Annotated in this window: 53 protein-coding genes and 1 tRNA gene (2 of these 54 running past the window's edge); 33 read left to right on the top strand and 21 right to left on the bottom strand. The window is 66.2% G+C overall.

Annotation, left to right across the window (positions count from 1 at the left end):
- The 13 genes from WQQ_RS09230 to WQQ_RS09170 form a co-directional block, all read left to right on the top strand.
- Positions 1-1262, top strand: partial view of an Ig-like domain-containing protein gene (locus tag WQQ_RS09230; protein WP_007184886.1) — the 3' portion only. 1615 nt of this gene lie to the left of the window's left edge; only the last 1262 of its 2877 coding nucleotides appear in the window; its start codon lies off the left edge, out of view; the stop codon is at positions 1260-1262.
- Between the two features lie 52 nt (positions 1263-1314).
- Positions 1315-1743, top strand: a complete 429-nt coding sequence (locus tag WQQ_RS09225; protein WP_007184885.1) for a hypothetical protein — start codon at positions 1315-1317, stop codon at positions 1741-1743.
- A 28-nt stretch (positions 1744-1771) separates the two neighbouring features.
- Positions 1772-2293 carry a hypothetical protein gene (locus tag WQQ_RS09220; RefSeq protein ID WP_007184884.1) on the top strand — a complete coding sequence of 174 codons (522 nt, stop codon included), beginning with the start codon at positions 1772-1774 and terminating at the stop codon, positions 2291-2293.
- Between the two features lie 51 nt (positions 2294-2344).
- Positions 2345-4036, top strand: a complete 1692-nt coding sequence (locus WQQ_RS09215) for a secretin GspD/PilQ domain-containing protein (protein ID WP_007184883.1) — start codon at positions 2345-2347, stop codon at positions 4034-4036.
- 83 nt (positions 4037-4119) lie between these two features.
- A complete protein-coding gene (locus WQQ_RS09210) occupies positions 4120-4842 on the top strand; it encodes a queuosine precursor transporter (protein ID WP_007184882.1) in 723 nt (240 codons plus the stop codon).
- The gene (locus WQQ_RS09205) at positions 4842-5258 is read left to right on the top strand and encodes a VOC family protein (RefSeq protein WP_007184881.1); all 417 of its coding nucleotides are present in this window, start codon (positions 4842-4844) and stop codon (positions 5256-5258) included. Before WQQ_RS09210 ends, WQQ_RS09205 begins: the two co-directional genes overlap by 1 nt.
- A gap of 96 nt (positions 5259-5354) precedes the next feature.
- On the top strand, positions 5355-6044 hold the full coding sequence (locus tag WQQ_RS09200) for an HNH endonuclease (protein ID WP_040453270.1): 690 nt from the start codon (positions 5355-5357) through the stop codon (positions 6042-6044).
- Between the two features lie 121 nt (positions 6045-6165).
- Positions 6166-6945, top strand: coding sequence for an NRDE family protein (locus WQQ_RS09195; protein ID WP_040453268.1), 780 nt, complete (start codon positions 6166-6168; stop codon positions 6943-6945).
- A 160-nt stretch (positions 6946-7105) separates the two neighbouring features.
- Entirely contained in the window at positions 7106-8821 is a 1716-nt protein-coding gene (locus WQQ_RS09190; RefSeq protein WP_007184878.1) for a bifunctional lysophospholipid acyltransferase family protein/GNAT family N-acetyltransferase, read from the top strand.
- A 228-nt stretch (positions 8822-9049) separates the two neighbouring features.
- Complete coding sequence (locus WQQ_RS09185; RefSeq protein WP_157534560.1) at positions 9050-9529, top strand: hypothetical protein; 480 nt, start codon at positions 9050-9052, stop codon at positions 9527-9529.
- Between the two features lies 1 nt (position 9530).
- The gene (locus WQQ_RS09180) at positions 9531-10151 is read left to right on the top strand and encodes a hypothetical protein (RefSeq protein WP_007184876.1); all 621 of its coding nucleotides are present in this window, start codon (positions 9531-9533) and stop codon (positions 10149-10151) included.
- Positions 10129-11265, top strand: coding sequence for an ATP-binding protein (locus WQQ_RS09175; RefSeq protein ID WP_157534559.1), 1137 nt, complete (start codon positions 10129-10131; stop codon positions 11263-11265). The genes WQQ_RS09180 and WQQ_RS09175 overlap by 23 nt, the downstream gene beginning before the upstream one ends.
- A 97-nt stretch (positions 11266-11362) precedes the next feature.
- Positions 11363-12178, top strand: coding sequence for an SDR family oxidoreductase (locus WQQ_RS09170; protein WP_007184874.1), 816 nt, complete (start codon positions 11363-11365; stop codon positions 12176-12178).
- Positions 12179-12196: 18 nt separating this feature from the next.
- Here WQQ_RS09170 and WQQ_RS09165 read toward each other — a convergent pair whose 3' ends face one another.
- The 7 genes from WQQ_RS09165 to hrpA form a co-directional block, all read right to left on the bottom strand.
- The gene (locus WQQ_RS09165) at positions 12197-12799 is read right to left on the bottom strand and encodes an HD-GYP domain-containing protein (protein ID WP_007184873.1); all 603 of its coding nucleotides are present in this window, start codon (positions 12797-12799) and stop codon (positions 12197-12199) included.
- Between the two features lie 119 nt (positions 12800-12918).
- The gene (gene pyrF, locus WQQ_RS09160) at positions 12919-13632 is read right to left on the bottom strand and encodes an orotidine-5'-phosphate decarboxylase (RefSeq protein ID WP_007184872.1); all 714 of its coding nucleotides are present in this window, start codon (positions 13630-13632) and stop codon (positions 12919-12921) included.
- Positions 13633-13773: 141 nt separating this feature from the next.
- Positions 13774-15147: a nucleotide 5'-monophosphate nucleosidase PpnN gene (gene ppnN / locus WQQ_RS09155; protein ID WP_007184871.1), complete on the bottom strand. Its 1374-nt coding sequence runs from the start codon at positions 15145-15147 to the stop codon at positions 13774-13776.
- Between the two features lie 42 nt (positions 15148-15189).
- Positions 15190-17490 carry a DEAD/DEAH box helicase gene (locus tag WQQ_RS09150; RefSeq protein ID WP_007184870.1) on the bottom strand — a complete coding sequence of 767 codons (2301 nt, stop codon included), beginning with the start codon at positions 17488-17490 and terminating at the stop codon, positions 15190-15192.
- Positions 17487-18230 carry a DUF3418 domain-containing protein gene (locus tag WQQ_RS09145; RefSeq protein WP_007184869.1) on the bottom strand — a complete coding sequence of 248 codons (744 nt, stop codon included), beginning with the start codon at positions 18228-18230 and terminating at the stop codon, positions 17487-17489. Before WQQ_RS09145 ends, WQQ_RS09150 begins: the two co-directional genes overlap by 4 nt.
- Positions 18231-18311: 81 nt before the next feature.
- Positions 18312-18384, bottom strand: a tRNA-Thr gene (locus tag WQQ_RS09140).
- Entirely contained in the window at positions 18347-21475 is a 3129-nt protein-coding gene (hrpA, locus tag WQQ_RS25235; protein ID WP_366489424.1) for an ATP-dependent RNA helicase HrpA, read from the bottom strand. The genes WQQ_RS09140 and hrpA overlap by 38 nt, the downstream gene beginning before the upstream one ends.
- Before the next feature lie 386 nt (positions 21476-21861).
- Between hrpA and WQQ_RS09125 the strand changes: the two genes are divergently transcribed.
- Positions 21862-22698, top strand: a complete 837-nt coding sequence (locus tag WQQ_RS09125) for a DUF6279 family lipoprotein (RefSeq protein WP_007184867.1) — start codon at positions 21862-21864, stop codon at positions 22696-22698.
- Positions 22699-22820: 122 nt separating this feature from the next.
- Here WQQ_RS09125 and WQQ_RS09120 read toward each other — a convergent pair whose 3' ends face one another.
- Positions 22821-23525, bottom strand: coding sequence for a pirin family protein (locus WQQ_RS09120; RefSeq protein WP_040453261.1), 705 nt, complete (start codon positions 23523-23525; stop codon positions 22821-22823).
- Positions 23526-23637: 112 nt separating this feature from the next.
- Here WQQ_RS09120 and WQQ_RS09115 point away from each other — a divergent pair, with 112 nt between their 5' ends.
- The 3 genes from WQQ_RS09115 to WQQ_RS09105 all read left to right on the top strand — a co-directional run bounded on the left by WQQ_RS09115 (position 23638) and on the right by WQQ_RS09105 (position 25766).
- A complete protein-coding gene (locus WQQ_RS09115) occupies positions 23638-24534 on the top strand; it encodes a LysR family transcriptional regulator (protein WP_007184865.1) in 897 nt (298 codons plus the stop codon).
- Between the two features lie 50 nt (positions 24535-24584).
- Positions 24585-25169: a TetR/AcrR family transcriptional regulator gene (locus WQQ_RS09110; protein WP_007184864.1), complete on the top strand. Its 585-nt coding sequence runs from the start codon at positions 24585-24587 to the stop codon at positions 25167-25169.
- Between the two features lie 99 nt (positions 25170-25268).
- Positions 25269-25766, top strand: coding sequence for a hypothetical protein (locus WQQ_RS09105; protein WP_007184863.1), 498 nt, complete (start codon positions 25269-25271; stop codon positions 25764-25766).
- A 70-nt stretch (positions 25767-25836) separates the two neighbouring features.
- On the opposite strand, the gene WQQ_RS09100 is transcribed toward WQQ_RS09105, so the two are convergent.
- From WQQ_RS09100 to WQQ_RS09090, 3 genes are all read right to left on the bottom strand, one after another.
- Positions 25837-27120: a hypothetical protein gene (locus WQQ_RS09100; protein WP_007184862.1), complete on the bottom strand. Its 1284-nt coding sequence runs from the start codon at positions 27118-27120 to the stop codon at positions 25837-25839.
- Positions 27121-27286: 166 nt separating this feature from the next.
- Positions 27287-29464, bottom strand: a complete 2178-nt coding sequence (locus WQQ_RS09095; protein WP_007184861.1) for a TonB-dependent receptor — start codon at positions 29462-29464, stop codon at positions 27287-27289.
- A 428-nt stretch (positions 29465-29892) separates the two neighbouring features.
- Complete coding sequence (locus WQQ_RS09090; protein ID WP_040453259.1) at positions 29893-30249, bottom strand: hypothetical protein; 357 nt, start codon at positions 30247-30249, stop codon at positions 29893-29895.
- A gap of 156 nt (positions 30250-30405) precedes the next feature.
- Between WQQ_RS09090 and WQQ_RS24630 the strand changes: the two genes are divergently transcribed.
- Together WQQ_RS24630 and WQQ_RS09080 are read left to right on the top strand one after the other, a co-directional pair.
- Complete coding sequence (locus WQQ_RS24630) at positions 30406-30690, top strand: hypothetical protein (protein WP_007184859.1); 285 nt, start codon at positions 30406-30408, stop codon at positions 30688-30690.
- A gap of 145 nt (positions 30691-30835) precedes the next feature.
- Positions 30836-32944, top strand: coding sequence for a TonB-dependent receptor (locus WQQ_RS09080; protein WP_007184858.1), 2109 nt, complete (start codon positions 30836-30838; stop codon positions 32942-32944).
- Positions 32945-32968: 24 nt separating this feature from the next.
- Here WQQ_RS09080 and WQQ_RS09075 read toward each other — a convergent pair whose 3' ends face one another.
- Positions 32969-34858 (bottom strand): alpha/beta hydrolase family protein, encoded by a 1890-nt coding sequence (locus tag WQQ_RS09075; RefSeq protein WP_157534556.1) that lies wholly within the window; start codon positions 34856-34858, stop codon positions 32969-32971.
- Between the two features lie 122 nt (positions 34859-34980).
- On the bottom strand, positions 34981-35442 hold the full coding sequence (locus WQQ_RS09070; RefSeq protein WP_007184856.1) for a hypothetical protein: 462 nt from the start codon (positions 35440-35442) through the stop codon (positions 34981-34983).
- 346 nt (positions 35443-35788) lie between these two features.
- On the opposite strand from WQQ_RS09070, the gene WQQ_RS09065 reads away from it, so the two are divergent.
- From WQQ_RS09065 to WQQ_RS09050, 4 genes are all read left to right on the top strand, one after another.
- Entirely contained in the window at positions 35789-37039 is a 1251-nt protein-coding gene (locus tag WQQ_RS09065; RefSeq protein WP_007184855.1) for an MFS transporter, read from the top strand.
- 4 nt (positions 37040-37043) lie between these two features.
- Positions 37044-38126 carry a uroporphyrinogen decarboxylase gene (gene hemE, locus WQQ_RS09060; RefSeq protein WP_007184854.1) on the top strand — a complete coding sequence of 361 codons (1083 nt, stop codon included), beginning with the start codon at positions 37044-37046 and terminating at the stop codon, positions 38124-38126.
- Between the two features lie 58 nt (positions 38127-38184).
- Complete coding sequence (yihG, locus tag WQQ_RS09055) at positions 38185-39138, top strand: 1-acylglycerol-3-phosphate O-acyltransferase, YihG family (protein ID WP_007184853.1); 954 nt, start codon at positions 38185-38187, stop codon at positions 39136-39138.
- A 101-nt stretch (positions 39139-39239) separates the two neighbouring features.
- A complete protein-coding gene (locus WQQ_RS09050; protein WP_007184852.1) occupies positions 39240-39578 on the top strand; it encodes a P-II family nitrogen regulator in 339 nt (112 codons plus the stop codon).
- A 10-nt stretch (positions 39579-39588) separates the two neighbouring features.
- Here WQQ_RS09050 and WQQ_RS09045 read toward each other — a convergent pair whose 3' ends face one another.
- Positions 39589-40509, bottom strand: coding sequence for an aq_1923 C-terminal domain (locus WQQ_RS09045; RefSeq protein ID WP_007184851.1), 921 nt, complete (start codon positions 40507-40509; stop codon positions 39589-39591).
- 128 nt (positions 40510-40637) lie between these two features.
- Here WQQ_RS09045 and WQQ_RS09040 point away from each other — a divergent pair, with 128 nt between their 5' ends.
- Entirely contained in the window at positions 40638-41069 is a 432-nt protein-coding gene (locus tag WQQ_RS09040) for a DUF4124 domain-containing protein (protein WP_007184850.1), read from the top strand.
- A gap of 86 nt (positions 41070-41155) precedes the next feature.
- On the opposite strand, the gene speE is transcribed toward WQQ_RS09040, so the two are convergent.
- Positions 41156-42010 (bottom strand): polyamine aminopropyltransferase, encoded by an 855-nt coding sequence (gene speE, locus WQQ_RS09035; protein WP_007184849.1) that lies wholly within the window; start codon positions 42008-42010, stop codon positions 41156-41158.
- A gap of 132 nt (positions 42011-42142) precedes the next feature.
- On the opposite strand from speE, the gene speA reads away from it, so the two are divergent.
- Both speA and WQQ_RS09025 read left to right on the top strand, forming a co-directional pair.
- Positions 42143-44038, top strand: a complete 1896-nt coding sequence (gene speA / locus WQQ_RS09030) for a biosynthetic arginine decarboxylase (protein ID WP_040453257.1) — start codon at positions 42143-42145, stop codon at positions 44036-44038.
- Between the two features lie 65 nt (positions 44039-44103).
- On the top strand, positions 44104-45279 hold the full coding sequence (locus WQQ_RS09025) for a DUF1444 domain-containing protein (RefSeq protein WP_007184847.1): 1176 nt from the start codon (positions 44104-44106) through the stop codon (positions 45277-45279).
- An 87-nt stretch (positions 45280-45366) separates the two neighbouring features.
- On the opposite strand, the gene WQQ_RS09020 is transcribed toward WQQ_RS09025, so the two are convergent.
- The 3 genes from WQQ_RS09020 to WQQ_RS09010 form a co-directional block, all read right to left on the bottom strand.
- Entirely contained in the window at positions 45367-46254 is an 888-nt protein-coding gene (locus WQQ_RS09020; RefSeq protein WP_007184846.1) for a fructose bisphosphate aldolase, read from the bottom strand.
- A 317-nt stretch (positions 46255-46571) separates the two neighbouring features.
- Entirely contained in the window at positions 46572-46976 is a 405-nt protein-coding gene (locus WQQ_RS09015; RefSeq protein WP_007184845.1) for a DUF2721 domain-containing protein, read from the bottom strand.
- A gap of 61 nt (positions 46977-47037) precedes the next feature.
- Positions 47038-48474, bottom strand: coding sequence for an aldehyde dehydrogenase family protein (locus WQQ_RS09010; protein ID WP_007184844.1), 1437 nt, complete (start codon positions 48472-48474; stop codon positions 47038-47040).
- Positions 48475-48589: 115 nt separating this feature from the next.
- Here WQQ_RS09010 and WQQ_RS09005 point away from each other — a divergent pair, with 115 nt between their 5' ends.
- The 6 genes from WQQ_RS09005 (at position 48590) to WQQ_RS08985 (ending at position 51805) form a co-directional block, all read left to right on the top strand.
- Positions 48590-49513, top strand: coding sequence for a LysR family transcriptional regulator (locus WQQ_RS09005; RefSeq protein WP_007184843.1), 924 nt, complete (start codon positions 48590-48592; stop codon positions 49511-49513).
- 49 nt (positions 49514-49562) lie between these two features.
- A complete protein-coding gene (locus tag WQQ_RS09000; protein ID WP_007184842.1) occupies positions 49563-49802 on the top strand; it encodes a hypothetical protein in 240 nt (79 codons plus the stop codon).
- Positions 49803-49810: 8 nt separating this feature from the next.
- Positions 49811-50611: an HAD family hydrolase gene (locus tag WQQ_RS08995; protein WP_007184841.1), complete on the top strand. Its 801-nt coding sequence runs from the start codon at positions 49811-49813 to the stop codon at positions 50609-50611.
- An 89-nt stretch (positions 50612-50700) separates the two neighbouring features.
- Positions 50701-50958: a hypothetical protein gene (locus WQQ_RS08990; protein ID WP_007184840.1), complete on the top strand. Its 258-nt coding sequence runs from the start codon at positions 50701-50703 to the stop codon at positions 50956-50958.
- A gap of 106 nt (positions 50959-51064) precedes the next feature.
- Positions 51065-51217, top strand: a complete 153-nt coding sequence (locus WQQ_RS24285; protein ID WP_007184839.1) for a hypothetical protein — start codon at positions 51065-51067, stop codon at positions 51215-51217.
- A 42-nt stretch (positions 51218-51259) separates the two neighbouring features.
- Positions 51260-51805, top strand: a complete 546-nt coding sequence (locus WQQ_RS08985; protein ID WP_007184838.1) for a hypothetical protein — start codon at positions 51260-51262, stop codon at positions 51803-51805.
- A gap of 60 nt (positions 51806-51865) precedes the next feature.
- Here WQQ_RS08985 and ku read toward each other — a convergent pair whose 3' ends face one another.
- Together ku and WQQ_RS08975 are read right to left on the bottom strand one after the other, a co-directional pair.
- Positions 51866-52759 (bottom strand): non-homologous end joining protein Ku, encoded by an 894-nt coding sequence (gene ku, locus WQQ_RS08980; protein WP_007184837.1) that lies wholly within the window; start codon positions 52757-52759, stop codon positions 51866-51868.
- A gap of 73 nt (positions 52760-52832) precedes the next feature.
- A complete protein-coding gene (locus WQQ_RS08975) occupies positions 52833-55013 on the bottom strand; it encodes an acetyl-CoA hydrolase/transferase C-terminal domain-containing protein (RefSeq protein ID WP_007184836.1) in 2181 nt (726 codons plus the stop codon).
- Positions 55014-55063: 50 nt separating this feature from the next.
- On the opposite strand from WQQ_RS08975, the gene WQQ_RS08970 reads away from it, so the two are divergent.
- Positions 55064-55549: a DinB family protein gene (locus WQQ_RS08970; protein WP_007184835.1), complete on the top strand. Its 486-nt coding sequence runs from the start codon at positions 55064-55066 to the stop codon at positions 55547-55549.
- A 45-nt stretch (positions 55550-55594) separates the two neighbouring features.
- Here the strand turns inward: WQQ_RS08970 and WQQ_RS08965 are convergent, their stop codons facing one another.
- A protein-coding gene (locus WQQ_RS08965; RefSeq protein ID WP_007184834.1) for an SDR family oxidoreductase crosses the window boundary here: on the bottom strand, positions 55595-56341 show its 3' portion. 18 nt of this gene lie beyond the right edge of the window; 747 of the gene's 765 nt are visible here — the last part of the coding sequence; the start codon falls outside the window, past its right edge — the gene reads right to left on this strand; it ends in the stop codon at positions 55595-55597.

The raw sequence follows: 56341 nt of genomic DNA, 5'->3' as shown, positions 1-56341 counted from the left end.
AGGTCGATCTCGCCAAATCGCCGACCGGCGTGTTGACGGCGGATCGCGCCGGTTTCGTCACCGGCGACGTGGTGCATTTCGAGCTCGATCTCGATTCCGACAACGTTTCGTTCCTGGGCGATTACAACGTCAAGGACGTGGTGCTGCTGCGTCGCTCCGGCGGGCTCAACGAGGTGATGCGCCTCACCGCGAGCGACGATCAAACCCACTTCGCGTTCGATTTCACCGCGCCCAATGCAGGCGAAGTCGGCGAGTTCAGCGCCTTCGTGATCACGCGCAAGCTGCCGTTCGAGCTGACCGCGCTCGAGCTCGATACCGCGCGTGCGGAGAACCAGCCGCCGACCGCCGTCGCCGACGCCGCCCAGGTCGTCGGCAACGGCGGCGGACACGTCATCGACGTGCTCGCCAACGACACCGATGCGGACGGCGATGCGCTGACGGTCGATGCGGTGACGCAGCCGCAGAACGGCCGTACCGAGATCGTCGGCGCCGGCGATTCGGTTCGCTACATTCCGAACCTCGGCTTCGTCGGCGACGACGCTTTCGGCTACACCGTCAGCGACGGCAAGGGCGGCACTGCGCAAGGCACGGTGAGCGTCACCGTGGAACCGCCGCCGACGGCGAGCGCACTGCTCGAAGAAACCGGTGTGTCGGCCTTCGCACGCGCGCAGTCGTGCAGCAACGGAGCGAGTTGCGGCAGCGTCTTTTCCACCACTGCGGAAATTCAACGCGCCTCGCTGACCGACACGCCCGATACCGGCTTCCGCAGCAATGGCAGCTTCACCGTGCACGCCGAGAAAAGTGGCGAAGGCCGCAGCGCATCGACCGTCGGCAGCGCCTCGTTCAACCTCGATCGCAGCGACGGCCGCGTCGGCGCCATCACCCTGACTTGCGACACCAGCGGCTCGGTGCCAGCGACACCGGAAGGATTCGGCACCGACAGCCAGGGCAACGGTTCCGCCTACGTGCAGTTCCTCGTCGAAGGCGACAAGCCGCTGCGCTATCGCATCAACGGCTTCAGCGGTAGCGCCACCGCCGGGCGTGGCGATTCCAACTTGGAGCTGTCTCTGGACCGCCTGTTCGTGGCCACCGCCGATAAGCGCGAAGGCCTGCAGCAGTCCGGCCCCACCGAAGGCCTGCTGGAGCCGGGCTCGCATGCATTGCGCCTGAACTGCATCTCCCTCGGCAACGGCCATCCAGATGGCGGCGACAACCTGGCCGTCAGCGGCAGCGTGAGCCTGGTGCTGGAAGCCGCGCCTTGAACACCCACTCGAATCCCCTCTGAACCACCGTTCTCACACCGGAGTCACGTTCATGCGCAAACTCAGTTTAAAAGCGGTGCTCACGATGGCCGCCTTTATCGCGCTGTCGTCCGCACAGCCGATCGCGCTCGCACAAAAGCCCATCGATGCCATCAAGCTGCTGCTCGGCAGCTGGAGCAGCAGCGTCAGCGACAAGGAAACCGGCATCACCGAAACCACGGTGATCGAGTTCCGTCCCGATGGCCGCTACGTCACCGCGATTCGCGACAGCGCGTTCAAGCCGCTCAAGGATCAGCAGTCGAACCAGGGCCGCTACAGCGTCGGCAAATCCGACAAGGCCGGCTTCGAACTCAAGATCGAACGCGACCAGAAGGAGCCCGAATCGGAGAAGACCGATGCGAGCGAAACCATGCTGATCAAGATCGTCGACGACAACACCTTGCAGGCCGCCGACGGCTCGACCGTCAAGCGCCTGCGCTGAAAAGCGCAGCATTCAACGGAGATTTTCGATGAAGACGATATTCACGCACGCTCGCAGATTGCTGGGCTCCCTGCTGCTGCTCTCGCTGTTCGGCAGTGCTACGCCGGCGCTCGCGGAACGCTGCTTCGGCGCCGTCGGCCAGCAATGCGGGGGCTTTCATCAAGGCCAGTTCGCCGGCGTTGCGATGTGCCTGCCGGCGTCCAACGGCGCCGATCGCGCCAACTGCAAGGTCAGCGGAGGCAGCATGACGCACGACCCCTGCTGCGCCGCGAATCCGAACGGCGTGATGTGCGGCACCTCGCCCGAGAACAATCGCTGCAGCGCGGAGTGGACTCGCGCGGTCAATCGCGCAGTGTGGAGCTACCAGTGGACGCGCAACGTCAACGACGAAGTGGAGAATACCACCGGCACCGTACGTGGCCCGGACTACTGCGCACGCGACGGTGCCGGCGTGCATCGCAACGATCGCAACTTCTGCTGCTCGGGCAACAGCCATCGCGCCGGATTCTGGGATCGCATCGGCCGTCCCAACCTGTATCGCTGCGATTGATTTGCGATTGATTTGCGCTCGACTTTCGACTTGCTTACGGACCTTCACGCCATGCCTCGCCTCAACCCTCGCAAGCTGCGCGCATCGCTGATTCGATGCGCGGTCTTCACCACCACGCTCGCGCTCTCCGGCTGCGCGTCCAATGCGGCTCGCAAGACGAGTAATGAGCCGATGTCCGACTGGCCACTGGCCGAACGCGCGCTGCGTTCCGGCCAGTGGGAACAGGCGCAGGCACCGATCGCGCGCCTGCTACAACAGGATCTGCGCAATGGCCAGCTGCAGTTCTTGCATGCGCTGACCGAAGAAGGCATCGGCCGTGAACGCGATCGCGCGCGGCTCGATCTCGCGGCCGTCGGGTATGCGAACGCGGAGCGCTTCGCGCCCGGCAATTACTGGGCGCTGCTGCAACTCGGCTACATCGAGCTCGAACGCGGCAACTACCGCACGGCGCAGTCACGCTTCGCCGAAGCCGTGCTCGATCAGCCGCGCCGCTGGGAAGCCTTCTACGGCCTCGGCGTGGCTTCGTACTATCGGCGCGATCTGCCGTTGATGCGTCTCGCGGCCGAACGCAGCTTCGCGCTCGCGCCCGAGCAGCGCGAGTCGATCCGCTTGAATGCGTTTGCGCTCGCAGTCGCAGGCGAGCCCGAAGCGCAAGCGATGACGCAAAAGCTCGTCGCCACCGGAGACGATGCCGATGCGCGCTACGCCATGCGCCGCGTCGCCGAATATCTCGAAGTGGCGCCGGCCGTTCGGCAAACGCCGATCGGCGACGAAGGCGGCGACTCGGCTCCGCTCGCGCCGCTGGCACAGAATCCGGCGAGCGCGCTGAACCAGGTCGTGGTCGAAGTGACGATCCTGCTGAACTCGGTGCTCGACCAGGCCAATCGCGGCGTGAACCTGTTCGACGGCCTGCGTGTGCTGTACGGCTACACCAATACGCTCTCGCAGATCAGCGGCAGCCTGGGCCGCGAAAGCACGCGCACGATCACCTCGCAGATCTCGACGCCGCAGCTCGACTACAGCCTCAACCTGTTCAACGACTCGGGCCAGTATTACAGCGTGGTCGCACGGCCTTCGATCACCGCGCACCTGGGCCGCGAATCGCAGTTCTTCGCCGGGCGCACACTCAACGTCGCGGTCAGCGGCATCAACCTCGGCCAGCTGCAACCGATCGACGTCGGCGTACAGCTCAAGGTCACGCCCGAGTTCATCGACGACAAGCGCGTGGTGTTCAACCTCGATGCGGCGCGCTCGTTTTTGTCGCAGGATCAGATCGGCAATTTCGACAGCTCGCTGACCACGTTCCGGCAATCGGTTTCAGCGACGGCCGACGTCGAGTTCGGGCAGACGCTCGTGCTCAGCGCGCTGTCCGAGCAGGTCAACGACAAGTCGTTTTCGAAAGTGCCCGGCGTCGGCGACGTGCCGGTGGCGAACTGGTTCACCAAGCGCAGCACCGACCTGCGCCGCCAGGAATCGCTGATCATCCTCGTCACGCCCACGCTGCCGCTCAACATCTCCACGCCCGACACGCCCGAATCGCGCGAACAGTCGGTGAACCAGCTGCTCGCACTCTGGAACCAGCGCATCGAGCCGACCTCGGACATCCCCGCCATCATCCGCCGGCTCAAGCAATCGCGCTGGCTGCGCGCACCGGAATCCGGCGACCTGCGCACGCGCCTGCCGCAGGCCGCGCAGTGGAGACGCGAGGCGATCGAGGAGAGCTTGCTGCTGGCGAAGCGCTAGGCCCGCATTTCGGCTAGAGGTTTTGGCGGCGAGCTCTGTTAAGGTTGTGTCGACGCGCGCCCGCGCTCCGAACGATTCGACCCATGCAGAGCTTCCGCTACTACGACTTCTTCGTCGGCGGCGTCGTCGCCGTGCTGCTGTGCTCCAACCTGATCGGGCCCGGCAAGGTCTGCGAGTACGACTTCCCGTTGCTCGGCACGCTGGCGTTCTCGGCCGGCAACCTGTTCTTCCCGATCGGCTACATCTTCGGCGACGTGCTGACCGAGGTTTACGGCTACGCGCGCACGCGCCGGGCGATCTGGGCCGGCTTCGCGGCGATGATCTTCGCCACCGTGATGACCTACGTGGTGCTCGCCATGCCGGTCGCCGACGATCCGTACAACAAGACGCTGCAGCCCGCGCTCGAAACCGTGTTCGGCAACACCTGGCGCATCGTCGTCGGCAGCATGGTCGCGTACTGGGTCGGCGACTTCTTGAACTCCTTCGTGATGGCGAAGATGAAGGTCTGGACCCAGGGCAAGCACCTGTGGTCGCGCACCATCGGTTCGACGGTGGTCGGCCAGTTCGCGGACTCCGCGCTGTTCTACCCTATCGCCTTCCTCGGCCTGTGGTCGGGCAAGGCGCTGATCGCCGCGGTGCTGTTCAACTTCGCGTTCAAGGTGCTGCTCGAAGTGGTGCTGACGCCGGTGACCTACGTCGTCGTCAACGCGCTCAAGCGCGCCGAAGGCGTCGATACCTACGACGCCCACACCAGCTTCAACCCGTTCTCGCTGCGCGACGAGGGCGAGCGCAAGGCGCACGGCTGATGGGCGCGCGGCTGCTCGTCAACATCGACTTCGACGACCTGCCGCGCGCAACCGCGTTCTACACGCAGGCTCTCGGGCTGAGCATCGGGCGTCGCTTCGGTGATGGCGGCATCGAGCTGCTCGGGGCCGAGGCGCCGATTTATCTGCTGGTCAAAGCAGCGGGCTCGCGAGCCTGTTCGGCGAGCGGCGAGACACGCCGTTACGAGCGACACTGGACACCCGTGCATCTCGACTTCGTCGTCGACGATCTGCCGTCCGCGATCGATCGCGCGATGCAGGCCGGCGCGGTGATCGAAGACGCGATGCGCACCGAAAGCTGGGGCCGCATCGCGCACTTCGCCGACCCGTTCGGCAACGGCTTCTGCCTGCTCGAATTCCTGAATCGCGGCTACGACGAGATTGCGCGGGCCGTGTAGTGAAAATTGGTTGAGTCACCGAAGTGCATCAACGTTTGAAAGGGCTATCGCCGCCCTACCCCGCAATCAAATTACTTAGCCCGAATTCAGAGACATATGCCGGACAACATTCTTTCCCACAACGAAATGTGTCGGCGTGAAGGTGTAAACCTGCAGCGCGGAATGAACTATGGGCTCGGCGGCGATCATTCCGTCATTCTCATGTCGGTTCGGCCTAATGCTCCATACAAGGACCGACTGGAGGAAGGCGGAACAGTCTTGGTCTACGAAGGACACGATCACCCGAAAGACGCTTCCTGCCCCAATCCCAAGGTCGTTGACCAACCCGAAATGCTGCCTTCTGGAAAACGAACGCAGAACGGCAAGTTTCACCAGGCTGCGCAGGCCTTCAAGGCGGGGCGGAGTTCCCCGGAACGGGTAAGGGTCTACGAGAAGATCAAGTCGGGCATATGGTCATACAACGGCATCTTTCACCTCGTTGACTCATGGCAGGAGCGCGACGATCACCGGACAGTATTTAAGTTTCGGCTCATTGCTGTGAAGGGCGACGATGATCTGGCAGAGCCTGTCCATATCGACGCAGAGCGGAGAAGAGTTATTCCAACCGCAGTGAAGCTCGAAGTCTGGAAGCGTGACGGTGGCAAATGCCGTCTGTGCGAGGCAGAGGATGAGCTGCACTTTGACCATATCGTGCCATTCTCCCGAGGCGGGACATCGCTTACAGCAGAAAACATTCAGTTGTTGTGCGCGCGCCACAATCTTCAGAAGCGAAATCACATCGAGTGAGCCTGCGGAAAATTCTCCTTTCAACAGATCGCAGCCGACCCAGAAAGAAGCCCACATTGCCGAGCTTGGTTAGCATGCGCGCACGCCCGCCGTGGATCGCCTGCCTACTCATGTGTTCCCCATGTGTCTGATCGCCTTCGCCTGGCAACACCCGCGCTACCGACTCGTGCTCATCGGCAATCGCGATGAATTCCACGGCCGTCCCAGCGCCGCGCTCGCGCGTTGGGACGACGCGCCCGACCTGCTCGCGGGCCGCGACCTGCAGGCTCGCGGCACCTGGCTCGGCGTCTCGGAGAACGGACGGCTCGCCGCCGTCACCAACGTGCGCCTGCCCGAGCCACCCGCACCGCACCTGCTCTCGCGCGGCAAGCTCGCGGTCGATTTCCTGCGCGGCGATGCGGGTGCGCGGGCGCACGCGGATGCGCTCGTGCCGACATTGGCGCGCTACGGCGGCTGCAACCTGCTGCTGTTCGACCGCGAGCACGGGGTCTACGCGAGCAACCAGCCGCAGGCCCGCTCGCAATCGCTCGCGGCCGGCGTCTACGGGCTTTCGAACGCGGCGCTCGACACGCCCTGGCCCAAGACCACCGCCCTGCGCGAAGCGCTCGCCGACTGGCTGCAGGCTGCGGACGAACGCTTCGAGCCACTGTTCGACGCGCTCGCCAGCGAACACCTGCCCACCGACGGCGAACTGCCCGATACCGGCGTCGGACTCGAGCTCGAGCGCCTGGTCGCCCCGGCCTTCATCCGCAATCCGGAGTACGGCACGCGCTGCAGCACGGTGGTGACGATCGGCCACGACGGCGCCGGGCGCATCGTCGAGCGCCGCTTCGGCCACGACGGCGTGCCGCTCGGCGAGACCGCGCTGGCGTTCCGCTGGCCCGAGCGGGCGCCGGCCTAGTCCGGGTTTCCGTCGCGCTCCGGCTCAACGAATGAGCGGCCAAGGCGTCCGACCGGGCGTTCATGTACCCTATGGAAGTCGATAAATAATCACAAACGGCGGCCGGCACGAGGCATCAGCTTCGGTCAGGGCGTCGCAACACCCCGAGCAAGGAGCCCCGATGTCCGAGGCTGACACCCTGCTGTCGCTGCCGCGCCCGCCCGGCCTGGGCTGGCTCAGCGCGATAGCCGAACGCGCGACCGGCCTGCGCCGGATCGCGCGGTTGTACCGCGACACCCCGAGCGGCCTGAATCCGCAGGCCTTCGTCCGCTTCGCCCTGCAGAAGATCGATCTGAGCTGGGTGCTGGCCTCGGGCTCGCCGAGCCAGATTCCGCAGAGCGGCCCGCTGATCATCGTCGCCAATCATCCCTACGGCGCCGCCGACGGCCTGGTGCTGGCCGACCTGCTGCTGCCGCGGCGACCGGACCTGCTGCTGCTCGCCAACACGCTGCTGCGACGCGTGCCCGAGATCGCCCCGCTGATCGCCCCGATCGACGTGTTCCGCCGCGGCGCGAGCGCGGCCGGCCTGCGCATGGCGATGCGCCATTTGAAGGACGGCGGCGCCCTGGTGGTGTTTCCGGCCGGCGAAGTCAGCCGCTGGGACTGGCGCGGCCAGCGCATCGCCGATCCGCCCTGGGCCGACAGCGTGGCGATGCTCGCGCGGCGCAGCGGGGCGCAGATTCTGCCGATGCGCATCGGCGGCCATGCCGCCTGGGGCTCGCTGCTCGCCGGGGCGCTGCATCCGCGCCTGCGCACCGCCTGCCTCGCGCGCGACCTGCTGCGCCAGCGCGGCGACGTGGTGAAGCTGCACGTCGGCGAGCCGATCAAGGCGGCCGAACTCGAACGCCTGGAGTCTTCGACGCAGACCGCTTACCTGCGGCTGCTGACCTATTCGCTCGGCGGCCGTTCGCGGCTCGCGCCGGCCACTGCGCAGGCGCCGCTCGCCGAGCCCATCGACGCCGCCACGCTGGCCGCCGAAGTGGCTGCGCTGCCGGTGGAGTGCAAGCTCGTCTCGCAGCCCAATTTCAGCGTCTTTCGGGCGCGCGCCGCGCAGATTCCGCAGCTGCTGCTCGAGATTGGCCGGCTGCGCGAGCTGAGCTTTCGCCAGGTGCAGGAAGGCACCGGCCGTGCTCGCGATCTCGATGCCTTCGATGCGCACTACGAACACCTGTTCGTCTGGCACGAGACGCAGCGCGAAATCATCGGCGCCTACCGGCTCGGCTTCACCGAGGCGCTGACGCCCAGGCGCGGCGTGGCGGCGCTCTACACGCACACGCTGTTCGATTACGACGAGCGCCTGCTGCGCCGCATCGGCCCGGCGATCGAGCTCGGCCGCTCGTTCGTGCGCCCGGAATGGCAGCGCAATTTCCGCGCGCTGCGCCTGCTCTGGAGCGGCATCGCGACGCTGCTCGATCGCGAGCCGCAGATCCGCTGCCTGTTCGGTCCGGTGAGCATCAGCCCGAGCTACAGCGCGGCCGGCCAGGCGCTCATCGAGGCGGCGCTGTCGGCGCATCACAGCGATGCCGAACTCGCCGCGCTCGTGCGGCCGCGCACGCCGCCGCAACAGCCGCGCGCGGCCGAGGAGACGCGCAACGTGGTGTCGGCACTGGCCGATCCGTCGCTGCTCTCGCGCGTGCTCGCCAGGCTCGAACGCGGTGTCGGCCTGCCGGTGCTCGTGCGTCATTACGTCGAACTCAACGGACGCTTCGCGGGCTTCAACGTCGATGCCGATTTCGGCAGCACGCTCGACGGCCTGGTGTTCGTGCGCGTGGCCGACATTCCACCGCGCGTCCGGGACAAGTTTGGGAGCGCGGCCGCAGGAGCCGGGCATCGGTGAAAACAGGAATTCGTCTCGACGATTCCCGATTCTCCGCTTCCGTTTCCGATCCCCATTCCCCGGCCCGATACCGATGAAGCTGAATTCATGCCCGATACGGCGTAGCTGCGTTGCGATAAGGCCTTTCCCGGCTCGTTTTAAGCGGGCGTCGAAACATTCCGGAGAGCGGACCCGATGGGCTCATCGTCCTGCCCCTGTTCGACTGCGCAGTGGAGCTGGATGCGACGCATGAGATCGGCGCCGACCACGACCTCACCGCGCATGCGCAGGCTGCGCTGGCTCACCGATTCGCTCGGTGGGGCCGCGCTCGGCGCGATGGTCTATGCGATCTGGGCCGTCTGCGTGAACTGGCATGCGAGCCCGCCGCTCGCGATTCGCGCCGGGCTCACGCATTGGGTCATCAGCACCGCGCTGACGTATTGCGACGCGGCCAACATGCGCTACTTCTTCAGCCTCGGACGCACGCGGCTCGAAGGCATGGCGTTCGCGCTGTGCGCCGGGCTCACGCTGACCTACTCGGTGCTCATCACCGCGCACCTGATCGTCGGCACGCCGCACATCGCGCTGACGCTCGCCGTCGGTGTGATTCCGAACATCGTCTACTGCGTCGGCTACACGCTGCTGCTGTCACGCACCACGCACAAACCCAACTCGCGCCTCGAGGCGCGTGCCACTCGAAAGGACACGAGTCCATCAGAAGGCACCTGAAATGCGAACCACGGAAGCAGGGAAGCTTCTCGACGGCACGAGCCGACTGCAAGCCGCCAACCAAAGCCGCCACCAGGACGGGGGCGACGATGGTGCTGCGAACCCTCGATCGCCAATCGAGCTGAGCGAGCTGATCGATTACAACCGCGCGGTGCTCGACCAGGCGTTGACCGTCATCGCGGCGCACGAGGCCAGTCCGCAGGCCGATTTCGCGCAGCATTCGGGCCCGCATCTGCGCCACGTGGTCGAGCACTACGAAGCCCTGCTCGAGCATCTGCACGAGCGACGAATCGATTACGACGATCGCCGCCGCGATCCGCAGGTGCAGCGGTCGCCGCGGTTCGCGCGCATGCGCCTGCAGCAGTTGAGCGCGCTGCTGGCGTCCTTGCGCATCGAATGGCTGCGCGATCCGCTGACGATCCGGCTGCGCGGCGGCCTCGACGGCGAGACCGTGTTCGCGAGCCAGTCGACGATCGCGCGCGAGCTGCTGTTCGTCGCGAGCCATGCGGTGCATCACTACGCGATGATCCAGCTCTACTGCGCGCAGGATGGCATCGACCTGGGTCGCGATTTCGGCAAGGCACCGTCGACGCGTCACCATGAACGACCGCCATCGCACTGAGGCGATCGTGACGCGCCGGCCGAGCCTCGCGCCATGGAGCGCAGCCGAGCCGGTGAGCCTGCCTCTGGCGACACGCTGGAACATCGCGCTCGAACGCGCGCGCCGCTGGGAGTTCTGGCCGGCCTGGCTGTACTACCTGCCGATCATCGGCTGGATTCTGTGGCTCGGCGTGAAGCATCGCTCGTGGACGGCGTTCACCGCCGCGAATCCGGCGATCGAAGCCGGCGGCGTGGTCGGCGAGCGCAAGCATCAGGCGCTGGGACCGCTGCAAGCCAACGCGCCCGAACTCGTCGCGTGCTTCGTGCTGATCGACGAGCGCTTCGCTCCGCTGCGCCTGAGCGCGGCCTTCGATTTCGCAGAAAAGCATGGATATCCCGTCGTGCTCAAGCCCGATGTCGGCTCGCGCGGACGCGGCGTCTACATCGCGCGCGACGGCCAGGGCCTGCGCGACTATCTCGAACGCTTCGACGGCGACGTGATCGCCCAGCGCTACGTCGAGGGTGAGGAATACGGCGTCTTCGTCGCGCGCAAGCCCGGCGAGACGCAGCCGCGCGTGCTGTCGATCGTGAACAAGACCTTCCCGGGCATCGTCGGCGACGGCAAGCGCAGGCTGCGCGAACTGATCCTCGCGGACGCGCGCGCACGGCTCATCGCGAGCGCGCTGTTCGCGCGCTGGTCCGCGCAGCTCGACGAAGTGCCGCTCGCGGGCGAGCGCATCGAGCTGGTCGAAATCGGCGCGCACTGCCGCGGCAGCCTGTTTCTCGACGCCGGCAAGCTCGCGACACCCGCGCTCGTCACCACGCTCACGCGCCTGCTCGATGCGGTGCCCGGCTACGGCTTCGGGCGCATCGACCTGCGCGTGACTAGCGCGGCGCACCTGAGCCGAGGCGAGGGCCTGCAGGTGATCGAGCTCAACGGCGTCACCGCCGAGAGCGCGCACATCTATCAGCCCGGCACGCCGCTGCTGACGGGCTACCGGGCGATGTTCTCGCAGTGGGCGCTGGCCTTCGAGATCGGCCAGGCCAATGCGCGGCTCGGCGCCAAGATCACCGGGCCGTTCGAGCTGCTGCGCCGGTTCCGCGACGATCTGAAGCGCGGCGAACACTGGTTCTGAGCGTCCATCGGCCGGCGTGGTCCTCATCCTCGCGGTTCAGTTTGTATCGCGCTTGGACTTGCATGCTCCATCGCATCACCGCCGACGGAACACCCGCATGACCGAGCCCCAGCAGCCGCAGGTTCTCGCAGGACAGAAGGCCCTCGTCACCGGCGGCAGTTCCGGCATCGGGGCCGGCGTCGCGCTTGCGCTCGCGAGGGCCGGGGCCGATGTCGTCGTCGCCTACTATTCGAGCCCGGATGGCGCCAACGAAATCGTCGCGCAGATCAAATCGCTCGGACGCTCGGCGATCGCGATCAAGGCCGATATCTCGAAGCCCGATGAAACGCGAGCCCTGTTCGACCAGTCCGTCGCGGCGTTCGGCACGCTCGACATCCTGATCAGCAACGCCGGCCTGCAACGCGATGCGGCCTTCGTCGACATGTCGCTGGACGACTGGAACCAGGTCATCGGCACGAATCTCACGGGCATGTTCCTGTGCTGCCAGCTCGCGGCGCGCGAATTCTTGCGTCGCGGCCCGCGCGAGATGTCGAAGGCGCTCGGCAAGATCGTCTGCATGTCCTCGGTGCACGAGCTGATTCCGTGGGCCGAGCGCGCGAACTACGCGGCGAGCAAGGGCGGCGTGAAGCTGCTCATGCAATCGATCGCGCAAGAGCTCGCACCCAAGCGCATCCGCGTCAACTCGATCGGCCCCGGCGCGATCAGGACACCGATCAACCGCGAGGCCTGGGAGACGCCCGAAGCGCGCAAGAAGCTGCTCGAACTGATTCCCTACGGCCGCATCGGTGAGCCCGAGGACATCGGCCAGGCTGCCGTCTGGCTGTGCTCGGACGCGGCCGACTACGTCACCGGCCAGACCCTGTTCGTCGATGGGGGCATGACGCTGTATCCGGAGTTCGCCGACGGCGGCTGATGCGCGCGTTCGCCGCGATCAACCGTAGTCTGGATGGGCGTTCAGGGGGCTCGTCTTCAGCAGCGCGCTGAATTTGCCGAGCAGGTGGGGATCGAAATGCGATCCGCTCTCCGAGTGCAGAATGGTCATGATTTCCGGGTGCGTTTTCGGACGCCGGTAAGGCCGTGCCACCGCCATCGCATCGTAGCTGTCGGCCAGCGCGACGATGCGCGCCAGCAGTGGGATGTCTTCGCCCGCAAGGCCGTCCGGATAGCCGGATCCGTCGAAAGCCTCGTGATGATGCCGAACGATGAGCCCGACGGTATCGACATGATCGCCGCTGAGCCTCTGCACCAAGCGGCCGCCACTTTCCGAGTGCTGTTTCATCAGCGCCCACTCGTCCGCATCGAGCGGCCCGGGCTTGAGCAGCACACGGTCGGGAACGCCGATCTTGCCGAGGTCGTGGACGCGGGCAGCGAGTTCGAGCAGCGCGAGCTGATGACGATCGAGGCCGCATTCTTCACCGAGCGCGCGCGCCAGCGCGCTCGTGCGAAGACTGTGTCGAGCGGTGTCCAGGTCGCGCTCGCGGAGTGCGAGGCTCAAGGCGCGGAGCTGAATCTCCAGATGCTCAACTTCTTCCATGCCGGAACTCCTGGAAAATGGGCGCTCGAAACCAGCACCCGAACTTCAGCCCCGTCGGCCGAGCCCGGATGCGCCGCGCGATGCGCACGCCGCCGACAAGCTCTCGCCACGTGGAAAAATCACCCCAGCGCCGAGCCGATCTCCTGCTGGATCGCCAGCGCCATCGCCCGCGGATCGGCCGCATCGCGGATCGGCCGGCCGATGACCAGATAATCGGCACCGGCCCTGATCGCCTCGGCCGGGGTCATGATGCGTTTCTGGTCGGCGACCACGCGGTTCTCGACCGGCCGGATGCCGGGCGTCACGCAGATGAGCTCTTTGGGCGCTTCGAGGCGCAGCCTGGGCACTTCGAGCCCCGACGACACCACGCCGTCGCAACCGGCCTGCAGCGCGCGGCGCGCGCGCGAGAGCACGAGCGTCGGAATGTCGCAATCGAACCCCAGATCGTCGAGATCGCCCTGGTCGAGGCTCGTCAGCGCGGTCACCGCGAGCACCTTGGTATCGCCCGTCTTGCCGGCCGCTGCGGCCTGCATGATCGACTGGTTACCGTGCACGGTGCAGAAATCCGCACCGCGCTCGGCGAGGTTGCGTACCGCGCGCAGGACCGTTTCGGGAATGTCGAAGAACTTCAGGTCGACGAACACTTTCTTGCGCTCGCGCTTGAGCCAGTCGAGCAGCTCGAAAAAGCCCGGCGCCATGCAGAGTTCCATGCCGATCTTGTAGAAGCTCACCGCATCTCCGAGCCGGCCGACGAGGGCACGCGCGGCTTCGGCGTCCGGGACGTCGAGGGCGGCGATGAGGCGGTCTTGGACGGGGATGGCGGAAAGGGTCATTGCGGAATCTGCCTGAAGAGCGGCGTGGATTTTCTCATAGCTGGCCCGGCGGGTTACGGCTTTCCGGACCTCCGACCCCGCCCTGCGTCACATCGAGTTCGACGGGGGAGGGGCAAATGCGCGTAAGCCGCCACTTCAAGCTCACACGGCCAGGCGATAACAGGGCACATAGGCCTTGCCCGGCAATTTCATGCGGCTCTGCTTGACGAAGGCTTCGAGCAGCGTATCGAGCGGCTTGAGCAGGGCGGCGTCGCCATGGATATCGAACGGCCCGAGCTTCTGCACCGCCCTGATCGTATCGGCCTTGACGTTGCCCCCGACCACGCCCGAGAACGCGCGACGCAGGTTGGCCGCGAGCTGGTGCCGGGGCTGGTCGAGATGCAGGTCGAGCCTGGCCATCGCCTCGTGCGTCGGCACGAACGGGCGCTGCAGATCCTGCGGAATCCGCAAGCCCCAGTTGAAGTAGTAAGCGTCCTTGGCCTGCATGCGCAGCTGCTTGACGTTGCGCATTTCCTCCGCGACCGCCTTGGCGACCTCGGCCGGATCGTCGAGGATGATGCGATAGAGCTTGCGTGCCTCTTCGCCGAGCGTGATGCGGATGAATTCGTCGATCTGCTGGAAGTAAGCCGCCGCGCTCGCCGGTCCCGTGAAGATCAGCGGCAATCGAGTGTGCGCATTATCCGGATGCAGCAGGATGCCGAGCAGATACAGGATCTCCTCGCAGGTGCCGACGCCGCCCGGGAACACGGTGACGACGTGGCCCACGCGCACGAAGGCTTCGAGCCGCTTCTCGATGTCCGGGCAGATCACGAGCTCGTTGACGATGGCGTTGGGCGATTCGGCCGCGATGATGCCCGGCTCGGAAATGCCGATGTAGCGGCCGCCGCGGATGCGCTGCTTGGCGTGCGCGATGGTCGCGCCCTTCATCGGGCCTTTCATCGCACCGGGGCCGCAGCCCGTGCAGATGTTCAGGCCGCGCAGGCCGAATTCGTAGCCGACGCGCTTGCTGTAGTCGTACTCCTCGCGCGAGATCGAATGCCCGCCCCAGCAGACGACGAGGTTCGGCTCGACGCGCGGACGCAGCAGGCCGGCGTTGCGCAGGATGTGGAACACCGCGTCGGTGGTGCCTTCGCTCGTGTTCAGATCGAAGCTCGGGTTCTCGACGAGCTCGGAGCTCGTGAACAGGATGTCGCGCAGCACCGCGAACAGGTGCTCGCGTATGCCGCGAATCATCTCGCCGTCGACGAAGGCGATCGCCGGCGCGCCAGTCATTTCGAGCTTGATGCCGCGCTCTTCCTGCACGATGTGGATGTCGAAGTCCGGATAACGCTCGAGCAGCTCCTTGCCGTCGTCGAGGAAGCTGCCGCTGTTGAGCACGGCGAGCGCGCTGTTGCGGAACACCGGATAAAGCCCGCTGCTTCCGCTGTCGAGCAGCTTGGCGATCTCGGACTTGGACAGCACGCGCAAGCGGCCTTCGGGTGAGACACGCGCTTCGACGACGTGGGGGTCGATCATGTTCTAGTTTTCTCCTGGTCTTTTTTTCTTCTTGTCATCTGTTCATAGGGGTGAAAAAAGGGCTTCCAAGTCGGCCTCGTCGAAGCGCAGCTCGCTGGTCGCACCGCCATCGAAGACGGCGCGCGCGAGCTCGGCCTTGCGTGCCTGCAAGGCCTGGATTTTTTCCTCGACCGTGCCCGCGCAGATCAGGCGGTAGACGAACACCGGCTTGTCCTGGCCGATGCGATACGCGCGGTCGGTGGCCTGCGATTCGACCGCCGGGTTCCACCACGGATCGTAGTGAATCACGGTGTCCGCGGCCGTGAGATTCAGGCCCATGCCGCCGGCCTTGAGGCTGATCAGGAACACCGGCGCTTCGCCGTTCTGGAAACGCGCGACCACCGCTTCGCGATCACGCGTCTGGCCGGTCAGCATCAAATGCTCGATGCGCTGCGCCGCGCAGGCTTCGGCGATGATGTCGAGCATCTCGGTGAACTGCGAAAAAACCAGCACGCGCCGGCCCTCGTCGACCACGCCTTGCAGCATCGTCAGCAGCAGGTCGAGCTTGGCCGATTGCGGAACGCGCCTGGCGCCTTCGAGCTTGACCAGGCGCGGATCGCAGCAGACCTGGCGCAGCTTGAGCAGCGCATCGAGCACGATGATCCCGCTGCCTTCGACGCCACGATCGCTGACCACTTCGCGCACGCGCTCATGCTGTGCAAGACGCAGCGTTTCGTAGAGCTCGCGCTGGCGGCCTTCGAGTTCGACCAGGCGCTGGATCTCGGTCTTCGGCGGCAGGTCGAGCAGCACGTCTTCCTTGCGACGGCGCAGCATCAGCGGGGCGATGCGCCGGTTGAGCTTGTCGCGCACCTCGGCGTCGCCATGCTTTTCGATCGGCGTGCGGTAGTGCCGCACGAAGCGCTTTTCGTCGCCGAGCAGCCCGGGTTCGACGAGATCGAACTGCGCCCACAATTCGCCGAGATGATTTTCCATCGGCGTGCCGGTGATCGACAGCCGACGCTTGGCGCGCAGCGTGCGCGCGGCTTTGGCGGCGAGCGTGCGCGCGTTCTTGATCGCCTGCGCCTCGTCGAGAATCAGCAGCGCGAAACGCTGCGCCGCGAGCGCTTCTCGATCACGGCCCAGCAACGGATAGGTGCTGATGACGAGATCGACGTGCGTGATCGCCTTGAACTTGCGCTTGCGGTCGTTGCCGTGCAGCACGAGCACGCGCAGATCGGGCGCGAAGCGCTGCGCCTCCGCGCGCCAGTTGCCGACCAGGCTCGTCGGGCAGATCACGAGCGCCGGGCCGGCTTCGCCACCGATGCGCCCGCGCTGTTTTTCGGACAGCAGGTGCGCGAGTACCTGCACGGTTTTGCCGAGGCCCATGTCGTCGGCGAGGATGCCGCCGATGCCGGCTTCGGCGAGGAAATTGAGCCAGCCGAGCCCTTCGCGCTGATACGGGCGCAGCTGCGCGTTGAAGCCCGGCGGCGCATCGGCCGCGGCCGCATTCGCACGCAGGGTTTCGAGCGTTTGCCGCAGGTCTTCACCGCCCTTGCGCAGCACGCCGTTGCGCTCGATCTTGTCGAGCACGCCGTGCTCGAGCTTGCTCAGGCGCAGGCGGCCGCAGTCGTTCGGCGCATCGAGCCATTCGAGCAAGGGTTCGAGCAGGCCGCGCAATCTCGACAGCCGCAGCGGCACGCGACGGCGCGCATCGATGGCGACCAGCCAGACCGCGTCTTCGGCCTCGTTGCGCATCGGACGCAACGGGAAATCCGGATCGGCGATGAGCTTGCGCAGGATCGGCAGCAGGTCGACGCGCTGGCCATCGACGTCGATGCCCAGGCTCAGGTCGAACCACTGGTTGTCGCCGTGCTCGACGTCCGCGCGCCAGGCATCGGGCTCACCCGTCACCGCATACGGAAACGCCGCATCGAACTCGAGCTTGAAGCCCGCGGCCGAAAGGCGCGGCAGCAATACGAGCCAGTGATCGGCGTCGGCAAGTTCGTCGTGCGCGCGTTCGAACACGTAATCGCCCGCGACGAAGCCCGGGCCGAGCGGACGGATGCGCGTGGAGATCAGGCGCGCATCGGTCAGGCGCAGATGCTCCAGCGCTTCACGCGCTTCGTTTTCGAGCGAGCGGCTGCGGCGCAGCTGTATGTCGTGCCCGTCGTCCGCATGCCGCATCTCGTGCAGGTCGCCTTCGGCCGAAATGCGCCAGCCGCCGTAGTCGAACGACAGCCGCGCATAGGCGGCGGTCGCGCGTAGCGTGTGCTGGCGGATCGTGCGCATGTAGGCCTGCTGGCACAGCGTGAGCACCGCGCGCGGCACGGCTTCGACCTGTTCGATGTCGTCGCGCTCGCTCATGTGCTTTCTCTGAGCACGGCGTTGATGCGATCGGCGGTCGGCGAGCCGACGGCTTTCAGTTCCTGCGCGAACGAGGCCACGCGCCACTCTTCGAGCAGCCAGCGCGCCGGATGAAACGGCGAGGGCAGCCTGGCCGCGAGTTGGCGGATCGGCGCGCTCAGTTCCAGATCGCGCTGCGGCTTGTTCGGCAGGCGTTGCAGGCGAATGTCGGCCGCACGCAGCCAGATCGCGACGCGCGGCCACTGCGCCTCGGGCAGCGCCTCGATGAAGCCCGGTGCGAGCAGGGTGTCGATCTGCGCGGCCATGTCGCGCAGCGAATCGGGCCAGCGATTGTGCTGCTCGCGAATCGCGCGGCGCAGCGTATACGCGGCCTGCAGCCAGCCGCAGACATCGTCGAGCAGCTTGACCGCGACGCGACCGAAATCGCCGCGATGCTGCAGCGCGTCCTTGAACGCGGCATCGCTGCGCAGCGTCGCGAGCGGCCAGCTCTGCTCGGCCGCGCGGCGTGCGACGGCGATGGCGATGGCTTCGGGCGCATGCATGCTGCCGACGAGCGTGAGCCCGAGCTTGGACCTGGCGGTCTTGACCAGATCGCGCACGCGGTCGGACAGCCGGGCGAGCAGCAGCTCGCGCACGCCGATCGCGTGTGCGGCGGCTGCGGCGGCGGGTGATTCGAACAGCGCGAGGCGGACTCGGCCTTCGCCCTGGCCGGCGATGGCGGTTGTCGGAACACGCGGCAATGCGGCGACGGGGACGGCGGCGTCCCTTGTCGTTGCGCTCGTCGTTGTGCTCGGCGCGGGCGCGACCGGAGCCGGCGGCGCTGCTGGCTGCAGGACTTGAACCCGCCACCCCCTGATTACAAGTCAGGTGCTCTACCAGATGAGCTAAGCCAGCCCGCAAGCGGGAGAGGGGACAAGCCGCTCTTGCCGTTGGCTGCACGCGTTGCGACGTTCTCCGCCGTCAGCGCCGGATACGCCCGCGCCCCGCTCGCCAGATCCACATACACCGGCAGATCACCAAAGTCCCAATCGCGCACTTCATCACGCGTCCAGCGACGCGCATCGTCATCACGCTTGGCGGTATCGGCGAGCGCTTTGCGCGCAGGTTCTGCGTAGCGCTGCTTGAGTTCGCCAAGCGAACCCGCCTTGGCCATCTGCTTGCCGTGCGCATCGAGCAGCACGAGCGTCGGCTTCAAGTGCGCGGGCAACTTGCTCTCGTCGAAATCCTCGGGCTTGAGCGGCACGCCGGTCATCGCGCGCATGTGCGTGCAGATGGCGACCAGGAAATCGCCGTCGACGAGCTGCATGCGCGCCGCGAGCGCGTTCGCGTATTCCGCGGCGGGCGTGCATTGGCGCCGCAGGTGCATCGGCAGGCTGCGAATGAGCGCTTCGATGCGCTGCGCGCGCAAGCCCGGCACGAGCCAGTCGAAGGGCTCGTCGGGCAGCTCGTAGAGCATCGTCAGCGGCACGTGGAAGCTCACACCGTCCTCGTCCTCGCCGGGCTCGTGCTGGTAGGTGAGCTCGAGCGTGTGGCGACCGATTTCGAGCAGATCGGGGAACAGCTGCTCGACGTCCGCATTGGCGCCGGGCTTGAGCACATCGGCCTCGCTCATGCGCAGCAGGCGGCCCGGATCGCCCTTGTCCTTGCTCGCCTGGCGCAGCCAGATCTTGAGGTTCGCAGCCGTGCAGACATCGGCCGGAATGCGCTCGTCGTAGAAGGCGTAACGCTGCGCCTCGTCGGCGAGCAAGTCCGGCCGGCGCAGGCGCGCTTCCTTGTCTTCGACTTCCGCGACGAGCTTGAGGTTGTCGGTCAGAAAACGCGGCTTGGCCGTCCACTGCCCGCGCACCAGGCCTTCGAGAATGAAGATGCGCCGCGCCTCGACCGGATCGATCGAGCCGTAGTGCCGGTTGCGCTTGAGCAGCTGCAAACCGAACAGCGTGTGGTATTCGGTGCACTGCACGTCGCCGCGTTCGGGGTTCCACACCGGATGCGTGACGGTTTTCTTGACCAGGTGTTCGCCGACATCGGCGAGCCATTCGGGCCGCACGTCGGCGTTGATGCGCGCGAACAGCTGGCTGGTCTGCGCGAGCTGCGCCGACAGCATCCACTCGGGCGGCTTCTTGGAAAGCGTCGAGCCCGGAAACACGCGGAAGCGCCGTCCGCGCGGGCCCTGGAACTCCGGACGCTCGTTCTTCTCGGCCGGCAATCTCAAGCCGATGTGATCGATCAGGCCGGCGGCGAGGGCTTTGTGAATGGCTGGGAAAAGCTCTTCGAGCTTTTCGGGAGACGGGAGACGGGAGACGGGAGACGAGGCCGGTCGCTGTTGCGTCTCCCGTCTCCCGTTCCCCGTCTCCCGCGTCAAATCGCAGATTTGACGCCACACCGCCTCCCACTCCTCCATGCGCAGATAGCTCACGTAATGCTCGCGGCAGAGCTTGCGCAGCGCACGGTTCGACGAGTCCTCGCCCCACTGCTGCCAGAGCCGCCAGAGGTTCAGCAGCGTGTAGAAATCGCTGCGCGCATGGCGCCAGAGCGCGTGCTTCTGCCGCGCCTGCGTCTGCTGATCGGGCGGTACTTCGTGCGGGTCCTGCACGGACAGCGCGGCCGCGAGCACGCAGACGGCGTCGCGTTCCGCGCCCTTGGCCGCGGCGACGATGCGCGCGATGCGCGGGTCCAGCGGCAGCCGCGCGATGTCGCGGCCCAGCGAGGTGAGCTTGCGCTCGTCGTCGAGTGCGCCGAGCGTCTGCAGCAGGCGATAGCCATCGGAGACGTGACGATTCTCGGGCGGATCGACCCATGGGAAATCATCGACATCGCCGAGGCCCAGCGAGGCCATCTGCAGGATCACGCCGGCCAGGTTCGAGCGCAGGATTTCGGGGTCGGTGAAGGCGTCGCGGCCGAGGAAATCCTGCTCGGAATACAGCCTCAAGCAAGTGCCCGGACCGACGCGACCGCAGCGGCCCGCGCGCTGGTTCGCGGCGGCCTGGCTGATCGCCTCGATCTGCAATTGCTGCACGCCGAGGCGCGTCGAGAAGCGATTGATGCGCGCGGTGCCGGTGTCGATCACGTAGCGAATGCCCGGCACCGTCACGGATGTCTCGGCGACGTTGGTCGCGAGCACGATGCGCGGCGCGCTGCCGCGACCGAACACGCGGTCCTGCTGCTCGGCCGGCAGGCGCGAGTACAGCGGCAGCACTTCGGCGCGCGGGAAGCGGCCGGGCAGCGAGCGCGCCAGATCGCGGATCTCGCGTTCGCCCGGCAGGAACACCAATACGTCGCCCGGCCGCCCGCCGCCGGACCAGAGCTCGTCGATGCCATCGGCGACCTGACCTTCGAGGTCGAGCTCGGGATCGGGCTCCTGGTAGCGCGTGGTGACCGGAAACGTGCGGCCTTCGACGAGCAGGATCGGCGCGGGCGTCTGCTCACCGCCGAAATGCTTGGCGAGCCGCTCCGGGTCGAGCGTCGCGCTCGTCACGATGAGCTTGAGGTCGGGCCGGCGCGGCAGCAGCTGCCGCAGCCAGCCGAGCAGGAAATCGATGTTGAGGCTGCGCTCGTGGGCCTCGTCGATGATGATCGTGTCGTAGGCCGTCAGCTCGCGGTCGCGCTGCAGTTCGGCCAGCAGGATGCCGTCGGTCATGAGCTTGATCAGGCTCGCGTCCGAGACGCGCCGGTCGAAGCGGGTTTCGTAGCCGACCAGCTGTCCGAGCGGCGAGCCCAGCTCCTGCGCGATGCGATTGGCCACGCTGCGCGCCGCGAGCCGGCGCGGCTGCGTATGGCCGATCAGCCCGCGCGTGCCGCGGCCGATGTCGAGGCAGAGCTTGGGCAGCTGGGTGGTCTTGCCCGAGCCGGTTTCGCCGCACAGCACGATCACCTGATGCTCGGCGATGGCCTTGGCGATGGTCTCGCGCGCCTGCGACACCGGCAGGTCCGGGGGAAACTCGATGACGGCCGGCTTCAGGCGCAGGCGGTTCTCGGCGCGCAGCACGGCGGCCGCGAGATCGCGCTCGAAGCGAGCCGCGTCGGCCGGCTGGCCGCCGGCCACGCGACGCACCAGGCCATCGAAGCGGCGCAGGTCGGAGACGAGCAGGCGCTCGCGCACCGGCTCCAGGAGAGCCAGCAGTCGGGTGCGCAGTTCAGCGGTGGGCGAGGTTCGTGGAGTAGACAAAAACGTAGGGCCGTGAGGAGTGTCGAAAGGGCTGTCGCCTGGACACAGAGCCGGGCATTCTCGCTCGCGGCACTGAATGGAATCCAGCTGGAGATGGCGGCGCCGATGCCCCCATTCAATACGAACCCCCGATACGGGCCTCAACCCGGATAAAATTGCATGCTCTTGATTGCACTGGCTTTGCCGAGCCGCACCGGGGTGCGGAAATGATCCGCGCGGGGCGCTGGCTGGGCGCCGCGCTGCTGGTCGCGCTGCTCAGCGGCTGCAGCAGCTTCGGGCTCGTCTACAACCGGCTCGACACCCTCGTGCACCTCGAAGTGGGGCGCTACATCGACCTCGCGCCGGCCCAGCGGGCCGATTTCGACCTGCGTTTCGCCGAGCTCTGGCGCTGGCACCGCAAGACCCAGCTCAAGCTCTATGCGGACGATCTGCGCGAGGTCGCGGAGATCGCGGCGCTGCCGGTGGCGGCGGGGGAGGTCGAGGCGCTGACCGCGCGGGTTCGGACGCATGTGGTGCAGCTCGCGAACCAGACCTTCGACGGCTTCGCCTCGGGGGTCGCCGCGCTCAACGATGCGCAGGTCGATGATCTGCTGGCCGAGCTCGCCGCGCGCAACGCCAAGGAGCGCAAGAAGGCGCTCAAGCTCGACGATGACCAGTGGCGCGCGAAACGCGCGAAGGAGTCGATCGAGCGCCTCGACGACTGGGCCGGTTCGGTCACACCCGAGCAGCGCCAGCGTATTCGCGAATGGGCCGCCGGGCTCGAGCGCAAGCTGCCGCCGGCCGATGCCTCGGCGCTGCAACCCTTGCGCGAGCTGCTCGCCGGGCGCGGCGAGCCCGGGTTTCGCGACCGGCTCGCGCGCTTGTTCATCGATCCCGAGCTCGCCCCCGAGGACCAGGCCGAGCTCGAGGCCGAACGAGCCGCGCGCAGCGCGATGCTGGCCGATCTCTCTGCGCTCGCCACCGACGCCCAGCGCCGGCACCTGCAGAAGCGGCTGCTCGAGATCGCCCGCGAGCTCGACGGCCTCGCGGCCCGACCGGTTTGAGCGTTTCCCTCTCCCGCAGAGAGGCAGGGTGAGCGTTGGTCCGGCACAACCGGGCTTCGCTAATCCGGCGAGCCCCTCATCCGCCCTCGGGCACCTTCTCCCGGAGGTAGAAGGAAGCAGCATCACACCGCCGGCAGATCGAACAGCAGCAACTCCGCGTCGGTTTCGGCCGTCAGCCTGAGCTCGCTTTCGTCGGCCAGCATCAGCGCATCGCCGTCCGACAGCTCGCGGTCGCCGACCTTGATGCTGCCGCGCGCCACGTGCAGGTAGTGCGAGCGCTTCGGGTTCAGCGCCTGCGTCAGTTCGGCACCGGCCGCCGGCCAGGCGATCAGCAGGCGCGCGTCCTGGTGGATCGAAAACGGCGCGTCTTCCGCCGCCGGGGCGACGACGGTCGAAAAGCCCTTGCGCAAGGCCTCGTGGTCGAGCGGCTTCTGCTGATAGCCGGGGGCCACGCCGCCGACGTTCGGGGTGATCCAGATCTGCAGGAAATGCACTTCGTCGCGCTTCGAGGCGTTCATCTCGCTGTGGGTGATGCCGCGGCCGGCCGACATCAGCTGCAGCTCGCCGGGCTGCAGCGTGGAGCCGCCGCCGGTGGAATCGCGATGCCCGAGGCTGCCGTCGAGCACATAGCTGATGATCTCCATGTCGCGATGCGAATGCGGCGAGAAACCGGCGGCCGGATCGACGCGATCGTCGTTGATCACGCGCAGGGCCGAATAGCCCATCCACTTCGGGTCCTGATAACCGCCGAACGAGAAGCTGTGATGGCTGTCGAGCCAGCCGCTTTGCACGTGGCCACGGTCGGAGGCTGAGCGAATCTGTTGCATGGCGGTTTGCCCTTCAAAAGTCCTGAAGTGCAATTTAGGCTCCAAAAGCCAGCCTTGAAACCGGAATGTTCTGACCGGATCATTCAATCCGATTGAACCACCAAGACCGCGCATGCGCCTGAGCCTGGACGCCCTCGAAACCCTCGACGCGATCGTCGAATCGGGCAGCTTCGCGCGCGCCGCCGAACGCCTGCACCGCGTGCCGTCGGCGCTGACCTACACCGTCAACAAGCTCGAATCCGACCTCGGCGTCGCCATCTTCGACCGCAGCGGCAAGCGCGCGGAGCTCACGCCGGCCGGCCGCGAACTGCTCGACCAGGGCCGTGACCTGCTGCGCCAGGCCGAAACGCTCGAGCGCCGGGTCAAGCGCGTGGCGCTCGGCTGGGAAACGCAGCTCACCATCGCCTACGACGAGGTACTGCCGATCGAAGGCCTGTTCGGCCTCGTGCGCGAATTCGACGCGCTCGGCAGCGGCACACGGCTGCGCTTCACGCAGGAAATCTTCGGCGGCACCTGGGATGCGCTGATCGACAAGCGCGCCGACCTCGCGATCGCCGCGCCGGGCGATGCGCCGGACGGCTTCGGCCTGCGCTCGGTCGAACTCGGCCGGCTCGACTTCGTCTACGCGGTCGCGCCCACGCATGCGCTCGCCGACGCGCCCGAACCGCTGCCGGCCGCGCTGATCGCGCGCCATCGCAGCATCGTCGCGGCCGACAGCTCGCGCCGCCTGCAAGCCCGCAGCCTCGGCGTGCAGCCGAACCAGGACACGCTGATCGTGCCCACGCTCGCGGCCAAGCTGCAGGCGCAGATCGCCGGGCTCGGCGTCGGTTATCTGCCGAAGCACCTCGTCGCCCCGCACTTGGCCGCCGGCCGCCTGCGCATCAAGGCCGTCGAGGAAGACCGCGACTCGGCACTGCTGCGCGTGGCCTGGCGAGCGGGCGACGACGGCAAGGCGCTGGCGTGGTTTCGCGAGCGGGCGGTGGGGATCGGGTTGCCGGCTTCGGACTGAAAGTCGAGGTTCAGTTGACAGCCTACCTAGTGGTAGGTAGATTTCCGGCCATGGACGCACTCTCTCCCAAAGCCGAAGACATTCTCTCGTGCGCACGTTCGCTGATTCTCGCCGGCGGCTATGACGGCTTCAGCTACGCCGATATTTCCGAGGTCGTCGGCATTCGCAAGGCGAGCATCCATCATCACTTTCCCAACAAGGCCGACCTCGTGAAAGCGCTGGTGGTACGGCATCGCGAAGCCGCCGAGGCGGGAATCGCCACGCTGGAACGCGAAGTGGCCGACCCCGTCGACAAACTGCGCGCCTACATGGGGTACTGGGAAGGCTGCATCGCCGATACCAGCGTGCCGTTCTGCGTCTGCGCGCTGCTGGCGAGCCAGCTGCCGGCACTGCCCGAATCCGTCGCATTCGAAGTGCGGGCCTATTTCCGCTCGCTGTCGGCCTGGCTGGCCTCCGTGCTGGACCGCGCCGCCAGGCAGGGCAGCATTCTTCTGCACGGCACTGCCGCCGCAGAGGCGGAAACCTTCATGGCCACCATTCACGGCGCCATGCTGTCGGCACGCGCCTACGGTGACGCCCGGATGTTTGGGCTGATCACCCGTCAGCTGCTCGAACGTTTCGTCGTTCGTCAGTAAACCGCTTTGGGCACGGTCAAAAAATTTGACCTCGTTGCCTACCAACCAGTAGGGCGGTATTTAGAAGATTTTTCGTCGTCCAGACAACAGGAGATTTCAATGTTCGGTATTTCACCCATCGGCTGGGTTCACACCCTCGGCAGCCTGCCGGCCATTCCCGCGGCCTTTTACATGTTCGCCCGCTACGGAAGGATCGTGCCGCGCTCGAGGCTGGGCCTGATTTACTTCGTCTCGATGCTGATCGGTGCGACGAGCGCTTTTCTGGTCGCCACCCAAGCGCCCAGCATCGGCATAGCCGCGGTGACCCTGGTGTTCCTGTTCATCGGCTACGGGGCTGGACGACTTCCGACGCTCGGCCGGGCCGCGACCTACCTTGAAACCGTTGCACTGAGCCTGACCGCTTTTCTGCTGATGGTGCCGACGGTCACCGAAACGCTGCGCCGCGTGCCGGATGGCCATCCTTTCGTGACGGACATGAAGTCGCCGCTGCTGCTGGGCGCCCAGGGCAGCCTGCTCGCGATACTCGTCATCGGCCTCACCGCGCAGCTGATCTTTTTGCGCAGACAAGGCCGGCCCACCTCCGCGGCATTCGCCTGAGCCGGCACCCGGCAGCGCCGAAATGCCGAAGCGGGATGCGCAGTCCACGCGCATCCCGCTCCGCGCAGCCTCAATGCGCCGCGTGTTCTTCCGCAATGCCGAGCCAGGTCACGGCGCTCGGCGCGAAGTCGAAGCGCAGGCGTTCACGTTCGCTGAGCGTTTCGAGATCGATCACGGCGATGCTGCGATCGGCCGGGTCGGTGACGAAGGCGAAGTCTTCGGCATGGCTCAGCGTGATCACCGGCGCCTGGCCTTCATTGAGGCTCGAAATCACTGGTAGAGAACCGAGGCTGGCCCAGCCGTTGGCCGGATCGAGCACGCGCAGCGCGCCCACGCTGTCGAGGATCAAAAAGCGCTCTCCTTCTGCGTCCATCGCATGCGCGATCTTGGTCACCGCGGCGCCCGCCGCCCAATCGATGCGGCGCATGCTGCCAGCCGACGGGTCGATGGCGTAGAGATCGTTGCCCGCGAAGCCGCCGAAGCCTTCCAGATCATGATGTCCGACCACGGTGCCGATGCGCGCGCCAGCCGCCATGCCGGCGACGTTGGCGATCTTGCTCGCCGTGAACGTCTCGCCGTTCTGCTCGACCACGAGCACGCCGTCGGTGCAGCCGAACAGCGTGTAGTCGTCATTCGAGTAACTGCCATGCAAGCCCGGGCAAGGCTCGGCGATGCGCTCGACGAAGTCGTAGCCCGCGACATTGCGCCTGTACAGATCCACCGCGCTCGGCAGCGTGCTTTCGGTACCGGCCTCGCGATGCGTGGTCAGCAGGAAATCGCCGCGCGGCTCGGCGGTGCCGTGCATCGCGATCGGCAGATCGAGCGTAGCTTCCGTGGCCGCGCTGCCGAGGCTCGCATCGGAGAACACGGCGACGCCGGCGTTCTGCGCGGTCGCCGCGTTGCCGTCGTGAAACAGCGCGGCGAGCGTGTCGTGCACTTCGTAATGCGTGGGGCGCGCGCCTTGCAGCTTGAGCGCGAGCAGCAGCGGATCTTCGGCGTAGTCGTGCAGATGATCGCCGTGATCTTCCTGCCACAGGCCACCGTCGACGAACTGCACCTGGTCGCTCGTGCGCTGCAGCAGCACGGCGTAGCGGTGATCGGGGCTCGCGTAGATCGCGCTCGCGGCGAAGTCGAGCGTCAGTGATCTGAGCGTGCGGCCATCGTCGAGATCGATGACGTGCGCGGTGGCGGGCGAAGCCTGGCCGACGACGAGACGGCCAGCGGTCTCGACATGATCATGATCGTGATCGTCGATGGGCGGCAGCGTGTCCTTGTCGTTGCAGCCGACGAGGGCGAGCAAAGCGACGGCGAAGACGCTGGAAAACCTGGAACGGGCGAAAGTGTTGCGGAACATGAGGTGTACTCCGGATAAGAGATAGAGCGGGCGCGCGAGTGAGCTTCGGCGCACATGGCTCGAGTCGATGAGATGAGCAGCCGCTGACATTCCCGCGCAGGCGGGAATGCAGTTCGTGGGGCACGGCAAAAGCCTGCATTCCCGCCTTCGCGGGAGCGACCAGCCTTCAGATCGCGGGCGTGAAATCGATGCGCAGGCCCGTGAAGATCGAGCGTCCTGGCAATGGCGCGACGTCCTTCAGGAACGAGGTGCTCAGGCGAATCTTCTCGTCGAGCAGGTTGCGCCCGCGCACATAGAGCGTCGCCTGCGCGCCGCCAAGCTTGAGCACGTAGCCGAGATCGGCCGACAGCAGGTCGTAGCCCGGCGTATCGGTTTCGAGCGCGGCCGTGCGCTCCTGCCGAACCGTGCGCTGATACGAGATGTCGCCCGTCAAGGCGCCGATGCGCGCATCGGCTCCAATGCCCGCGCGCGCCGGCGTGATGCGCGGCAAGTCGCCACCGCGCGCGAACTCGCCACGCACCACGTCGCCGAAAGTGCGCAGATTGAGCTTGAGCGGCCCGCTCGCGAGCAGCTTGTAGCCGGCCTGGATTTCAGCGCCGTAGAACTCGGCATTGCGCTGCCGATGATCGACGAGCAGCAGCTCGCCTTCGGCATCGAATTGCCCGGATTCGTCGACACGATCGGCCACGCCGTCGCTAGACGCCGTGCCGCTGCCGTCCGCATCGAGCCCGCTGTCGATTTCCTGCAGGTAGACGTAATCGTTGATGCGGTTGTAGTAGACGCTGCCTTCCCAGGTGAATCGACCGCTGTCGCGACCGATTGTGATCTCGATGTTGTTCGCGGTTTCTGGATCGAGCGACTGGTCGCCGCGCTCGAACGAGCTCGTCGCCAGGTGCGGGCCGTAGGCGTAGAGCTCTTCGGTCGACGGCGCGCGCTGCGCACGCTGCGCGTTGAGGCGCAAATGCAAGTGCTCACCAAGCGCGAACGCGCTGCCGGCCGACAGGCTGTACGTCGTGAAGCCCTGATCGCGCTGCGCAAAAGGCGCGTTCGAGACACCGTCGATCTCGTGTTCGAGCCGGTCGACACGGCCGCCGAGTTCGAGCTGATGCCCGGTGCCGAACGGCCGCTGCTCGACCACGAACAAGCCCACACCGCGCGTCTTCGTTGGCGGCACGAAAGCCTCGGCACCAACCGCTTCGAAATCGCGATCGCTGAGCTGCAGGCCCGTCACGCCCTTCCAGGCGGCGATCGGCTCGTGCGACAGCTGCACGCGCGCCTCGACTTCGGTGACATCGAACTGCGTGCCGATGGCGCCGCTCTGCTCGATCTCCTTGTGCCGGTAGTCGTTGACGCCGATGCGCGCCTCGAGTGCTTCGAAGCCGCGCATCGGCGCGTAGAGCTTGCCGCGCAGATCGACACGCGTTTGCTCAAGGTCGATGCGCACGCCCTCGTGGCTGTGGCCGGCCTCTTCCTCCTGCCCGCCTTCTTCGTGCTCGTGCTCATGCGCGTGCGCATGGCCCGGAACGCCGTAGTTGGTTTCGAAGCGCGTCACCGCGGCGCCGAGCATGCCGCGGCTGCCGACGAAGGCCGTCGACGCGCCATAGCTCTCGGTGCGCAGGCTGCTGTTGTCGAGAATGTTGAAGCTGTCGGCTTCCTCGTGCCCGTGATCGTGCTCGTCATCCCCGTGATCGTGCTCGCTTTCCTCATGCTGGCGCGTGGCGAAACCGGGCACCGAAAAGTCGCCGGCCGTGCGCAGCGAGTACTGCGTGCCGAACTGCCAAGGGCCGACGCCGTAGCGCAGCTTGGCCGAGCGCGTCTTCTCGTCCGCATTGCTGCCGTACGAGAAGTTGCCGCCCGCGCGCAGGCCCGGCGTGACGGCATCGGGCAGGCGATCGTCGACCACGTTGACGAGACCGGCCGAGGCGCCGCCGCCGTAGATCAGCGTGGCCGGGCCCTTGATGATTTCGATCTGCTCGGCATTCTGCGGATCAACCGACACCGCGTGATCGGCGCTGATCGACGAGGCGTCCATCGTGCCGATGCCGTTGTCGAGGATCTGCACACGCGGCCCGCCCTGGCCGCGAATGACCGGACGACCGACGCCCGGACCGAAACTCGCGTTCGAAACACCGGGACGATCGGCGAGCACGTCGCCGATGGTGCCGTTACGACGGCGTTCGAGCGCTTCGCCCGACAGCACGTCGACGGGTTGCACGAGTTCTTCGGAACTGCGCTTGAACGGGCTCGCCTCGACGACGATGGTCGGCACCGCGGTGTCGTCTTCCTCGGCTTGTTGAGTGTGCGCGGGCAGGCTCCAGCTCAATGCCAGGGCCAGCGAGGTCAATCGAAAGTGGAGACGCGACGAACTCGGTGATGCGGAAACGGAAGCGTGAGAAGGCGGCGCGGCAAGACGAGCGACAGGGGCTCGCAAGCCCGCCGTGGGCGCAGGAGCCCGATGCGATGCGAACGACATGATGAGTGATCCTCGAATACGGCGAACGAACGCGCAAAGCCGCAGCCGCTTACGAGCAGCTGTGGATTCGAGCAAGCGATGAACGGCGTCTGCATTCGCAAATGGCTTTGCAAGCCGAGCGAACGCGATGCCGGTGCTGAAAGCAGGCCTTGAGGAGAACGTGTGTCTGCCCCTCTCGCGTCGGTAGAGGGTTGGGACGAGGGATTCTCAGCGATAGTCAAGCTGAGCTATGGCGACGAATCCCTCATCCGGCGCTACGCGCCACCTTCTCCCGGAGGGAGAAGGCAAAACGAACTTCCTCAGACGGCGATGGCCCGCGGAGGACCGCGAATGAGGCAGGTGACGCGGCTCGCGACCGAGACGAGTGCGGGCGGCACCGCATCGGGCGCTTCGTGCGAATTCGGTACGAGCGTGACCGCCCCGGCCGGCGGAGGCGCCGTGCCGAGCGACTGCACGTGCGAGCACAGATGGCAATCCTGATGATCGGCCGACAGCGCCGGATGCTCGAAGGTATGCGCGGCCAGCAGCCACTGACCCAGTAACAGGGCCAATGCCAGAAACAGCTTGCGGGCGGAGGTCAGGCGCATCGGCGATGGAGCGGTCGCGTCGATGGATTTGTACGAGAGGGCGTGAAGTGTCGCGGCATTCGAACGCATTGCGCAAGTCTTCGTCTCGATGTGAAACCAAATCTGCATGCCGCCTGTCTGAGCGCCCATCGGGCTTTTCATCGCCCGCATCAAGGCGCGCTCAATTCCGACGAGTCGCCGATTTACCACGCGACATTCGTAGCAGACCGCCTCTACACTGAAGCCATGCGTCGCCGTCTTCCCCATTGCCTGCTGCTGTTCGCGCTACTGCTCACGCAGTGGCTGTCGGTGGCGCATGCGCTCGAGCATCCCGCCCTGGAGCCCGAGAAGGCCTGTGCGATCTGCTCGTTCGACGCGGGGCTCGATTCGGCTGTGCCGCTACCGGCCGCGCCGGTCATCGCGCATTCCCTCAGCATCGAAGCACCCGTTGCGATCGCCGCAACGCCCAGTGCCGAACGACAGCGCGCACGTCCACGCGCTCGCGCTCCGCCGTCCATCCTCGTCGTTTGATCTTCCTTCGTTGCCGCCACGAGGCGCGTCAGGCGCCGCGTCGCGGTCGTTGATTTCATTCGGTGCGCCGCAGGCCCATACCCGATCGAGCTTCGATGCTCGCAGTCATCGGTCGCTGCCGCGCGCGCCTTGCGAGGATTGCTCCATGTCGCTGCTCTTTCGCCGCTCCGCATTCATCACGTTTGGACGCTCTGCTGTTTCGGGCGCGCTTTCGCTTGCCTTCGCCGCTCCCGTCCACTCCGCACTCGCGGCCGACACCGACACCCAGGTCGCGTCGGCCGATACGAGCACGGTCCCCGAAATCATCGTCACCGCCGATCCGCTCGCGCGCGCGGCCGACGAGCTCACGCAACCCGTCGAGATCCTCTCGGGCGACGAACTCGACCGCCATCGCGGCGCCTCGATCGGCGAGACGCTCGAGCGCCAGCTCGGCGTGTCGACCACCGATTTCGGCCGCGGCGCCGGACGCCCGCTGATTCGCGGCCAGGGCGGGCCGCGCGTGCTCGTGCTGTCCAACGGCGTGTCGTCGATGGACGCGAGCGATGTCTCGACCGACCACGACGTCACCATCGATCCGGCGCATGCGACGCAGATCGAAGTGCTCAAGGGCCCGGCGACCTTGATCTACGGCAGCGCCGCATCGGCCGGCGTCATCAACGTGGTCGACGATCGCCTGGCCAGTTCGGTAACACCGGGCCTCTCCGGCGAAGCGGGCGCCGGCTACGGCAGCAATGGCGACGAGCGTTTCGGCAACGCTTCGGTCGGTTACGGCTTCGGCGAGTCCGACAACGGAACGCAGTTGCACGCCGACATCGCCGGCCGCCGCGCAGGCGATTACGACATTCCGGGCTACGCCAACGCCGACGGAACCGGAAGCCACGGCGTGCTCGCCAACAGCGGAACACGCAAGGATTCCGGCTCGGTATCGGCCGCGCAGTTCTGGGACGGCGGCTCGCTCGCGGCGAGCTTCAGCCGCGTGCTTTCGACCTACGATCTGCCGGTCGAGGAAACCGCCTTCATCGACATGAGCCAGAGCCGCTGGGACATCGAAGGCCGCTTGAACCATCCGCTGCCGGGCATCGTCTCGCTGCGCCTGCGCAGCGGCTACAACGATTACGAGCACGTGGAATTCGAAGCACCCGGCGAGCCCGGCACGCGCTTCGAGAACCAGCAGAGCGATACGCGCCTCGAAGCCGTGCACGAAGCCTTCGCCGGCTGGCGCGGCGTGTTCGGCCTGCAATACGGGCATCGCGATTTTTCCGCGATCGGCGAAGAAGCTTTCGTGCCACCGACGATCTCGACGGGCCTCGGCGCGTTTGTCGTCGAAGAGCGTCCGGTGGATTGGGGCAAGCTCGAAATCGGCGCGCGCATCGATCGCAACCAGAGCAAGCCGGACGATCTGCCGACACGCAGTTTCACGCCGGTGTCGTTCTCGGCCGGCACCACGGTGAATCTCGGCGGCGACTATCACCTGAAGGCCTACGCAACGCGTTCGCAGCGCTCGCCGGTCACCGAGGAGCTCTACTCGTTCGGCCCGCACGGCGCGACCGAAACCTTCGAGCGCGGCAACGCCGATCTCGACATGGAAACCGCGAACAACTTCGAGATCGGCATCGACAAGCACGCCGGCCGGCTGCAATGGCGCGCGAACGTCTATTACGAGCGCATCAACGATTACATCTTCAGCCAGGAAACCGACCAGGGCCTCAACGCCGACGGCAGCGGCACGGCGAGCTCGGACGGCATCGCCGATCGCGTCGACGACGAAGGCAATTTCGATCCGAACGGCGAGCTGCTGCTCGTGCGCTATCGCCACGCGGACGCGAACTTCTACGGCGTAGAAGGCGAGATCAGCTACGCGCTGCTGCAAGGTCCGATCAACGTGCAGAGCCGCTTGTTCGGCGACGCCGCCTACGGCGAACTGTCGGGCGGCGACGATCTGCCGCGCATGACGCCGATGCGCTTCGGCCTCGGATTGACCGCCGATCGCGGCCCGCTGTCGGGCAGCCTCGATCTGATCCGCATCGCCAGGCAGGATCGCGTCGCCGCACTCGAAACCGAAACCGACGGCTACACGCTGCTCAACGCCGACCTCGCGTACACGCTGCCGCTCAGCAACGCGAGCACCTCGATCTACCTGCGCGGCCGCAACCTGCTCGACGAGGAAGCACGCCGCAGCACGTCGTTCATCAAGGACGAAGCACCGCTGCCGGGCGCGAGCGTGATCGTGGGCTTCGAGGTGAAGCTGCTTTGAGATGAAAGCCGCGCGCTTCGGCGCTCACGGCGGATTGTGCTGGCGCACGAAATCGAGCGATGCCTTGAGCGTGCTCATGCGCGTGGCCTCGCGCGACAGCCAGTGATCCTCGCCGTCGAGCGCCAGCAGCGTCACCGGCTTGTCGGCCTTGCGCAGAGCCGCCTCCATGAGGCGGCTCTGCTCGATCGGCACGATGGTGTCGTCACGACCGTGAATCAGCAGCACGGGCGCTTCGACCTTGTCGGCGAACATGGCGGGCGAAATGTCGCGCACCTGCGAGCCACTGCCGCCGATCGCACGCTGCCAGAACCGGGCCGTTCCACTGCGATAGCCGTGGCCTTCGACCTGCCAGTTGAAGAACGCCGCCAAATCGGACACACCGCCCACCGATACCGCGCATCGATAGATTCCGCGTTGCAGGGCCACGCCGGCCAGCGCGGCATAGCCGCCGTAACTCCCGCCCACGATGCAGACGCGCGCCGGGTCGATGCGTCCCGCCTGCGCGAGCGCCTTCACGCCGTCGGAAAGATCGGTCTGCATGAGCCGGCCCCACTGGCCATAGCCGGCATCGAGAAACGCGCGGCCGTAACCCGACGAGCCGCGATAGTTCGGTTGCAGCACCGCGTACCCTGCCGACGCATAGGCCTGAGCCCACCAGTCGAAGCCGAGCCGGTCGCGCACGCCGATCGGCCCGCCGTGCGGCATCACCACCAGTGGCAGCGCTTGGTCGGGCTTGGCCGCGGGCGGCAGCGTCAGCACCGCTTCGATGGCGAGTCCATCGCCGCTCTTGTAGTGCAGCAGCGAGGTCGGGCCTACATCTTCGGCTGCGATCTTGCCGTAGGCGTTGGCGATCGGATCGGCTTTTCGGCTCGCGATATCGACGAGCCAGTAGGTGCCGGAATCGTCGCCCCCGTCGGTGAAGACGAGCAGCCTGTCGAAGTTGCGGCTGTACGAAACCAGCTTCAGCTGAAATCCCGAAAACGCTTTGCGCGCCGACAAATACCGCGCCTGCAGGCGCTCGTCGAACAGCAGCGCACCGGGCTCTTCGGCGATGCGAGCACCCAGCAGCAAGCCGGTCTCCGGATCGAAAAAGTAGTCTTCGGTGCTGCGATCGGCGAACAACTCTTCGGCCTTGCCGTCATTGAGCGTCAGTTCGAGCAGTGCATCTCGGTCACCGCTGCCATCGGCCACCAGAAGGCTGCCCGGCGAGCGCCCGAGGCCGAGCAAATCCACCTGGTCGAGCGGCGAATCGCGGCTCAGGAGCTGGCGCTGGGTTCTCTTGCCCTCGAACAGCGTCCAATGCCCCGAGCGCTCCTCGTATTCGGAATGCGCGATCACCTCGCCCTGCGGCGTCACCACCCAGTCGTGTGGATGCCCTTCACCCTTGTCCAGCCTCGAGGCCTTGCCGGTGTCGAGATCGACGCTGTACAGGTCGCGATAACCGTGACGAAAGACGTACTGACCATTACCGGAATCACGGACGTAGGTCAGCCCACCGAAGTAGGCACGGCGCTGGCCGTCGACCACACCGCTGCCGAAGCTGCCCAGCACGATGTCGGCAACGGACGCCGACTGCTTGAAAACCATCGACGAGCTGCGTTTGGGCACATCGATGTTGAGCACGCCGTAGAGCTCGAAAGCCTGGGCGAAGACCAGTCGGTAATCGAAGGTGGTGCTGACGGTGACGAGCAAGTGGTCGTCGCCGGCCCAGCTCAGATCACGCACTTTGGCCGTGCCGACCGGCGTCGAATACAGCAGCTTGCCGGCCTCGTCGACCACCGCCAGACGCCGCTCCTCGCCGACGACCGCGATGAACGCATAGTGCCGGCCGGATGGCGCAAGCCGCATGAGTTCGACTTCCGGCAAGCGGCCATAGACTTCCGGCGCGGGCGCGGCCTGAACAGAAGCCCCCATGGCGGCGGCCGCAATCAAGGCCCCGCGCAACCAGCCGCCGATCGATCCGTTTCCCATCGCTCCCCAACTCGCCCGACCTGAGGCCGGATTGCTCGCCGCCCCCGCGGCGCAAGAAGCCGAGTCTAGACCCAGCCGAAGCTGCGCAGCAGCCCGGCGAACAGCACCAGGAATCCACCGATCTCGGCCACGCACAGTGCGACCATGAACACCAGCAGGCCGTGGCGCGGCAGGGCGATGGCGCCGACGCGGTGCGGGCGGCGGAACTGGTTGTCGGTGTCGCCGAGCAGGCCGTGCAGCACGTAGCCGCCGATCGCGAGCGCGAAGAAGGCCAGCGGAGCGGCCGCCGCCCAGAAGTTCACTGTTTCGCTCCAGGCCGACAGCCCGGCGAACACCGCGATCAGCAGCGCCGCGAAGCTGTAGAACAGCGCGGCGCGGTGCGCGATGTCGATGTAGGCCGGGGCCTGCGCGGCCGGCGTGCGGGCCATATGCGCATATTTCCAGACGCCGGTGAGCAGGCCGCTCAGGAAAAACACGCCGGCCGAAGCCAGGGCAAGCTTCACCGCATTGGAGTCTGGATTGAGCATGAGCAGGTTCCGGTGGAGATCGTTACTTATGATCAGTTTGTGATTCGAATATATATAAATAATCAATAACGGCTGTGATCAACTATCGCTATAGATGCGATGTTAGGCAAAAAATCAAGGGCCGAGATTTTCTGTACGTTTTTATAGTTTTGTATTTGTTTTTAAAACTCAAACATTGATCTTTTACATCGAGCTTTTATCCCGTCCGCGGCTTGATCATCTACGCCTAAAAGAGATTTATTTAAATAAATTATCACGACCAACTCAGCTGGCTGTGGGACAATAGCGATTCAATATTGAGTATCTAGCGATATAAATATCTTTCAGTCGATATTTAATCACGAGCATGGTCGCCCTCGTCCTGTCCGCCATTTCGGTCTTCGCTGCCGCGGCGCTGTTCGTCGCCGGGCAGATGCTGCTCGGGACGCAGCTCCCGCTGTCGCTCTCCGCGGCCGGCTTCGGCTCCGCCCATATCAGCCTGGTGCTGCTGTTCTACTCGCTCGGCTTCATGCTCGGCTCGCTGATGGGTCCGCGGCTGATCGGGCGCGTGGGCCATATTCGCGTGTTCGCGGCCTTCGCCGCGCTGATCTGCTGCTGCGCCCTGCTGCACGGGGCCTTCCTCGACGATCTGCTGTGGATGGTGCTGCGCGCGATCTCGGGCTTTTGCGGCGCGCTGCTGCTGATCGTGCTCGAAAGCTGGATCAACGCGCATGCGACGCCGCAGCGACGCGGCCGGCTCATGAGCCTGTACATGGTCAATTACTACCTCGCGGGCGCCGGCGGGCAGCTGTTCATCGGGGTGTTCGATACCGGCGACGCGCGCGTCTTCATGCTCGCGGCCGGCTTGCTGGTGCTGTCGTCGGTGCCGCTGAGCCTCACTTCGCGGCCGGCGCCGCCGATGCCGGCCTCGGGCCGGCTGGCGTTTCGCGAGCTGTTCGAAGCCTCGCGCATCAGCGTGTTCGGGGCGGCGGCGGCGGGCTTCGCGATGGCCTCGTTCTACCAGCTCTCGCCGATCTCGGTGAAGCAGCTCGGCCACGATCTCGACACGGTGGCGCGCTACATGGCGCTCGCGGTGCTGGCCTCGATGGTCTTGCAGTACCCGATCGGCCGGCTGTCGGACCGGCTCGACCGGCGTCGCGTGATCCTGGGCATCTCGATCGCGGTGGGCGCGGCCTCGCTGCTCGCGGCGACGCTCGGGCAGCTGTCGCTGGCCATGCTGTTCGCGGGGAGCATGCTGTTCACGGCCACCGCTTCGAGTCTCTACCCGGCCTGCCTGGCGCGGCTCAACGACCGCACCGGCGGGCGCAATCCGGTGGCCGCCAACGCCAGCCTGTTGCTCTGTTACGGCCTCGGCCAATGCGTCGGCCCGCTGTGCAGCGCCGCGGTCATGGGCTTGATCGGCCCGGCCGGGCTGTACGTGTCGATCTTCCTGGTGCTGTCGGCCTATGCGGCCTACAGCTTGCATCGGCTGCGCTTCGCCGACACCGCGGTCATCGACCAGCAGCCGTACCTGCCGATGTCGGCCGATTCGACGCCGGTCATCGTCAACGTCGAGCCGCCGCCGCAGAGCGCGCAACCGCAGACTCAGCAACAATAGAAAGATGAACGCCAGCCCGACCGCGCAACAAAGAACCCTCGCCAACGACCGCTTCCTTCGTGCCCTGCGCCGCGAACCCGTGGACCGCACGCCGGTCTGGATGATGCGCCAGGCCGGTCGCTACCTGCCCGAATACCGCGCCAGCCGCGCCAAGGCCGGCGGCTTCATGGACCTGTGCCGCAACCCCGAGCTCTGCTGCGAAGTGACGATGCAGCCGATCGCGCGCTACGGCCTCGACGCCGCGATCCTGTTCTCGGACATCCTGACGATTCCGGACGCGATGGGCCTGGGGCTGTCGTTCACCGAGGGCGAAGGCCCGCGCTTCGAGCGCCCGCTGCGCACGGCAGCCGACGTCGACAAGCTCGGCGTGCCGGACCCGGAGGGCGAGCTGCGCTACGTGATGGACGCGGTGCGCACCATTCGCGGCGCGCTCGGCGACTCGCTTCCGCTGATCGGCTTTTCGGGCAGCCCATGGACGCTGGCGACCTACATGGTCGAAGGCAGCGGCAGCAAGGAATTCGCCAAGGTCAAGGCGATGGCCTATGGCGACCCGGAGCTGCTCGACCGCCTGCTCGCCACGCTCGTGCAGTCCGTGACCCAGTATCTGCTGGCCCAGATCGCGGCCGGCGCCGATGCGGTGATGGTGTTCGACACCTGGGGCGGCGTGCTGCCGCCGGCCGCGTATCGCCGTCATTCGCTCGAGCCGATGGCGCGCATCGTCGCCGCGCTGAAGGCCAAGGCGCCCGGCATTCCGGTGATCCTGTTCACCAAGAACGGTGGCCAGCACCTGTCGCAGATGGCCGACACCGGCTGCGATGCGCTCGGCGTGGACTGGACCACCGATCTGGCCGATGCCCGCGCGCGCGTCGGCGGCCGCGTTGCCCTGCAGGGCAACCTCGACCCGACCGTGCTGTTCGCCAAGCCCGAGCGCATCCGTTCGGCGGTCGCCGCGGTATTGGAGAGCTACGGCTCGGGCAACGGCCACATCTTCAACCTCGGTCACGGCATCCATCAGCACACGCCGCCCGAGCATGCCGGCGCGATGATCGAGGCGGTGCGCGAACTGAGCCCGGCTTATCACCGTTAAGGACGGCCGTTGAAGCGAACGGGCTGACGGCTGCCGGAGTCTTCGAGCAGGAGGTCGCATGCTGTCGATGCTGTTGCCGGCGCCGTTGATCGGCGTGCTGACGGTTGGCCTGATGCTCGTCAATTTGATGGGCATCGGGCTCATGCTGGCGCCCGGAATCCTGATCAAGGCGCTGGTTCCGATTGCGCCGGTGCGGCGCCAGGCGACGCGCTATCTGCTCGCCGTCGCCGATCTCTGGGTGCTGTTCAACGGGCTCATTTACCGGCTGTTGCAGGACGTTCGCTGGCAGATCGAGATCGACGGCCGGATCGAGCCGGGTCGAAGCTACCTGATCGTCTGCAATCACCAATCCTGGGCCGACATCCTGGTACTGGCCGACGCGCTGCACGGCCGCACCTGGTTTCCGCGCTTCTTCCTCAAGCGCGAGCTGATCTGGGTACCGATCGTCGGTGTCGCCTGCTGGGCCTTGGACATGCCGTTCATGCGCCGGCATTCGCGCGAAGCGGTCGCCAAGAATCCCAAGCTGCGCGAGGACGATCTGCGCGCGACCCGCGAGTTCTGCGAGAAGTACCGCAGCGAGCCGATCGCGGCGGTCAATTTCGTCGAGGGCACGCGCTTCACCGAAGGCAAGCGCGCCCGCAGCGGCTCGCCGTATCGTCATCTGCTCAAACCCAAATCGGCGGGCTTGTCGTTCACGCTCAACGCGATGGGCGAGCAATTCGCCGGGCTGGTCGATGTCAGCATCGCCTACAAGCCGCCGGCCAAGGCGGGCGGCAGCGTGGTCTGGAGCTGGCTCTGCGGACAGCAGCAGACACTCGTATTGCAGGCCGAAGTACGGCCGATTCCGCAGGCCATGCTCCGCGGCGACTACGAGAACGACGCCCGCTTCCGCGCCGATTTCCAGAATTGGGTCAGCGAGTTGTGGGCGCACAAGGATGCGCGGCTCGACGAGCTCAAGATTCGGGCGAAAGACGGCCTGGCACGCCCGGTGGCTCCGTCCGCGAGCCACTGATCGGGGCCAGCGTCGCGCTCGCAGTAATGCGGACTTCTACTTAAACCGGGGCATGGCCTAGACTGATGTCACATTTCCCAATGCCTGTCGCAGAGCCCGCCATGAAAATGCTCATCGCCATCATCAAGCCGTTCAAGCTCGACGCGGTCCGCGAGGCGCTCTCCGATATCGGCGTCCAGGGCATGACGGTCACCGAAGTGCGCGGTTTCGGCCGCCAGAAGGGCCACACCGAGCTCTATCGCGGCGCCGAATACACGGTCGACCTGCTGCCCAAGATCAAGCTCGAAGTCGCCCTCGCCCCGGAAACCGTCGACGCCGCCATCGACGCGATCGCCAAGGCCGCGCGCACCGGCCAGATCGGCGACGGCAAGATCTTCGTCTACGACCTCGGCCAGACCGTGCGCATCCGCACCGGCGAAGCGGGCGTCGACGCGGTCTGACCGCAGGGTTTCAGCCGGAGCCCGGCGCGGGCTCCGGTGCCTGCTCCAGCAGGCGGAAGCGAAGGCCCAGCAACTGCGGCCAGTCGCCGACCCGGTAGAGCGAGAGATTCTTCAGAATCACGTCGTCGCCGGGCGGATCGAGATCGATCGCCGCGCGCCGCGGATCGCGGATGAAAGCGCGTAGCGCCGCACTGGACGCCTCATCCCATTTCCATCGTTCGCGCGTCGCCCGGCGGTCGAGCTCGGCGATCAGCGCCTGAGCGGTCGCCTCGGGCGTCAGCTGCAGTTTCGTCGCCCAATACTGCCGGTAGCGCGGCATCAGGCCGCGATCCTCGATCTCCAGATTCAGCTTGCGCAGGCCGATCTGGTCCGGAGCCCGCTGTAGCTGGCTCACGGTCGCGTCGAGCTGCAGGCCGAAACGCAGATCGGCGAAATCGGCGCCCTGCGCGTCGCCATCGAGCAGCAGCAGACTGGAAGCAGCGACCTGCTGCCAATGCAGCCGGCCGTGCAGATGCAGCGCGTCGTAGCCGAGCGCGGCGAGCGCCGGCGGCGCCTGGCGACCGCGCAGGCGATAGGCGTCCTGCATCGGCAACACGAGATCGGTATAGCGCAGGCGTAGCTCGGCCAGGCTGCCGTCCTCGCCGAAGCTCGGGCGATCGAAGTCGACGCGTCCGATGCTGAGCCGATAGCCGAGCGGCGTTCCGAGCGCGGCTTGCGTGAGGCCGGTCGGTTCGAAGCTGAGGTTTCGTACCGAGCCGCTGCCCCAGAGCCAGACCCAGATGCGCTCGTAATGCAGCCGGCCGTAGCCCTGCCATTGGGCGGCGATCTGCTGGGCGACGAATTCGGCGCGCTGCAGCAGCCACCATTGGGCCGCACCGGCGGCGATGCCCGCGAGCAACAGCAGTCGCATCAGCAAGGCACCCAGGCTCACGGACCGCTCCGGCGGAGAACTGCGGACGATTGTAGGATCGGGCGCTGCGTTCCGGTCATCGTCGCGGATCGTCCGCTCGTCCAGGCCCGACCGGCGGCCAACCCGCCTGCCGCCACACTCGGAGCATCATGCGTCCAAGTCCCCGCCACCGGCTGTTCGTCGCGCTGCTCGCGCTGGCCGTGCCGGCCGCCAACGCGGGCGTCTACAAATGGGTCGATGCGAAGGGGCAGACGCATTACGACGATCGCAGCGTCACGGGTCAGCTGGTCACGCGCCAGGTCATCGACCAGCGCGTGATCGCCGCCGCGCCGGATTGGGCGACTTCATCGGTGCCGGCCGATTACGCGCAGCGGGTCACCGCGCGCTGCACCGAGCTCGGCGCGCGGCTGCAGGCGTATCGCTCGGCCACGCAGCTGTTCGGCCGCGATCCGGATGGCCAGGTCTATGCGATGTCGAGCATGCAAACGGGCCTGGCGATCGCCGAAACCCGGCGCGACGCCCGGCTGTACTGCGCGCCCGACGCCGCTCGTGAGCTCTACGCCCAGGGCAGGACGCCCTGAGCGATGCCGTCATTCCCGCGAATGCGGGGCTCCAGTTTCAACGCCGCCCCGAAAGCCTGGATGCCCGCCCGCGCGGGCAGGACGGCTTATTGGCCGATCGCCTTGGCGACGTAGTTCGGCACCGCGAACGCGCCGCGGTGGATCGCGGCGTTGTAGTACTGCGTGTCGAGTTTGGCGATCGCGGCGGCATCGAGGCGCTCGACGAGCGGGGCCGACGACTTGCTCGCGATCGAGCCCGACCACCAGCCCGACGGATACAGCGGCTGCGGGAAGTGGAACAGATGCGTCTGCGCGAAGCCGGCGACGCGCATGGTCTCGTGCATTTCCTTGATCAGCTCCAGGTGCAGCAGCGGTGATTCCGACTGCTGCACGAGCATGCCGTCGGGCTTCAGCGCCTTGATGCAATCGAGGTAGAAGCGGCGGCCGAACAGGCCTTCGGCCGGGCCGACCGGGTCGGTCGAGTCGATGATGATGAGGTCGATCGATTCCGGCGCCGCGTCCTTCATCCACTGGATGCCGTCGCCGAAGAACAGCGTCGCGCGCGGATCGTCGTTGGCCGTGCAGAGCTCGGGGAAATACTGCTCGGCCAGGCGCGTCACGCGCTCGTCGATCTCGACCTGCGTAGCCTGGGTGACTTCCGGATGCTTGAGCACTTCGCGCAGGGTGCCGCAATCGCCGCCGCCCACGACCACGACGTTCTTCGGGTTCGGGTGCGAGTTCAGCGCCACGTGCGACATCATCTCGTGGTACAGGAAGTTGTCGCGCGTCGACACCATCGTGCAGCCGTCGATGGTCATCAGGTAGCCGAAGCTCTCGGTCTTGAAGATCTCGATCTTCTGGTACGGGGTCTGTTCCTCGTGCAGCTTCTCGCCGAGCTTGAGCGAGAACGCGGTGCCGGTGGCTTCAACCGGCTCGGTGAACCAGGACTTGTCCAATGCCATGCCAAAAACTCCATCACGCAACGTAAAGAGGGCGCGAGTATAAAGGCTGGCCCGCTGCCCCCGGGTGACATTGCTGCGACAATGCGCGCCCCGCAAAACCTTCCGCCGTCCGCCCGAGGCCCGATCGTCACGATGAAACAAGCCCCCTGGTCCGCCGCCCGCGCCCGCGAGCTCTACAACCTGCCGCAATGGGGCGAGGGTTATTTCGACGTCAGCGACGGCGGCGACCTGCTGGTTCGCCCGTTCCGCGAGGCCGATTCGACGGCCGTGAACCTGCACGAAATCGCCCGTCGCCTGCCGCTCGAAGGCCTGGAGCTGCCGGTACTCGTGCGCTTCAACAACATTCTCGAAGACCGCGTCGATGCGCTGACCGGCGCCTTCGCGCACGAGATCATCGATCTCGGCTACACCGGCCGCTACACCGCCGTGTATCCGATCAAGGTCAACCAGCAGGCCGACGTGGTGAAGACCATCGTCCGTCACGGCCGCGATCGCACAGGCCTCGAAGCCGGCAGCAAGCCCGAACTCGCCGCCGTGCTGGGCCTGGCGCCGCCGGGCTGCATCATCGTCTGCAACGGCTACAAGGATCGCGGCTACATCCGCCGCGCACTGATCGGGCAGAAGCTCGGCCACACGGTTTACATCGTCGTCGAAAAGCTCTCCGAGCTGCCGATCGTGATCGCCGAATCCAAGGCGCTGAACGTGGCGCCGATCATCGGCCTGCGCGTGCGCCTGGCCTCGGAATCGGCGAGCACGCAGCAGAACACGGGCGGTGAAAAGGCCAAGTTCGGCCTCGCCACGCCGCAGGTGCTCGAGGCGCTCGAAATGATGCGCGAGGCCGGCCACATCGATGCCGTGCAGATGGTGCATTTCCATCTCGGCTCGCAGGTCGCCAACGTGCAGGAAATCGCGCGTGGGCTGCGCGAGGCGGCGCGCTTCTACGTCGAGCTGCGCCGTCTCGGCGCTCCGATCGACACCGTCGACGTCGGCGGCGGCCTCGGTGTCGACTACGAAGGCACGCGCTCGCGCAGCTATTGCTCGATGAACTACGGCCTGCGCGAATACGCGCGCAACATTCTTCGCACCTTGCGCGAAGTCTGCGCCGAGGCCGGCGAGCCCGAGCCGAACGTCATTTCCGAATCCGGCCGCGCGCTGACCGCGCATCACGCGGTGCTCGTGACCTCGGTGATCGATCAGGAAGTGGTGCCGACCTCGGCGATCGAAGCGCCCGAAGCCGATGCGCCCGACGCGCTCAACGAGCTTTACGCGCTGCTCTCGCAGATCGACACGCGCGGCCCGATCGAATGCCTGCACGACGCCGTGCATTTTCTGTCCGAAGCGCAGGGCCATTACGCCGAAGGCCTGCTCACGCTCAAGCAGCGCGCCTGGGCCGAGCGCGCCTACTTCGCTGTGGCCCGCGCGGTGCAGCCGCAGCTCGACCCGAGCATTCGCGCGCAGCGCGAGGCGATCGATTCGCTCAACGAAAAACTCAGCGCGAAATACTTTTGCAACTTCTCGGTGTTCCAGTCGGTGCCGGATGCCTGGGCGATCGAACAGGTGTTTCCGATCCTGCCGATCCACCGCCTCGACGAGCGCCCGGGCATTCGCGCGCGCTTGTGCGACCTCACCTGCGACTCCGACGGCCGGCTCGATCGCTACGTCGATCGCGAAGGCGTGACGCCGACGCTCGCATTGCATGAACTCGAAGACGGCCAGCCGTACATGATCGGCATCTTCATGGTCGGCGCGTACCAGGAAATTCTCGGCGACATCCACAACCTGTTCGGCGACACCAACGCCGTCAACGTGGTGCTCGACGCGAATGCGCCGGAAGGCTGGCGACTCGAAGGCGCCGAACACGGCGACCGCACCGACGAGCTGCTGCGCTACGTGCACCTGGCGCCCGAGGAACTCGCGCAGAGCTATCGCAAGAAGTTCGCGGGCCTGAGCTCGGTCAGCGCAAGCGAGCGCGCGGCGCTGCTGGCCGAACTCGAGGCGGGGCTTTCGGGGTATACGTATTTGAGTTGAGTGGACACCAGGGCTTCCGATGCTCGTCTGCACCATCGTCTCCGTAGATTTCAGGTCGCTTGCCGATGCGCTTCGCTTTTTGGAATCCAGCCGCCGCCCGACGGAAGTTTCGCGACCGGATCGCAGACTCCATTCGCAAGCGCTTTCCTGAACTGAGAATCGAATCGCCGGGCGATCTCGACTTGGTGGTCGCGCTTCCGCATGGCGGCGAAGTAAGACTGGCCTTGGAACGGGGCTACACAGAATTCTCCAAATCGCCCAGTTCGTTCGACGACATTGCCCATCGCTGGCTTGGTGCTATCGCAGACGAACTGGACACGCTGAGCCCGGAGCGCGCGCTCGAAGCACTGGTCGCGATGATCAAGTCGCAAAGCTGGCTCGAGGACCAGATTGCAGCCACGCGCGATATGGATGCGAGCGCGAAGTTCGATCTCTGGTGGCGGCCATACAACGAAGAGCTGATCGTCGTGCTTGCCGATTTTCGCCAGGGCATTCGGTATTTGCATCGCTCCGACGTGCGCGCGTTCGATCGACCTGAAGCGGAACTCGAATCGATCGGCGTTCACAATCTGCTACGGCGAACCACCGACCGCAGCGTGACGTCCGACTCCGGGCTACACCTGCTCGGCGCAGGCGGGAACCTCGAAGCATCGCTGTTGCTCGACGATGATTTACTCGCAGACCATCGCCTTACGGTAGAAGGGGAAGCGCTGATCGGGATTCCGGATCGCGACTCTCTAATCGTGTCGGCATCGGAGAGCCCTTCCGATGTGTTCTATGCCAGTTCGGCAGTGTCGTATCTGTTTGAACGCGAGGCATACCCGTTATCACGCAACTTATTCGTGAAACGCTCGGGCAGCTGGGTGCCACTGGACCTTGGGCTCATCGACGAAAGCCACCCGATCCCCAATCCCGACGTAATCGATATTCATGCGGCAAAAAAGGAGGGCGGAACCGTTGCGGTCATGCTCATCCCTTCTCCGCTGAACAGCGATCCACGTTCGGTATTTCGTCTGTTTCGTAAACTTCGGAACTATCTGGACTGGCTCGGCTCGGCCTCTTATTCAGAGAAGTACGGTTCGCCGACTGCCGAAACAACCCGCATCGAGGTTCGCCTGCATCCGGACTCCTCACCAGAGATCAGCGCTCTGCTGCAGAGTTTGATTCCCTGGGTCGAGGCACGCCATGCGACGCTGGAAGCAGTCGTGGACGAGCCTGAAAGCAACGGTTCCACTCACTAAGTCGTGGCGTGATGCGCCGTCTTACTCATAAAAAAGGGTGGCGCGATCAGATCGCGCCACCCTTTTTTCGACTGAAAGCCTGACGGCTTACTTGATCGAAGCCGCGTAAATCTCGTCGATCGCCGACTTCAGCGAGGCGTTGAATTCCGCATCGCTCATCTGGTGGCGCAGGTCTTCGAGCAGCGCGCGCGAGAAGCTCGCGATGATGCCCGGGTTCTTGGCGAGTTCGACGCAGGCTTCCGGGCGCTTGAAGCCGCCCGAGAGCGCCACCACGCGCAGCACGCGCGGATGCTTGACCAGCGGTTCGAACAGGCCGGCCTTGGTCGGCAGCGAGAGCTTGAGCATGACCTTGTCGGTGCCCGGCAGGCTGTCGAGGTTCTTGATCAGCTCTTCGAGCAGGATCTGGTCGGCCGCGGCGCGCTCCGGGCTCTTGATGTTGACCTCGGGCTCGATGATCGGCACGAGACCGGCGGCGAGCACCTGCTGGCCGACTTCGAACTGCTGCTTGACCACGGCGGCGATGCCTTCGCGATTGGCGAGGTTGATCACCGAGCGCTCCTTGGTGCCGAACACGCCGAGCGCCTTCGACTTCTTGAGCAGCGCATCGAGCGTCGGCATCGGCTTGAGCAGCTGCACGCCGTTGGCTTCGTCTTCCAGGCCCTTGTCGATCTTGATGAACGGCACCACGCCGCGCTCGATCAGCACGGTCGGAACCGGCTTGCCATTGATGCTGCCGTCCATGGTGCGCTCGAACAGGATCGCGCCGAGCACCTTGTCACCCGTGAAGGCGGGCGAGGTGATGATGCGCGAGCGCATCTGGTGAATCAGGTCGTACATCCCTTCTTCGGTCGACCATGCACCTTCTTCGATGCCGTAGCCCTTGAGTGCCTTGGGCGTGGAGCCACCGCTCTGGTCCAGCGCCGCGATGAAGCCGCTGCCGCTGGCGATTTTCTTCAACATGTCCTGATGCTGCATGCAAGTCGCCTCGTTTGGGTTGAGTATCTGAAGTACGCAGGCCACCAGACCTGCGCCGTACAGCATGTGCCGCTGCATGGCGGACAAGCGCTTGCGCGACCGCCGACGACCACGCCGCAATGCCCGGCCAGCGGCGTCGTCCACCCTCAATCATACAGCCCAGGCCATCCCGGCAGCGGCCTTTTTATGGCGGACGTTCCGGCATCGGGCAGCTTGGGTGTCCTCGTCCACCGAAATTCGCGAGCGGCGACCCGGTTCAGCTTGCGATGAGACCCGCCACGCCGCGACAGTTGTCGCGTCCCTGACGACATTGCGCGCTACGGCAGTGCGACACCGCGTATCGCCTCGACCTCGATCTGCAGCGCGCGGACCGACATCTGGATTTCGCGCAGCGACAGCAGCAACGAAGCGAGCATGCACAGCAGCGCCAGGCCGAACGCGAGCTGCGCGAGCAGCTCCATGCTCAGGAACAGCAGGAACAGGCTGGCGACGCAGAAGATCAGGCTCAGCACGCCCAAAGCCTGCGTATGGCGGATCAGCGACAGGCGCCGGCTCAGGCTGTCGATCTGCCGCATCAGCGCGTGGCTGGGTTGCTCATGGTGCTTGGCGATCAGACCGCGCACCAGGCTCGCGAGGCCGAGGAAGCGGTTGGTGTAGGCCAGCATCAGCAGGGAAATGGCCGGAAACAGCAGGCCCACGGTGTTGTAGGAAAGCGTGGTCATCGAATTGTTGCAGGGCGTGGAAAGGCGTCCACGATGCAGGAACCGCTCCGGCCCGGCCGATTCAGCCCGCCACGAGCACCGCCTTGGTTTCGAGGTAGGCCTCCATTCCCCAGCGCCCGTTCTCGCGGCCCAGGCCGGATTGCTTCATGCCGCCGAACGGCGCCTGCGGCTCGTGCGCGAGCGTGTTGACGAGCACGCGGCCGGCGTCGATCTGCGCGGCCACACGCTCGCCGCGCGCCGGGTCGGCCGTGATCACGAGCGCACTGAGGCCGTAGCGCGTGTCGTTGGCGATGGCGATGGCCTCGGCCTCGTCGCGATACGGAATGATCGCGAGCACCGGGCCGAAGATCTCGTCGCGCGCGATCGTCATGTCGTTGCGCACGTCGCCGAACAGCGTGGGCCGCACGAACCAGCCGCGCTGCAGGCCCTCGGGGCGGCCCTCGCCGCCCGCGAGCAGGGTCGCGCCCTCGTCGAGGCCGATGCGGATGTAGCGCTGCACGCGCTGCCACTGGCGCTCGCTGACCATCGGGCCGATCTGCGTGTCCGTCTCGCGCGGATCGCCGGATTTCGTCGCCCGCACCGCCTCGGCGATCGCGCGCTCGAACTCGGCCTTGCGCGATTGCGGCACCAGGATGCGGGTGCCGGCGATGCAGGCCTGGCCGCTGTTCATGAAGCCCGCCCCGATCACCAACGGAACCGCCTGCGCGATGTCGGCGTCGTCGAGGATCACGGTCGGCGACTTGCCGCCGAGCTCGAGCGTGACGCGCTTGAAGCTCTCGGCGCCGCTGCGCAGGATCGCCTGGCCGACCGCGGTCGAGCCGGTGAACGAAATCTTCGCCACGTCCGGGCTCGCGCTGATGGCGGCGCCGACCACCTCGCCGCGGCCCGTGACGATGTTGAACACGCCCGGCGGCAACCCTGCCGCGTGCAAGGCCTCTGAGACCATGCGCGTCTGCAGCGCGGACAGCTCGCTCGGCTTGATCACCGTCGTGCAGCCCGCCGCGAGCGCGGTCGCGAGCTTGCCGCAGATGAAGCCCGCGTCGCTGTTCCAGGGCGTGATGAGCCCGGCGACGCCGACCGGCTCGAGCCGCACGGTGGCGCCGCCCGCGCGGCGCTCGAACTCGAAGTGCCGCAGCGTTTCGATGGCCTGGTCGATCACCATGACCGGGTATTCGGCCATCCAGCGCGAGCGCGCGGCCGGAGCGCCGTACTCCTCGACGATGGCCTCGAGCAGTTCGTCCTGGCGCGCCGCGACCGCCGCGCGCAGGCGCTCCAGCAAGTCGATGCGCTGCTGCCGGCTGCTGCGCTTCATCCCCGGCAGCGCGGCCTTGGCCGCGGCGATCGCGCGCCGCGCGTCCTCGGTGTCGGCCAGGCGCACGCGGCCGATGGTTTGCTCGGTGGCCGGGTTGTGCAGCTCGAACCACTCGCTGCCGTGCGGTACCACGAACTGGCCGTCGATGTAGACCTGGTCGATGTCGGGATGCCGGATGTCTTGCATGGAAATCTCCTGATGGAAAACCGTGCAGAACAGTCTGGTGGCGGCCGATCGTTTGGATAAGCGGGTTTATGATGCACGGCCCGCCCCGTCTTTCAGGACAATCTCGACAATCTCCATGCGCCGGTCCGGTTTCACCGAGCTCGAAGCGGTTCTCGCCGTCGCCCGGCGCGGCAGCTTTCGCGCCGCGGCCCGGGAACTCGGCATGTCGACGACGGCGATCAGCGCGGCCGTGGCCGGACTCGAAGCACGTTTACAGGCCCGGCTGTTCAACCGCACCACGCGCTCGGTCGCGCTGACCGAGGCCGGGCAGCGCTATGTGCAGCGCATCGCCCCGGCGCTCGCCGAAATCCACGGCGCGGCCGAGGAAATCCACAGCCAGCCCGAAGCCCCGGCCGGCACGCTGCGCATCAACGCACCGAGCGAAACCGTGCAGATGATCTTCGAGCCGCTGCTGCTCGAATTCCTGCGCCGCCATCCGCAGATGCGGCTCGACATCGTCACCGAGCCGAGGCTCGTCGACATCGTCGCCGACGGGTTCGACGCCGGCATCCGGCTCGCCGAATCGGTACCGCAGGACATGGTCGCGCTGCCGATCAGCGCGGATCTGCGGCTCGTCGTCGTCGGCTCGCCCGCGTATTTCGCCGAGCACGGCCGGCCGCGGACGCCCGACGATCTCGCGCAGCACCAGAGCATCCGGCTGCGGCTCTCGCACGGCGGCATCTATCGCTGGGAGCTCGAACGCCGCGGCCAGAGCGTGCTCGCCGATCCGCCCGGACGCGTGGTGCTCAACGAAATGCCGGCGATCCGCGCGGCGGCCTGCGCGGGCGCGGGGCTCGCGTTCCTGTCGGAGTGGCATATCGCCGACGATCTCGCCGCCGGCCGCCTGGTCCGCGTGCTCGAAGACTGGTGTCCGCCGTTTCCGGGCTTGCGGCTGTACTACCCGGGCCGGCGTCACCTGCCGCCCGGTTTGAGAGCGCTCGTCGCGCTCATCCATGAACTGCGTCCGGGCGAGCCGCGTCGGGCCGGGGCCGGACGGTGAATTCCGCTCGCTTCGCTATAGTCGCGAACGACGCAACGAGGAGATTCTTATGGGTGTGATCAGCGTGTTGTGGGGCATCCTGAGCCTGCTGTGGGCCATGCTCGCGTTCATTCCGCTGCTCGGCTGGGGCAACTGGTTCATGATCCCGTTCGCGGTCGTCGGCGCGATCATCGGCGGCTTCGGCGCGCTGCTCGGAGAGAACAGCCGGGCCAAGGCCGGCCTGGTGCTCAACGTGCTCGCGATCGCCATCGGCGTGTTCCGGCTGACCATCGGCGGCGGCCTGATCTGAGCCAACCGATGAGCCCCGCGCTCGCGCGTCCGCAGGTGTTGCTGTTCGACTGGCACGCCACGCTCGCCGACACCCTGGACGCGATGTATTACGCGCTCGACGAGGTGCTGCCCAGGCTCGGCCCGCTGGGCCTGCTCGATCGCCTGGTGTCGCCGCAGGATTCCAAGACTGTCGAAGACGCGCGCCTGGTGAGCTATGTGCGCAAGCACGGCCGGCTGCATCCGAAGATCAGCGCGCAGCGGCGCATCTCGCGCACCGACATCTTCGAGCTGCTGTTCGGCGGCGACGAGGAGGCGAAGAAGATCGCGCACGCGGAGTTCGACGCGCTCTACGAGCGCCACTTCGGCCCCGTGAAGCCGATGGAAGCCGATGCGCGCGAGCGCCTGCTCGAACTTCGCGCGCTCGGGCTCAAGCTCGGCGTACTGTCGAACCGAGCGCGGCGCTTCATGGCGCACGAGATCTACGTGATCGACGGCAGCGGTTGGCACGAGCTGTTCGACGCGATCGTCTGCGGCGACGATGTGGAGAAGCGAAAACCCTTCCCCGATCTGATCCTGAAAGCGCTGGCCGACATCGGCGCGCCGGCCGACGCGCATTGCTGGTACGTCGGCGACAGCACCGCGGACATCATCGCCGGCAAGAACGCGAACGTCAGCGCGATCTTCTACAACGGCGTCGGTTGGGATGCGGCCTGGATCGACAAGATTTTTCCGGGCACCGAGCGCTATCCGCAGCGGCCCGATGCGGTGATCCGACGTTTGCCCGAGCTGATGAAGCTCGTGGGCGAATCACTGGCCGCAAGGCACTGAGCCGTACCGCTCACCTCGCGGCAAGCAACCCTCTCTAGGGTCTTGGGCAAGGCTCGATGCCCGCATCGAGCTCATCATCGGAGCCCGTCATGGATGACGACCTGAGTCTCGCGCGATTCTGCGCCATTGCGTTTCCGATCCTGATGGCACTGGTCGCCATCGGCGTGTTGCTGCGCATCAAGATCACCCGCCGCCTGCAGCCGCATGCGAGCAATGCGATCGACCGTACCGTCCCCGCCGAGCCGCTTTCTGCGCACGATGCGCGGGCCATGTGGCGGCGCTATTGGTGGAGCGTCGCCTTCGCGTTGGCCTTGATCGTGGTCGCGGCCATTGCGATCTTCGCCTGAGGTCTTGGATTCAGGCCTCGCACACGCGGCCGGGCGTTAACTGCAGCACAGACGAACTGCTGCACAGGCGAAAGCCTAGCCACACGGTTGAAAGAGGAACGGCGCCATGAACAACACACATGAACCCGGCTCGAAGCCTGTCGATCCCGATATGCCGGAGACGGAGGAAGACCTCGTACGCAAGCGCGACATGCCCGGCAACCCGGTGGGCCCCGACCATCCCGAAAAGCCGGATCAGCCCACTCGTCGCGAAACCTGAGGAAGGGTCATGCAGGCCCGAACCTTCGAACAAGGAGCCCCCATGAGCGCAAAAAAGCCAACCTCGAAGCATTCCGCTGCCCCTGCCGACCGCCACACGCCTCAGCGCCTGCGCTTCGATCGCGGGGATGAGCGGGGAGACCGCCGGGGCGATCCGGATGCCCGGGACGCGAGCAACGAAGCGTTTCCATCCGAGCGCGTCGAGCAGGCCGGCCAGACCGGCGGCGAACGTCCGGACACGGATGTAACAGCCGATGATCTATCGCCGGAGACCTTGCTCGACTCCGAGTCCTCGCGAACGCCCTCCGCGCGAGGACGGCGCATCGTCGCCGACCGCGACTTGAGCATCACCGATCAGCCGCCCGGCCTCGGCAGCGGGCTCGACGAGGCCGAAGATGCGCAGCGGCAGCCGGTAGGTCGAATCGAAGCCGCCAAGCTGCGTGAGAAGAGCCGCGAACATGCCTCGGATCCGAATTACTTCGAGCCCTACGAAGCCGCCGTGCAAGCCGAGCTGACACGCGAGGGAGCGCAGAATTCTGGCAGCGATCATCGCGGCACGAAATCTGGCGATACGAAATCCAAGCGGTAAGGCTTCTCCAGGCAGATAGGGCGCTTCGGAAAGCGCCCTATCTGCCTTTCGGCATTTGTCTCAAGACGCGTTTTTCCTGCGGGTCGTCTTGCTGGCTTTCTTGGGGGTGGACTTGCGAGCCGGCTTCTTGACGGACGCAGCCGCGGGCGTGCGCTTGTTCGTGTCGATGCTCTTGCGCAGCAAGGCCATGAAGTCGACCACCTTCTCGTTGCCTTGAGCCGTTTGATCGGCTTTGGCGACTTTCTTCGACACCTTCTTGCCCTTGCTCTTGAGCCGCCGATCGATCGCCGCTCTCAGCTTTGCGCGTGTCTCGTCGTGATACTGCGAAGGATCGAAATCGGTGCTCATCGATTCGACGAGCTGCTCGGCCATCGCTCGTTCCTTAGGACTGATGCGATTGCTCTTGGCATCGGCCGCCGGAAATTCGTAGGCATCCGCGGCCACCACTTCCTGCGGGTAGCGCAGGATGAGCAGTTGCAAAGCCTCGCCCAGCGGGCGCACGAGCGCGAGCCGCTCGCGCGTGCGGATCACCACCCGCGCAACCGCAACCTTGCCGAGCTTCACGAGCGTATCGCGCAGCAGTACGTAGCCCTTGTGCGCCTTGCCGGCCGGCACCAGAAAATACGGTCGATCGTAATATTCCGGCCCGATCTGCTCGGGCTCGACGAAGGCTTCGATATCGACCGACTCGTGACTCTCGGGCGCGGCGTTGGCGAAGTCCTCTTTTTCGAGCACCACGTAATTGCCCTTCTCGTACTCGAAGGCCCGCGCGATCTTGTTCCAGGGCACCTCGTCTCCGGTCTCCTCGCTGACGCGCTCGTAGCGCACGCGCGACTGATCGCGCATGTCGACGAGGTGGAAGTGCAGATCCATGCTGCGCTCGCCGGGCACGAGCTGCACTGGAATGTTGAGCAGCCCGAACGAAATCGCGCCGTTCCAAAGTGGCCGTGCCATGCGAGGCTCCGAAGTAAGCCGAATGCGGAGGCGCAGTGTTTTGCGGCCGTACTGAGTCGCTCCTGAACTGCGGTCAGGCCTTGCGCAGCTGATCGAGCAGCAGGCTGCGCGCAACGCGGTTCTGCAGGCCTTTCGGCTCGTCGAGCCCCAGGCGCTGCAGATCGGCTCGCTCGGCTTCATCGACCGGCTGCAGCGGTCTTGCGCCGCGCAACAGCAGCTTGAGCTTGGGCGTCGTCGCCACCGTGGCCTGCACGGCCTTGAGTCCCTTGGCGAGCCGCAACTCCTGCTCGGTGAAATCGTGACCGAGCGGAAACGCCGGAAACAAGGCTTCGGCCTGGCCGCTGACTTCGATCACGCGTGCGAGTCGCTCGGGACGATTGTCCTTGCAGCGCTCGGGCAGGCGGTAGTTGCGTGCGAGCTTGCCGGCCTGCTGCGCTTTTTCGATCAGCTCGGGCTGGAAACGCGAATCGGCGATCTCGATCAGCGCACGTGCGACCTGCTCGTCGGTCTGCGCGCGCAGATCGGCAATGCCGTATTCGGTGACGACGATGTCGCGCAGATGACGCGGAATGGTGCAGTGCCCGTAGTCGAACAGGATATTGCTGCTGGTCTTGCCATCTGCGTCGCGCACCGCGCGCAACAGCAGGATCGAGCGCCCGGTCTCGAGCTGATGCGCCTGCGCGACGAAGTTGTATTGCCCGCCGACGCCCGACACCACGCGACCGTTTTCGAGGCCATCGGAGATGATCGCGCCCGACAGCGTCGCCATCATCGCGGTGTTGATGAAGCGCGCGTGCAGGCGCTGCGCCTTGTAGAGCCGCGGGTTCAGGTCGAGCTGGTTGATGCGCTCGACGCCGGTCATGCAGATACGGTTGCGCTGCTCTTCGGGCATGTCGCGCAAGGCCTGATAGAAGCTGCGCGGTCCGAGGAAGAAGCCGCCGTGCAGCACGATGCCGTTGCGCAGCCGCTCGCCGAGGCAGCTTTCGGCGATCGCCGCGCGCGATCGCGGGTTCGCGAGATTCGCCGGAATGCGCTGGCCATCGGGGGCGATGATCTCGCCGTCTTCATAGCCGCTTGCGTCGACGAACAGGCCGTGATGGCGCAGGCGTTCGAAATCCTGCGTGCGCAGCAGGCGCACGCCGTGTTCGGCGAGCGCTTCGAGCACGCGCGCATCGAGCTTGCGCGGGTCGCAAAGCCCTTCGTCGACGAGCTGCTGCAAGGCCCAGAAATCGTAGACCTCGCGACGGATCACGCCGGCGTCGAGCAGATGCAGAAAGCCGTCGACGATCATCTCGCTCGCGCCATAAAGCCCGCGCTCGAAACGCTGCAGGCCGCCGAAGCCATCGATGAGGCCGCGCCAGGGCGCGATCGCGTCGAGCGCGTTCAAGCTGCGCTGATACTCGGCGTTGCGGCGCTCGCGAAGTGCGAGCGCATGCGAGACCGCATCGCCGAGCGTGCCGATGCCGATCTGCAGGGTTCCGCCGTCGCGAACGAGCGTCGACACACGCAGGCCGATCGCGTGATCGGCCACCGATACCGGCGTCTTCGGCACCGAGAACAAGGCGCTGGAGTAGCGCGGATGGTCGATCACGAAATCGAAGTTCGAGGGCTCGACTTCCGCATCGTTGCCCATGTACGGCAGCTGCTCGTTGACCTGCGCGATCACCGCGATTCGCCGATCGCCGCGCGCCTGGGCCGCGCGCAGCAGGCGCTCGAGCTCGGGCCCGGTGTCGGGGTTGCAGCTCAGGCTGTAGCGCAGGCCTTGCGCGGCTTCTCGCTTGGCGACGATCTGAGCCGTCACATTGCAACCCTGCGCATAGACATCGCGAGCCGCGAACGTGTAATTGGTGCTGATGTAGTCGCGCTGCGCCTGATCGTCCGCCAGCCGCGCCCCGGTCTGGAAGAAGAACTCGAGCACGCGCACGTTGGGCGGCAGCTTGCCGGCGTTCTGGTCGCGCACATAGTCGAGCTCGACCACGCCTTCGTAAATGCGTTCGAGAAACGGATTGAGCAGGGCGCCTTCGAGCCCTGTCGGGCGAGGCCGTTGCAGCGATAGCGCGGTCAGCACGGTCAGCTTGAGATCCGGATCGCGCTTGGCGCGCGCATACAGCGCATTGATGAGTTCGACCGGCTTGCCGAGCCCGAGCGGGACGCCGAGCCGGATGTCGTTTCCGACGCGCTCGACGAGCGCATCGACGCAGGCCTCGACTCCATCGAGATAACGAGGCTGCCTCGTCGGTTTGCTATCGGCCATGCAGGTTCCCCCGGTCGTTATGATGCGAGCCTACCCCACTCAAGCCATCCATGATCGACCGCAACTACGCGCTGCGCATGGCAGCCTACAACCGCTGGATGAACCAGAACCTCTACGCTTGTGCGGCCCGGCTATCGGACGAGCAGCGGCGCGAGGACCGTGGCGCATTCTTCAAGTCGCTGCACGGCACCTTCGAGCATCTGGTGTCGACCGACACGATCTGGATGGATCGCTTCAAGCTCCGCCGGGTCGGGCCGATGGAGCCGCTCGCGCTGAGCTTCGATGCCCTGCGCAGCCGTCGCGAGGCGCTCGACGAGGAGATCGCCGAGTGGGCCGGCTCGCTCGAAGCCGAGTGGCTCGCGGGCGATTTTCGCTATTACAGCTATGCCTACGGTGCGCACTTCAGCAAGCCCGGCTGGCAGCTCGCGGCGCATCTGTTCAACCACCAGACCCATCACCGCGGACAGGCGACGACGCTGCTGATGCAGTTCGGCATCGATCCGGGCCCGACCGATCTGCCGATGCTGCCGGACTAGCCGCGGCGCCGCTCACGGCACCGGGTCGAAGTCCGCGACTCGCTCTCAGCCCTTCTGCACCTTCATGCCCGCGAAGGCCTGCACCACCGGCATCAGCGAGATCGTGTTGATGTTGACGTGCGCGGGACGCGTGGCGACCCAGTGGACGACGTCGGCGATGTCGTCGGCCGTCAACGGCGTGGTGTTGGCGTAGACGTTCTCGGCCTTGGCGTCGTCGCCATGGAAGCGCACGTTGGAGAATTCGGTACCGCCGCAGAGGCCCGGCTCGACGTTGCTCACGCGTACCGGCGTGCCGGCCAGGTCGGCCTTGAGGTTCAGCGAGAACTGGCGCACGAAGGCCTTGGTCGCGCCGTAGACGTTGCCGCCCGGATACGGCCATTCGCCCGCGATCGAGCCGATGTTGACCACATGTCCGCGACCGCGCTCGACCATGCCCGGCAGCACCGCGCGCGTGACCGTCATGAGGCCCTTCACGTTGGTGTCGACCATGGTTTCCCAATCGTCGAGCGAGGCTTGGTGCGCAGGTTCGAGGCCGAGCGCGAGGCCGGCGTTGTTGACCAGCACGTCGATGCCCGCGAAGTCCGGCGGCAGGTTGGCGATCTCGAATTCCACCGCCGCGCGATTGCGCACGTCGAGCTCGATGGCGTGCGCCCGTTCGCCGATCTCGGCGGCCAGCGCTTCGATGCGATCGAGCCGGCGCGCCGCGAGCACCACGCGCGCACCGTCCTCGGCGAAGCGGCGGGCGATGGCGGAACCGAAGCCGGCGCTGGCGCCGGTGACGAGGACGACGTT

Origin of the sequence: Hydrocarboniphaga effusa AP103 (genome assembly GCF_000271305.1) — a bacterium.
Classification (GTDB): Bacteria; Pseudomonadota; Gammaproteobacteria; order Nevskiales; family Nevskiaceae; genus Hydrocarboniphaga; species Hydrocarboniphaga effusa.
This window is presented reverse-complemented; position numbering and strand designations above follow the sequence as displayed.

Coding starts and splice junctions, on each gene's coding strand:
- WQQ_RS09225 (WP_007184885.1), top strand. CDS start 1,315: ATGCGCAAACTCAGTTTAAAAGCGGTGCTCACGATGGCCGCCTTTATC.
- WQQ_RS09220 (WP_007184884.1), top strand. CDS start 1,772: ATGAAGACGATATTCACGCACGCTCGCAGATTGCTGGGCTCCCTGCTG.
- WQQ_RS09215 (WP_007184883.1), top strand. CDS start 2,345: ATGCCTCGCCTCAACCCTCGCAAGCTGCGCGCATCGCTGATTCGATGC.
- WQQ_RS09210 (WP_007184882.1), top strand. CDS start 4,120: ATGCAGAGCTTCCGCTACTACGACTTCTTCGTCGGCGGCGTCGTCGCC.
- WQQ_RS09205 (WP_007184881.1), top strand. CDS start 4,842: ATGGGCGCGCGGCTGCTCGTCAACATCGACTTCGACGACCTGCCGCGC.
- WQQ_RS09200 (WP_040453270.1), top strand. CDS start 5,355: ATGCCGGACAACATTCTTTCCCACAACGAAATGTGTCGGCGTGAAGGT.
- WQQ_RS09195 (WP_040453268.1), top strand. CDS start 6,166: ATGTGTCTGATCGCCTTCGCCTGGCAACACCCGCGCTACCGACTCGTG.
- WQQ_RS09190 (WP_007184878.1), top strand. CDS start 7,106: ATGTCCGAGGCTGACACCCTGCTGTCGCTGCCGCGCCCGCCCGGCCTG.
- WQQ_RS09185 (WP_157534560.1), top strand. CDS start 9,050: ATGAGATCGGCGCCGACCACGACCTCACCGCGCATGCGCAGGCTGCGC.
- WQQ_RS09180 (WP_007184876.1), top strand. CDS start 9,531: ATGCGAACCACGGAAGCAGGGAAGCTTCTCGACGGCACGAGCCGACTG.
- WQQ_RS09175 (WP_157534559.1), top strand. CDS start 10,129: ATGAACGACCGCCATCGCACTGAGGCGATCGTGACGCGCCGGCCGAGC.
- WQQ_RS09170 (WP_007184874.1), top strand. CDS start 11,363: ATGACCGAGCCCCAGCAGCCGCAGGTTCTCGCAGGACAGAAGGCCCTC.
- WQQ_RS09165 (WP_007184873.1), bottom strand. CDS start 12,799: ATGGAAGAAGTTGAGCATCTGGAGATTCAGCTCCGCGCCTTGAGCCTC.
- pyrF (WP_007184872.1), bottom strand. CDS start 13,632: ATGACCCTTTCCGCCATCCCCGTCCAAGACCGCCTCATCGCCGCCCTC.
- ppnN (WP_007184871.1), bottom strand. CDS start 15,147: ATGATCGACCCCCACGTCGTCGAAGCGCGTGTCTCACCCGAAGGCCGC.
- WQQ_RS09150 (WP_007184870.1), bottom strand. CDS start 17,490: ATGAGCGAGCGCGACGACATCGAACAGGTCGAAGCCGTGCCGCGCGCG.
- WQQ_RS09125 (WP_007184867.1), top strand. CDS start 21,862: ATGATCCGCGCGGGGCGCTGGCTGGGCGCCGCGCTGCTGGTCGCGCTG.
- WQQ_RS09120 (WP_040453261.1), bottom strand. CDS start 23,525: ATGCAACAGATTCGCTCAGCCTCCGACCGTGGCCACGTGCAAAGCGGC.
- WQQ_RS09115 (WP_007184865.1), top strand. CDS start 23,638: ATGCGCCTGAGCCTGGACGCCCTCGAAACCCTCGACGCGATCGTCGAA.
- WQQ_RS09110 (WP_007184864.1), top strand. CDS start 24,585: ATGGACGCACTCTCTCCCAAAGCCGAAGACATTCTCTCGTGCGCACGT.
- WQQ_RS09105 (WP_007184863.1), top strand. CDS start 25,269: ATGTTCGGTATTTCACCCATCGGCTGGGTTCACACCCTCGGCAGCCTG.
- WQQ_RS09100 (WP_007184862.1), bottom strand. CDS start 27,120: ATGTTCCGCAACACTTTCGCCCGTTCCAGGTTTTCCAGCGTCTTCGCC.
- WQQ_RS09090 (WP_040453259.1), bottom strand. CDS start 30,249: ATGCGTTCGAATGCCGCGACACTTCACGCCCTCTCGTACAAATCCATC.
- WQQ_RS24630 (WP_007184859.1), top strand. CDS start 30,406: ATGCGTCGCCGTCTTCCCCATTGCCTGCTGCTGTTCGCGCTACTGCTC.
- WQQ_RS09080 (WP_007184858.1), top strand. CDS start 30,836: ATGTCGCTGCTCTTTCGCCGCTCCGCATTCATCACGTTTGGACGCTCT.
- WQQ_RS09075 (WP_157534556.1), bottom strand. CDS start 34,858: ATGGGGGCTTCTGTTCAGGCCGCGCCCGCGCCGGAAGTCTATGGCCGC.
- WQQ_RS09070 (WP_007184856.1), bottom strand. CDS start 35,442: ATGCTCAATCCAGACTCCAATGCGGTGAAGCTTGCCCTGGCTTCGGCC.
- WQQ_RS09065 (WP_007184855.1), top strand. CDS start 35,789: ATGGTCGCCCTCGTCCTGTCCGCCATTTCGGTCTTCGCTGCCGCGGCG.
- hemE (WP_007184854.1), top strand. CDS start 37,044: ATGAACGCCAGCCCGACCGCGCAACAAAGAACCCTCGCCAACGACCGC.
- yihG (WP_007184853.1), top strand. CDS start 38,185: ATGCTGTCGATGCTGTTGCCGGCGCCGTTGATCGGCGTGCTGACGGTT.
- WQQ_RS09050 (WP_007184852.1), top strand. CDS start 39,240: ATGAAAATGCTCATCGCCATCATCAAGCCGTTCAAGCTCGACGCGGTC.
- WQQ_RS09040 (WP_007184850.1), top strand. CDS start 40,638: ATGCGTCCAAGTCCCCGCCACCGGCTGTTCGTCGCGCTGCTCGCGCTG.
- speE (WP_007184849.1), bottom strand. CDS start 42,010: ATGGCATTGGACAAGTCCTGGTTCACCGAGCCGGTTGAAGCCACCGGC.
- speA (WP_040453257.1), top strand. CDS start 42,143: ATGAAACAAGCCCCCTGGTCCGCCGCCCGCGCCCGCGAGCTCTACAAC.
- WQQ_RS09025 (WP_007184847.1), top strand. CDS start 44,104: ATGCGCTTCGCTTTTTGGAATCCAGCCGCCGCCCGACGGAAGTTTCGC.
- WQQ_RS09020 (WP_007184846.1), bottom strand. CDS start 46,254: ATGCAGCATCAGGACATGTTGAAGAAAATCGCCAGCGGCAGCGGCTTC.
- WQQ_RS09015 (WP_007184845.1), bottom strand. CDS start 46,976: ATGACCACGCTTTCCTACAACACCGTGGGCCTGCTGTTTCCGGCCATT.
- WQQ_RS09010 (WP_007184844.1), bottom strand. CDS start 48,474: ATGCAAGACATCCGGCATCCCGACATCGACCAGGTCTACATCGACGGC.
- WQQ_RS09005 (WP_007184843.1), top strand. CDS start 48,590: ATGCGCCGGTCCGGTTTCACCGAGCTCGAAGCGGTTCTCGCCGTCGCC.
- WQQ_RS09000 (WP_007184842.1), top strand. CDS start 49,563: ATGGGTGTGATCAGCGTGTTGTGGGGCATCCTGAGCCTGCTGTGGGCC.
- WQQ_RS08995 (WP_007184841.1), top strand. CDS start 49,811: ATGAGCCCCGCGCTCGCGCGTCCGCAGGTGTTGCTGTTCGACTGGCAC.
- WQQ_RS08990 (WP_007184840.1), top strand. CDS start 50,701: ATGGATGACGACCTGAGTCTCGCGCGATTCTGCGCCATTGCGTTTCCG.
- WQQ_RS24285 (WP_007184839.1), top strand. CDS start 51,065: ATGAACAACACACATGAACCCGGCTCGAAGCCTGTCGATCCCGATATG.
- WQQ_RS08985 (WP_007184838.1), top strand. CDS start 51,260: ATGAGCGCAAAAAAGCCAACCTCGAAGCATTCCGCTGCCCCTGCCGAC.
- ku (WP_007184837.1), bottom strand. CDS start 52,759: ATGGCACGGCCACTTTGGAACGGCGCGATTTCGTTCGGGCTGCTCAAC.
- WQQ_RS08975 (WP_007184836.1), bottom strand. CDS start 55,013: ATGGCCGATAGCAAACCGACGAGGCAGCCTCGTTATCTCGATGGAGTC.
- WQQ_RS08970 (WP_007184835.1), top strand. CDS start 55,064: ATGATCGACCGCAACTACGCGCTGCGCATGGCAGCCTACAACCGCTGG.